Source organism: Flavobacterium hydatis (genome assembly GCF_000737695.1).
Classification (GTDB): Bacteria; Bacteroidota; Bacteroidia; order Flavobacteriales; family Flavobacteriaceae; genus Flavobacterium; species Flavobacterium hydatis.
The window spans coordinates 1-57671 of the sequence record NZ_JPRM01000022.1 but is presented as its reverse complement, the minus strand read 5'-3'; the positions used below and the strand labels follow the sequence as shown (position 1 = coordinate 57671).

The window sequence follows — 57671 nt, the reverse complement described above, 5'->3', positions numbered from 1 at the left end:
GGCTCTCGTAAAGTTTAAATTCTTCGATGTCATGATATCCAAAAACCTCAATTTCGGGATACTCATTTATTAAATTTCTTATTTTGTCTAAACTTTCTAATCTTAAATCATTATCGTCTGCCCTCATTTTGGCTAACTGGTTTACCGGGTGATGATTATCATTTAGTTCTATCCTCATATAATAAGCATCTGCAATGTAAAACATCCATTTATTGTCTGTTTTTATTGCAACGCCACAATGCCCTAAAGTATGCCCGAAAAGAGGAACAAGAAAGATTTCTGTTTCGGTATTTGTAATAACTTTTCTTGCTTCAAATCCGAACCAATTAAAATCGGATTTTCCATAAGTCCTGATAGTAGGATTGTGTGCTAATGGTGTTTTTAAGTATCTTGGATTTCCTGAATTGAAGTTTTCATATTCTTCGATTCCTATGTGAACTGTTGCATTAGGGAAATCAGCAAGACCGCCAATATGATCGTTATCCAGATGTGAAATAACACAATCGGTGACTTTTTTAGGGTTAAGTCCTAGTTTTTCAATTTGCTTCACAGCAGTTTGATTTTCATTAAAGTTATAGCCAACAATATCTATAAGTTGTTGGCCAATCCTTTCTAATGGTTTTTGGACGTCTAAAAGTCCAATACCTGTATCAATCAAAATGAGTTTATCGTTCTCATTAATTAATAGGCAATGTCCGCAAACATTATCGTTAACTGGTGAGACAATTTTAACACAGTTTAAATGATGTATTTCTGTCAAGATTTTAATTTGAAGCGTTAAGTGTTGTTAGAATTAAAACGCCTACTCCCTCAGTATCTCCATAATCAGAGATTGCTTTTTGTTTGTCAACTGGAACAATCTTTAGAATTTGATTTTTTGATAATGCAAGTTTCTTTTTTTCTAAATCTTGATAAGTATATGTTATTCCATCAACAATAAGCATTGGCTCATTTGTAATAACTTTATTCGCAGCCATTTGTATGATAGTGTCTGAAAGGTATAGTCTTTCTTTTCCTGTATCTTGTAGTTCATATCTGCTTTGTGAATACATTGAGAATGATAAAAGTGATACAACCGCAATAATAATTTTTTTCATAGGTGTAATATTGTTTAATAGATTTTGGGTGATTAATAATTTTAATTCTATGCTAAAATAGTGTTTTTTACTGCATAATAATCTAGTGAATTTATTTTTCTGATGAAAACGGATTTGCGTTAGGGATAGTAGCGAATAGCCCACAGCCTGACGGAGGAAGTGCGAGGACTTGTAGCGAATAGCCCGACCCAGAGGGAAACGCCCAGAAAAATATTAGCATTCAGTTTCTTATATTTGCAAACGCAAATTAAAGAAAAGTAAATCATGGCAAAAGGACCTGAAAAAAACACCAAAAACAAGGCTTTACATACCAAATTGCTAAATCGGAAAAAGACTAAACTTCAGGAAGAGAAAAAGGCAAAAGCGTTACGATTGAAAGCTTTAGTTACAAAAATGAATGAAAAGAAGAATACTGACGGATTAGAGGGGATATAAATCAGATTGTATTTCTTTTCTGGTTTAATTTAACTGAAATTTGCAAAACAAAATCTAAACATAAAACAAGATGGAATTCGGTAGAATAATAGTTTCTGAAACGGCAATGAATAGTGAGAATCTTCAGGATGTAATTCACTCTAATATTTCGGTAATTAACTTAATGCGTGAGGAAGGTATCGATGATGATTTGATTCATGAGGATGCTTTGATGAGTTATTATTTAGATTATTATGCTTCGCAATGTACTGAAGGGAACTTTGCTCAGTTTGTATACAACTCAAGTTGGAATGCTGAATTAAATGAATTAATCGAAGAAGGTTTGGCTTTGCTTGGTGCCGAAAAACATTTGGAATTATTCCAGCAGCAAAGCAAAAAAGTAAAATTAATGAGCAGCGTAAAACTTAATAAATTTCTGAAAGGAAAATTAGAAGGTGTAAACCCAATAAGAGATTTATTGAATAATGATACTTTTTATGAAATTGAGGAAAACCTGGTTACGCTAAATGCTAATTTTTTAAAATCACATCCAGATCTAGAGGTTCTTTCGGTAGATGATATGTTTGCTACTTTGGAGGAATTTGTTGGTCATGAGATTAAAAGAGCTTAAGGAAGGTTTTAGGTTCAGAGGTTGGGTTTGTGATTAGAAAGATTCAAGAAAAAAGAAGAAAGAGGGATTTAGATTAAACGGTGCGATTCTTTGATTCTGCTCAGGAGGGCGGACGATTGCGTAATAATTTGCTTTTATAAGTAAGAAATTACCTTTAGCCATAAACTTTGTCTCATTCTTAGCAAACATTTCCTTAAATTTGCTTCCTTAATATATAAATATACAATAGTTACAAAATTTAAGCTATGTTACAAATCGCATTTATTAGAGAAAATCAGGAAAAAGTAATCACAGCTTTGGCGAAACGAAATATCGATGCCAAAAGTGCTGTTGAAGAAGTGGTGCAACTAGATGAAAAACGTCGTGCAGCTCAGGTTGAGTTGGACAACATTTTGTCTGAATCTAATAAATTATCCAAAGATATTGGCGAATTGATGAAAGCGGGCGAAAAATCTAAAGCCGCAATCTTAAAAGAGAAAACAGTTGTATTAAAAGAAAAAAGTAAAGAGTTAGCAGAGAAAGCTGAAGTTTTGGCTCAGGATTTAACTCAAAAACTATATGCATTACCAAATCTTCCAGCTGATATTGTACCAGTAGGAAAAACTCCAGAAGACAATTTGAATGTTTTTGAAGAGGGTGAAATTCCAGTTTTGCACGAAGGTGCTCAACCACATTGGGATTTGGTGAAAAAATATGATATTATCGATTTTGAGCTTGGTGTAAAGATAACTGGTGCTGGATTTCCTGTTTATAAAGGAAAAGGGGCTAGATTACAACGTGCTTTAATCAATTATTTTTTAGATAAAAATGCAGCTGCAGGATATAATGAAGTACAGGTTCCGCATTTGGTAAACGAAGCTTCAGGATACGGAACAGGACAATTGCCAGATAAAGAAGGACAAATGTATCATTCGACTATTGACGATTTATACTTAATTCCAACTGCAGAAGTTCCTGTTACGAATTTATACCGTGATGTTATTTTGAGCGAAAATGAGTTACCTGTTTTACATACAGCATATACACCTTGTTTCCGTCGTGAAGCTGGTTCTTATGGAGCTCATGTACGTGGATTAAACCGTTTGCACCAATTTGACAAAGTAGAAATTGTACGTGTTGAACACCCGGATAATTCATATAAAGCGCTTGACGGAATGGTAGAACATGTAAAAAGCATTTTGCAAGAATTAAAATTACCATATAGAATTTTACGTTTGTGTGGTGGCGATATGGGTTTTACAGCGGCATTAACTTATGATTTTGAAGTTTTCTCTACAGCACAAGACCGTTGGTTAGAGATTAGTTCAGTTTCTAACTTCGAAACTTTTCAGGCAAATCGTTTGAAATTACGTTTTAAAGATAAAGACGGAAAGAACCAATTGGCACATACATTAAACGGAAGCTCATTGGCTTTGCCAAGAGTTCTTGCAGGAATCTTAGAAAACTATCAAACACCAGAAGGAATCGTAATTCCAGAAGTATTACGTCCGTACTGTGGGTTTGATATTATAGACTAATTTTTTTAGTAAACAGTAACAGTATTTAGTACCAGTTGCAGTTTTTAGTTACCAGATGGTGAGCGAAAACTGCGACTGAATACTGTGACTGCGACTGAAATCTACAATTAAAAAATCGAAGATGAAAAAGCTCTTTCTATTTATTACTTTATCATTCTCGCTATTTACATTTGCTCAAAATGAACAATTAGCGCAATATTATTATGATAAAGGTGATTTTGAAAAAGCAAAAATCAGCTATCAAGAATTGCTGGATAATAATCCTTCGAACACACAATATTTTTATCGAACTATTGATTGTTACCAACAACTACAACAGTTTGATGTAGCCGAAAAGGTTATCCAGAATAGATTTAATAAGTACAAACAAGGTACTATTTTAATTGAACTGGGATATAATTTTCAATTACAAAAAAATGAAGCTAAAGCCAAAACTTACTACGATCAGGCTTTAGATAAAATCTCGGTAAATCCTAACGAAGTATTTGGGATTGCCAATTCTTTTGAGAAAAAAGTATTATTGGACTATGCTTTAAAAGCATATCAAATAGCGTCTAAAATTCAGCCTAGTTTTAATTTTAATTTTCAGATTGGTTTGCTCTACGGACAAATGGGCAAGACGGATATGATGATTGAAACATTGCTGACAGAATCTAACGAAAATCAACAAAATACACTCTTAATTCAGAGTCAGTTATCACGATTTATGGCTGATGCTGCCGATACTACATTTAATGATACATTACGAAAAGCACTTATTTTAAGAACTCAAAAGAGCCAAGATGTTTTTTGGAATCATTATTTGAGTTGGTTTTATGTACAACAAAGAGAGTTTGCAAAAGCATTTATCCAGGAAAAAGCTATCTATAAACGTGATCCTGAATCGCTTTCGAGCATAATTAATCTAGCTCAGTTTGCGATTGATGATGATGATCCCGAAGCAGCTCAGGAAATTTTAGCGTTTGTGCTGGAGAATACAAAAGATTTGGGTTTGCTTGTACAGGCAAATACCTATTTGTATAAAATGAAAATAGATAAAGCTACCGAAAAAGATTATCCAGCTATAAATACTGAGCTTCAAGGATTGCTAACAACTTATGGTATAAGCCCTTTTACCTTATCTTTGCAATTAATTCAAGCACATTTTTTAGCTTTTGATTTAAAAAAATCAGAAGAAGCGAAAGCTATTGTAAAGAAAGCACTCGAATTACAACTGAATGATTACCAAGAAGCTCAAGCTAAAATGGAATTAGCGGATATTTTGCTTTTTGAGGAGAAATTTAATCAGGCGTTATTGTATTATTCGCAAATAGAATTAGATCTTAAAAATGATGTTATGGCGCATGAAGCGAGTTTAAAAGCAGCCAAAACAAGTTATTTTAAAACAGATTTTGTATGGGCTTTAAAGCAGTTTAAGGAGTTGAAATCTGCTAATACACAACTGATTGCAAATGATGCTTTAGAGTATTTTTTATTGATAAATGATAATACAGTTGCCGATTCTACACAAACGGCTTTGAAGCAATTTGCAAAGGGCGATTATCTTTTATATCAAAATAGAAATCAAGATGCGATAGTTCAATTTCAAAATATATTAAAAACTTTTAAAGGACAAGAAATAGAAGCCGTAACTTTGCTGCGATTAGGACAAATTTACGAAGACTTAGGCGATTATAATTTGGCTTTAAGCCAATATCAATTGATTATCGATCAGCATAGTGACGGGATTTATATTGACGAAGCATTGTTCTTTTCGGCAGAAATTTACAATAAGAAATTACAAGATTTTGAAAAGGCAAAAGCCTTATATGAGAAAGTAATTTTTAACCATCAGGATAGTATTTATTTTGTAGACGCCAGGAAAAGATACCGAGAATTGCGAGGCGATACAAATTTATAATTGGGTTTAATTGGTTGTTTATTTAACCGATTAACTTAAGAAACATTAAACAGATAAAAATGATTATTTACAACATCACCACAAACATACATGAGAGTGTGCATGACCAATGGTTAAATTGGATGCAACAAAAACATATTCCTGAAATTCTGGCTACAGGAAAATTTTCATCTGCAAGAATTGTAAAAGTTTTAGTAGATGAAGAAATGGGCGGAATTACTTATTCAGTTCAATATGTAACCGATAGTAAGGAAACTTTAGAGAAATATTATCTTGAAGATGAACCTGCTTTTAGTCAGGAAGCATTGCGATTATTTGCAGATAAGATGCTTTCTTTTAGAACTGAATTAGAATTTATTTCAGACCATTAATAGATTTATTCGTTTTTTGGATTGTTCGATTTTCGAAAACAAACAATTCAAACAATAAAAATAATTTTCTGATTATTATTAAACCAAAGTAAGATGTTAAAATTGAAGAATTAAAGCATCTTCGAATCCTTACTTTAGTTAATAAACGTCATGTAAGAATGCTTCTGGTTGGCGAAGGGACAGTTAACTTTCAGGGTTACCAAAGACATTCAACAACTTCGAGAAATTAATAAATAAAAAACTGATTATTTGATATCAGATGGTTCGATATTTCGAAAAGTCTAATAGTCTAACAATCTGATGATTTAAATAAAATGGAAAAAGTAAAAGCTAAAAAACATCTCGGACAACATTTCCTGAAAGATGAAAGCATTGCTAAGGCAATCGCAGATACATTAAGCTTACAAGGATATGACGAGGTTCTGGAAATTGGACCTGGAATGGGTGTGTTAACCAAATACTTGTTAGAGAAACCAATTAATACCTATGTTATCGAAATTGATACAGAATCGGTAACGTATCTTGATGAGAATTATCCAAAATTAAAAGATAAAATTATTTCAAAGGATTTTTTGAAGTATGATATAAATGAAGTTTTTGAGAAGAAACAATTTGCTATAATTGGGAATTTCCCATACAATATTTCTACTCAGATTGTTTTTAAAACATTAGAATATCGTGATCAGATTCCAGAATTTTCTGGAATGTTCCAAAAAGAAGTAGCACAACGTATTTGTGAAAAGAAAGGGTCAAAAGCTTATGGTATACTATCGGTTTTAGCTCAAGCTTTTTATGATACCGAGTACTTGTTTACGGTAGATGAGAATGTATTTATTCCGCCCCCCAAAGTAAAATCGGGTGTTATGAAAATGACCCGAAAAGAAGATTACAGTTTGCCTTGCGGCGAAAAGTTATTCTTTACAGTGGTGAAAACAGCTTTCCAGCAACGTAGAAAAACGTTACGTAACAGTTTGAAAACATTAAATTTATCAGACAAGTTAAGAGAAGACACTATCTTTGATTTGCGTCCGGAACAACTAAGCGTGGCAGAATTTATAGCATTAACTCAAAAAATAGAAGCCGATGGAGTTTAAAATCAGCAAAGGTCTAATACAAGAATTAGAAACACTCATTCAGAGCAAAAACGACAAGCAATTGGAAGTTTTATTGAATGATATTCACCATGCTGATATTGCTGAAATCCTAGATGAACTGGATTTTGATAAAGCAACATACATATTTAAAGTATTAGATAGCGAAAAAACCGCGGAGATTCTTCTGGAATTAGACGATGATTTGCGTGAGAATATATTAAGCAGGCTTTCGCCAAAAGAGATTGCCGAGGAGCTTGACGAATTAGAAACAAATGATGCTGCCGATATTATTGGTGAATTATCGAAAGATAGAAAAGCCGAAGTAATATCTGAGCTTCAGGACGTAGAACATGCTAAAGGCATTGTCGACTTATTGCGATACGCCGAGAATACCGCAGGGGGAATCATGCACAAAGAGTTGGTAAAAGTCAATGAAAATTGGAATGTACTTACTTGCGTGAAAGAAATGCGAATTCAGGCAGAAAATATTTCAAGAGTACATTCTATTTATGTAGTCGATGATGAAGATAGACTAAAAGGGCGTTTGTCACTTAAAGATTTATTAACCACTTCTACAAGAACTCCCGTTAGCGAGGTTTATATTAAGAAATTACATTATGTAGACGTAGAAACTCCAGATGTGGAGGTAGGACGTATCATGGAAAAATACGACTTGGAAGCAATTCCGGTTGTAGATGAACTTGGGCGTTTGGTAGGTCGTATTACTATTGATGACGTTATCGATGTCATAAGAGATGAAATAGAAAAAAGAGATACAGAGGACATTCAGAAATTTGGGGGTTTGGAAGCTCTTGAATTACCGTATGTAGAAACTACTCTTTTTGAAATGGTTAAAAAAAGAGCCACTTGGCTTGTAGTTCTATTTATCGGAGAAATGTTTACTGCATCTGCAATGGGTTTCTTTGAAGGAGAAATAGAAAAAGCTGTAGTCTTGGCTTTGTTCGTTCCGCTTATTATTTCTAGTGGGGGTAACTCCGGTTCCCAAGCCGCAACACTTATTATTCGCGCCATGGCACTTAAGGAATTAACGCTTAAAGACTGGTGGTATGTAATGAAAAAAGAAATTGCATCTGGGTTTTTATTAGGTTCTATATTAGGAATTGTGGGCTTTATAAGAATTATGATTTGGCAAAAAACTGGATTATATGAATATGGAATGCATTGGTTTTCTGTAGCATTAACGGTTTCTTTTTCTTTATTGTTTATTGTGTTATGGGGAACATTATCGGGCTCGATGATACCATTTTTGTTAAAGAAACTTAAGCTGGATCCAGCAACTTCATCGGCACCATTTGTAGCAACATTAGTCGATGTTACGGGATTAGTTATTTATTTCACGATTGCATCCATATTATTAAAAGGCAAGTTATTATAAAAAAAGCATGAATTTAAATATAATTAACCACTATATTTCATGCTTTTAGAGTCTTTTTAGGACTCAAATCTATTAAACCAAAACAACCAAAAAACTATAAATTACAACCAGAATGAAAGTACACATAATAGGAGGAGGAAACCTTGGAGTTTCTATAGCCTTAGGAATTGCAAAATTCTCGAAGAATAATCAAGTTACAATTACCAGAAGAAATACGGCTAGTATCTTGTATTTACAAGAATTAGGTATTACAGTTTCATCAGATAATAAACATAATATACAAGACGCTGACCTTGTCATTCTGACTATAAAACCATACCAGGTTGATACAGTTTTGACTGAAATCCTTCCTGTGATTTCTAATAAAACAATTGCTTCGGCAGTAAGTGGTTTAGCTATTGATGTGCTTCAAAACAAAACTAGTCAGGAACATCATGTCGTGCGAATCATGCCTAATATTGCAGCACAATTTGGAGAATCGGCTACGTGTATTTCATTTAGCGAAAAAGACAGAGCAAAAGCATTACCAGTGGTGACTTTATTTGAAGATTTAGGTACTGCGCCAATTATTGACGAAAAATTAATGGATGCGGCAACTGTTCTAGGTGCTTGCGGTACAGCTTATGCATTGCGATATATTCGTGCTTCGATGCAAGCAGGAATCGAAATAGGATTTGATTCTCAAACAGCATTAGCAATAGCTGCACAAACAGTAAAAGGAGCAGCCAAAATGTTACTTGAAGAAAAAGTGCATCCTGAACAATTAATCGACCGTGTTACAACTCCACAAGGATGTACAATTGTAGGGTTGAACGAGATGGAGCATAATGGTTTTAGTTCGTCATTAATAAAAGGAATTAAGACTTCTTTAAAACAAATTAAAGGATAGTTCTAGGCGAACAAAATATTTTATATAATTCAATAGAAATTATATAAAAAAAGGACTTTCAGTTTAAACTGAAAGTCCTTTTTGTTTTTAAGTATGTTTGATTTGCTTTTTTGAGAGAGAAAATTTCAGGTATATAAAACCTAATAATCCGGCGATAAAAGAAGCTAATAAAATGGCTATTTTAGAAAAAGTAATTACTTCTGGTTCTTTAAATGCAAGTAAGGTTATAAATATAGACATCGTAAATCCGATTCCGCCCAGCATTCCTGCACCAATAACGTAAGACCATTTAAGTTCTTTTGGTAATGTACAAATTCCTAATGTAACTCCTAAGAAAGCAAATAGAGCTATTCCTAATGGTTTCCCTACAACTAATCCTATGATAATTCCTAATGTATTAGGATGGCTTAAACCTTCATGCCAGTCTGAGTTTATGGCAATGCATGTATTGGCCAATGCAAATAATGGTAAGATAAAGAATGCGACAGGTTTGTGTAAAAAATGTTGTAGTTTATAAGAAGATGTTTTCTTGCCTCCATCTCCAAATGGGATTACAAATGCCAATAAAACTCCTGTAATAGTAGCATGAACTCCAGAATTAAGCATAAAATACCACATGATAACTCCACCTATTAAGTAAAGATAAAGATTGTGGACTTTCATTCTGTTGAAAATAAATAATATACCTAAAACAGCAAAAGCAAGAGCTAAATTTAAAAAGGATATAGTTGTTGTATAAAATAATGCAATAACTACAATAGCACCCAAATCATCGATTACGGCAAGAGCAGTAAGGAATACTTTAAGAGAAGAAGGAACTTTATTTCCTAAAAGAGATAAAATTCCAATTGCAAAAGCAATGTCGGTTGCCATCGGGATTCCCGCTCCGTTTTGTGTAGCAGTTCCAAAATTTAGCAATAAAAATATTCCAGCAGGAACTAGCATTCCGCCCAAAGCACCAAAAATGGGTAACGAAGCATTTTTTATACTCGTTAATTCGCCTTGATAAATTTCGCGTTCCAATTCTAGACCTATTAATAAAAAGAAAATAGTCATCAAACCATCATTAATCCAATGTGTAATAGAATGATGTCCGATATTGGTTTCCCAAAAAGCAATATAATCGTTTTGGAATGTTGAGTTGGCTAGAAAAAGAGAAAGAATAGTTACGAAAAGTAAGATGAGACCTCCTGATTTTTCACTTTTAAAAAAGGCCTTAAATGTTTTTGTTAATTTCATTTTTTAGAATAAGGTTAAAAATGCATTATTTTCAAAGTTAAAAAAATATAACCAATAAAACAGGAAAGAATGGTTTTTAGGAGTGTTTTAGTGTAGGCAATTTGATAGAGAAAGGGCATAACCCATATTTTTTTTGTTACTTTGTTTATCTAATTTAAGTCTTAATTTTATGCCAATTAAAGTTTTACATATCGATAGCAATCATCCAATTCTTTGGAAACAATTAGAAGAAGCTGGATTTGAAAATTATGCAGATTTTACTTCTACTAAAGAAGAAATTGAAGCCAAAATTCAGGATTATCAAGGAATCGTAATCAGAAGTCGTTTTAAAATTGATAAACAATTTATAGATAAAGCAACAAATTTAAAATTTATAGCTCGTGTTGGGGCTGGATTAGAAAGCATCGATTGTGATTATGCTATTTCTAAGAATATTGAATTAATTGCTGCTCCCGAAGGAAATCGTAATGCAGTTGCCGAGCATACTTTGGGAATGATTCTTTCTCTTTTTAATAAACTGAACCTTGCTGATAACGAGATACGTTCGGGACAATGGAATCGAGAAAGTAATCGTGGATATGAACTAGATGGTAAAACTGTTGGGATTATAGGCTATGGTAATATGGGTAAAGCATTTGCAAAAAAACTTAGAGGTTTTGATGTAGAAGTTCTGTGTTATGATATTCAGGATAATGTTGGGGATGATAATGCCAAACAGGTTTCGTTAAAAGAGCTTCAAGAAAAAACGGATGTATTGAGTTTACATATTCCATGGACACCAGAAACAGATAAAATGGTTGATGCCGCATTTATTAATGCATTCAAAAAACCAATATGGATAATTAATACTTCACGAGGAAAGAACATTGTTACTGCCGATTTAGTTGCAGCAATGCAATCAGAGAAAGTACTTGGTGCAGGTTTGGATGTTTTAGAGTATGAGAAATTATCTTTTGAGACACTTTTTCAGGATAAAGATACACCTGAGGCTTTTCAGTATTTATTAGATGGACGAAAAGTGATTTTAACACCGCACATTGCAGGTTGGACATTCGAGAGTCATGAGCGCTTAGCCCAAGTAATCGTTGATAAAATTAAAGCAGTTTGTTTATAGGTAAAAAAATTTAAGACGAATTTGTGAATTTTCTCAATAAAATTTCTATTTTTATTCATTATAAATTATTTAACAAATAAAAATGGAAAATTCAAAACAAGAAGAGTGGAACAACCCACAAATTGTAAAACAAGAAAATAAAAAAGTACTTGCCGGAGTTCTAGCAATTTTGCTAGGAGGACTAGGAATACATAAGTTTATTTTAGGATATACTCAAGAAGGCATTATTCAGTTGGTTATCGGAGTGGTAACATGTGGAGTTGGAGGAGTAATCGGACTTGTAGAAGGAATTATTTATTTAACTAAAACCGACGAAGAGTTTTATCAGACTTACCAAGTAGGAAAGAAAGGCTGGTTTTAAGATATAAAAATCTCGATATTTCGAGATTTTTTTTTGCCTGCTTTTTTTTGATTTTAAAATAATAGTGTTAAAATTAATTTAAAGAGGTTATTTCTTATATTTTTTTATATTTGCACAAAATGGAGTAGCCGAAAATCCATAAATAGAGTAGGAACCAATCAAAACCAGAATTTTATAATGGATACACAAAAAGTTGATATGTTCATGATGATGAACGCAAAGTATTTTGAAGGACATCATTTAAATGCAATCAGAGAAAAACTTTTAAGCTTAGACGAAAGTCAATGGCAAAGATTACAATTAACTCAATTTAAAGATCCAACAACAGCTTTGTTGATTTCTATTTTTGCAGGAGCATACGGAATCGACCGTTTTTATATTGGCGATACAGGAATGGGAGTAGGTAAATTGCTTACTTGTGGAGGTTTTATGATTTGGGCTATTGTAGATTGGTTTTTAATCCAGGGAGCTACCAAAGAAAAAAATGCAATGGCGTTTAATAATGCATTTTTGTAAAATATGACAAAAAACAAGCTTTATACGCTAATTTTAATTGCTTGTTTTTTAGGGTATAGTTGGTTGTTCTTTTTTGATTATGTATCACATTCAAATTCAGATCATGATTTTACAGTCTGTCTTTTTAAAAGAATAACCACTATTCCTTGTCCTTCTTGTGGAACTACACGAGCGGTCGACAGTTTTTTTAAAGGAAATATACTCACTTCTTTATACCTAAATCCATTCGGAATTATTGTAGCAGGAATAATGCTTATTGCTCCGGGCTGGATTGCGTTTGATTACTTCACAAAGAGACAATCTTTTTACGATTTCTATATTAAAACAGAAACAATAATTAGGACAAAAAAAGTTGCAATCCTGTTGATTATTTTAGTAATTCTCAATTGGATTTGGAATATAAACAAACAAATATGACCGCATTAAATAAGTTTAATTACAAACCTTATGATAGTGAGTTAGAGAGAGCATCAAATAGTTATTTGATGTCGCTTGTTGCTGTACTGGGAGGTTTGCCGTTGCCAATTATGAATTTATTGGCATCCGTTTTTTTTTATTTAGGAAACAGAAAAAGTACAGCTTTTGTTAAATGGCATTGTACTCAAGCATTATTGGCACAATTAGGAATGTTTTTCTTTAACACAGTAGGTTTTTGGTGGACTATTTCTATTATTTTCGAAGATGGACAGTTTACCAATACATATATCGCTTATATGTTAACGATAATAGGTTTTAATCTTGTTGAGTTTATTTTTACTTTGTATTTGGCAAGCCAGACCAGAAAAGGAAATCATATCGAAATATATTTTTTTGCCGATATTACTAATTTAATTTGCAAAACCAATGAAAACACTATTTAGAGGACTAACCATTGTAGGATCTTTTTTCGCGATATGGTTTTTATTGGCACAAATAGATTATATCACTTTCTTTAAAATCGACAAAGCCAAAAGCGCTACCGAAAAAGGAGTTGGCGACATGATTTGGGATCAGATTAAAAATACAGAAGATATAATCGTAAATGATTCTATTACTAAAACATTAGATAAATTGCTAGATCCATTATGTAAAGAAAATGGAATAGTACGTGATAGTCTTAAAGTTCATATTATTCAAAAAGACGAGGTAAATGCTTTTGCTTTGCCAGACGGACATTTGGTGGTATATTCAGGTTTAATAGAAGCTTCAAAAAACGAACAAGCTTTGATAGGTGTATTAGGACATGAAATTGCTCACATAGAGAACGATCATGTTATGAAAAAACTATCCAAAGAAATTGGATTCTCTGTTCTTATGTCTATTACAACGGGAAATAATAACGCGAGTATAATAAGGGAAGTAATGCATACATTATCATCTACAGCTTATGATCGTGCACTCGAGAAAGATGCAGATATTACAAGTGTAGAATATATGCTTAAAGCAAAAATTGATCCGGCACCATTTGCAGATTTCCTTTATGATATGTCATTTGATAAAAGTTTTGGAGGAGCTTTATCTTGGATAAGTACTCACCCAGAGTCTGAGGCTAGAGCCAAATATATTTTGGAATATATAAAAGGTAAAAAGCTGGAGAAGAAAATGATATTGTCTAAAGAAGAATGGGATGGTTTTAAAAAAGCCACAGATGAGTATGAAAATTAATAGCTGTTTTTGCTAATTATTTTAATCAAAGAATAGTTTCTATAAAAACAAAATCCCGTTTCATGAATTTGAAACGGGATTTTGTTTTTATATGATAAAAGAACTTAATCTTCTTTCTCTGCTAGTTTTCTTTCTAATTCTATCTGAAATTCTTCTATAACAGGTTTCATTGTGCTCTCAGGAATGTCAGCAATACGTATGTACATTAAACCATCGATAGCATTGTTGAATAATGGGTCAACATTAAAAGCAACAACACGTGCATTTTGTTTGATGTATTTTTTAATCAAAACAGGCAAACGTAAATTTCCAGGTTCTAATTCGTCAATAATTTTATCAAACTTATTCAAGTCCGATTCAGCTTCATCAAAAATAAAGTCTTTATCAGCATCTTTTAGTTTTACTTTGTATGCTTTTTTCGGATGAATGTATTGCGCAATATAAGGATCGTAATAATTAGATTTCATAAACTCAATCATCAATGATTTCGAGAAATCAGAGAATTGATTACTGATACTTACACCTCCAAGCAAATATTTGTGCTCAGGGTAACGCAATGTAGTATGAATAATCCCTTTCCATAATAAGAAAAGAGGCATCGGTTTTTGTTGGTATTCCTTAATAATAAATGCACGCCCCATCTCAATAGATTTATGCATCATATCATGAAGTTCAGGTTCGAATCTAAAAAGATCATTTAGGTAAAAACCATCCATTCCGTATTTAGGATAAATCTCAGAACCTAATCCCATGCGGTAAGCACCAGATATTTTTTTGGCATCATCATCCCATAAAAACATGTGGTGATAATACTGGTCGTATGCATCAATATCGATAGGCTCGTTTGTTCCCTCGCCAACCTCACGGAAGGTAATTTCGCGTAAGCGGCCAATTTCATGTAATATATTCGGAATATTTTTCGCTTCAGCAAAAAACACCTCATAGTTTTTACTTTGTAATAATCTGCAATCCGTATTTCTTAGCGTCTCAACTTCGGCATTTATTTTGTTTCCGTTTGCAGGAGTAACAATTTCCTTAGGACTTCTAGGAATTTTTAAGTTTGCAGGATCCAGCAATTTATGCTCCTTTTCAAAAGGATTTGCCAGCATGTATGTTTTCTTTCTTAAAAATTCTGAGTAATCGTCAAAAGATTCGATTTCATTTTGTTCGTTAACCGAAATAGGTTTTCCGATACGTACCTTAATAACACGATCTTTTTGAGTAAGCAATTCCGACGGTAATTTTGCCGTACGTAAAGTATCATCTATTTTAGAAAGCCAATAGAACAGTTTACTGTTTTTGGCATGAAAATAAATAGGAACAACAGGAACTTTAGCTTTTCTGATTAATTTAATCGCGCCTTCTTCCCAAGGTTTATCGACCACTAATTTTCCGTCTTTATAAGTCGAAACCTCACCTGCAGGAAAAATCCCCAAAGGTTTTCCATCACTTAAATGGCGAAGAGTTTCTTTTATTCCAACCACGCTTGATTTAGCATCCTTATGATTTTCAAAAGGATTTACAGGCATGATGTATTTTTTTAGAGGAACAATACGATGCAATAGGAAATTGGCAATAATCTTAAAATTAGGCTCTCTTTCAAGCATTAATTTTAGCAATAAAATGCCATCAATACCACCAAGCGGATGGTTTGATATAGTAATATAAGCACCGTCTTTAGGTAATCGTTTTAAATCTTCCTCAGGAATTTCAAATTTAATTTGTAAATCGTCCAAAATTCCGTTCAAGAAAGCAACATCTTCCAGATGTTTGTTTCTATCGTAAACTTTGTTCAAGGTCGATATCTTTAGTACCTTCATAAGGACCCAGCCAGAAAAAGTACCTAAAACCCCGTACTTGTCAACATTTATTGCCTTGGCAACTTCTTTCGCGGTAACTAAACCCATGTACAATTTGTTTTTTAGAGCAGGAAACAAAGATAACAAAAAACTCTACTTTTCCTTATTTCTTACCCAAACTTTCCGCTTTTTTATTACATTTGAAATACAAAAATTAAAACGTAATGAAAATTATTTCTTATAATGTAAACGGAATTCGTGCGGCAATTTCAAAAGGATTTATCGATTGGTTACAGCATGCGAGTCCGGATGTTATTTGTCTTCAGGAGATTAAAGCTACAGAAGATCAAATTCCAGTAGACGATATTACCAAAGCAGGTTACCCATATCAGTATTATTATCCAGCTACAAAAAAAGGATATAGCGGTGTAGCAATCCTTTCAAAAATAAAACCAAATAATGTTGTGTACGGAACAGGAATCCAACACATGGATTTTGAAGGAAGAAACCTTCGAGCAGATTTCGACACTTGTTCAGTAATGAGTTTATATCTTCCGTCAGGAACCAATATTCAGCGATTGGATCATAAATTTATGTTCATGGACGATTTTCAGACCTATATTAATGAGCTTAAAAAAACGGTTCCAAACCTTATTATTTGCGGTGATTACAATATATGTCACGAAGCGATAGATATTCATGATCCAGTTCGTAACAAAACAGTTTCAGGATTTTTACCAGCAGAACGCGCCTGGTTAGACGGATTTATGAAAACAGGATTTATAGATAGTTTCCGTCACTTTAACAAAGAACCACACAATTATTCTTGGTGGAGTTACCGCGCAGGAGCAAGAGGGAATAACAAAGGATGGAGAATTGATTATAATTTAGTTAGCGATTCCTTACAACACAAATTAAAACGTGCCGTTATATTACCAGACGCAGTACATTCTGATCATTGCCCGGTTTTAGTCGAAATCGAAGATTAATGGTATCATTATTGTTAGATACACACAAGATTTAAGCAAACTCCAGAGTAGTTTTTATTTAGGAGCTGTTTCCTGCTTTCCGCTACAATCTTTATGTTTTTAAAGAAAAAACATAAAGGATTTTCGCTATAATCAGGGCTAGAAATCGTGCTAATACCAATAATAAAAAGAATAAGAAATCTCAAATAATGAACACCACAAACAAAATGATTAAAAAAGCTTCAATCGGATTATTGATACTTGCGCTTACAACATCGTGTGTATCCAAAAAAATATACAACGATCTAGAAACGAAATTTGCCGATTTAAAAAAAGAAAATCGTTCAATCTCCGATGAAAATGCCGAATTGCTAAAAGCAAAAAATCAATTAGAGTTAGACCGTGACGGATTAAATAAAAGTCTTAGCGCAACAAAAGCTGAATTAGAAAAACAAAAAGCCGATTATGCTGCTGCACAAAACAAATTCAAAGTTTTGCAAGACTCTTATAATGCGCTAGAAAAAAATACGGATGAAGCTTTAAAAAGCAACATGAATAAAAACCGTGACTTGCTAGAACAACTAGAAGCAAAAGGAAAAGCATTGGCTGCAGAACAAGCACGTTTAGATAAAACATCAAAAAGATTAGACGAACTAGAATCGATGATAGCTGCTAAAGAAGCTGCTATGAAAAAACTAAAAGAAACGCTGTCTAAAGCCCTAAACGGATTTGAAGGAAAAGGATTGACAGTAGAACAAAAGAACGGAAAAGTATATGTTTCTATGGAGAACAAATTACTTTTTAATTCAGGAAGTTGGACAGTAGGAACTGAGGGTAAAAAAGCTGTAGTAGAACTAGGAAAAGTATTAGGAGATAATCCAGATCTTTCGGTATTAATAGAAGGACACACAGATGATGATCCATATATAGGTTCAGGAGTAATTACAAACAACTGGGATTTATCGACCAAAAGAGCAACAGCAATTGTAGCAATCTTGAGCGAAAACAGCAAAATCAACAAACAAAAATTAACTGCTGCAGGTCGTGGAGAATTCTCACCATTGGCAAGTAATGCAACTCCAGAAGGAAAAGCTAAAAACCGTAGAATCGAAATCATCTTAACACCAAGATTAGATGAAATCGCCGAAATGCTAAATAGTATTAACTAGTAGAGGTGCTAAGGTTCTAAGAGACAAAGGTTCAAAGTTTTTAACTTTGGACCTTTTTTGTTTTCTGGTTATCCTGTAAGTTCTTTTTTTATCTTTTAGAGCGTATTTACTCAATTTTATTTTCAATCAGTGGCGAGAAAATTAATCGCAAAGAGTTACGCAAGGTTCGCAAAGTTTTAGAATCCATTTAATCATTTAAATTCTATCTAACTATTTTTAAGTTACTGATAAACAAGTCCCAGAGGGACGTTGTGTTTATAGAAATTTTGAATACTCACATTTCAATAAACCCCATTGGGGTGACATCTTTAGCAATCAGATAATAAACATAGATACCGCTCAGCTGGAGCTTTAACTCAATCAACGTATATAATGGCTATAAATATTACGCTCCTCTGGAGCTTTTAAAAACAAAAACAAGGATTTTCCTTTCCTATTTAAGTTAGTAACTCTTTGTCAAAGTCCCAAAACCACTTTCTTGAAATCTGTGGCAAGAAATAAAACGACCACTTTTATATTTCATCAAATAGATTAGTTAATGACTTTTAGTTTTTTTGTAACTTTGTCATTATAAATACAATAATTATGGAACTTCCAGAATTAAAAGATAAAATAAGACTTCAATTAGATTTAGCCGATGAACGAGTGCTTCGTATTGTCTCTTCTGTTTTTGACAATTACTTAAATGAAATCGTTTCGTATGATTCAAAAGGGAATCCATTAGAGTTATCTGAATATCATAATAAAGTTGAAGAAGGATTGGACGATGTAAAATATGGTCGAATAATTTCACAAGAAAATCTGAATAAAGAAATGAAAAATTGGGATAATGAGTAATCCTGGTTTGGATGTTTTTTGGACTAATAAAGCAAAAGAAGATTTAAAGGATATATATTATTCCTTAAAAGGGAAAATTTCTTTAGAATCTGCTCAAAAAATAAGAGATGAGTTGTTTGATAGTCCAAATAAAATTGTTTTTTCAGAGCAATTCCAATTAGATGAGTACAGATTAGACTGTAGAAGAATCATTGTAAGAAACTATAAATTATTATATCAGATTAAAAATAATTCTGTTTTTATAATTAGAGTTTTTAATACATTTCAAAATCCATTAAAAAGTTTGAAATAGATAAATCCGATAAAATAAGATTAACATAAAAAGGTTTAGAGTTTTTTAACTTTGAACCTTTTTCTTTTGAAATATTGCTTTGTACCTTTGGACTTTATTCGTGAAAAGCTATAAAAAGCTTAGAATCTTAATAACTCAGCACTTTAGAACCTTAAAGAAAAATGAAATACACTACAATTCCCAATACCGATATTAAAGTAAGTAAAATAAATCTTGGTACGATGACTTTTGGTCAACAAAACACCGAAGCCGAAGGACATGCACAAATGGATTATGCGCTAGAACGAGGCGTTAATTTTTTTGATACTGCCGAGATGTATTCTATTCCTGCAAGTAAAGAAACTTACGGAAGCACAGAAAAGATTATAGGAACATGGTTTAAAAAATCAGGTAAAAGAGAAGATGTGGTTTTGGCAACTAAAATTGCTGGACCAAATGATAATTTTGGTTATATGCGTGAGAAAATTGATTTCTCGCCAGCAAGTTTAAAGTACGCATTAGACCAAAGTTTACAAAGACTACAAACTGATTACGTAGATATATACCAATTGCATTGGCCAGAACGAAAAACCAATTGTTTTGGACAACGCGGACTTAAACTTCAGGATGATGCTTGGGAAGATAATATTCACGAAGTTCTACAAACTCTGGATGGTTTTATAAAAGAAGGTAAGATTAAACATGTAGGACTTTCTAATGAAAACCCTTGGGGTATTATGCGTTTTCTAGAGGAGAATAAATACAATAATTTACCAAGAGTTAAAACAATCCAAAACCCATATTCATTATTAAACCGTCTTTTCGAGAATGCTTCTGTTGAGGTTTGTATGCGAGAAAATGTTGGATTATTAGCGTATTCACCAATGGCATTTGGAGTATTATCTGGTAAATTCTTATCTGGAGAAAAACATCCAAACTCAAGACTTAATTTGTTCCCACAATATACAAGATATAGTAGTGAACAAAGTACTAAAGCAGCGCGTATGTATCAGGAAATTGCTAATAAACATGGTTTGAATTTTGCACAAATGTCGTTGGCTTTTGTTAATCAGCAACCATTTGTAACGAGTACTATTATAGGAGCAACTACAATGGAACAATTAAAAGAAAATATAGATTCTATTAATATTACCTTATCAGACGAAGTTATTGCAGATATTAATGCAGTTCATGCTATAATCCCAGATCCTGCACCGTAGTTAGCTTCAGTTTTACAGTTTCAGTTTATAGTACTTGTAAACATTGCGAACTTTGCGTAAAACTTTGTGAACTTTGCGGTTAATTTTCTACCACAGATTATATAAAAACAAAAATCCCGATACATTTAAACACGTATCGGGATTTGTTTTTTAAAGGGATTTTATAAATTTAATACCTGATCTTTAGGATATCTTACTTTATAACTAATTCTGAATTTCTTCACTTCATTAGGTTTCATTTGTAATTGCCAAGTCAGGATTCCAGTTTCGGCATTTACTTTTGCACCATCATTTTGTAACAATTCGACTTCTATTTCTTTATTGGTAGTCAAAGGATATTGGTCTTTTAACAAAAGTTCAACAGCCTCTTTCTTGTTGTTTCTTACCGTGATGTCATAAGTAAAAGTTTGTTCTTTTTTTGAAGATAAAAACTTAGTTCCCGATTTATCGGCTACTTTTTCACGTTTTATAGATACTTTCTTATCACGACCCATACTTAGGTTTAGTGTATCACTAGTTTGGTTTGGCTCGATAAAAGTTTTCCCTACATACATACCTTCAAAAATAATATTAGCCTCACCTCTCAATAAATTGTATTTGCTATAATCTGCAATTTCTGCAAGAAGGAAAGCTTCACTTTCTACTCTTGGCGCAGCATAATATTTATATGATGATGGTAATTTTATTTCTTTTAGAGAAACACTATGTACTTTTCCGTTAGATAAAATGTCATAAGGAATATCAATATCAAAAGAAACATTAAGTTGGTTTTCTTCGACAGTCGTATAATCTGAAACAGATGATTTCTTCATTGCAACTGGTGCTACAACTACAGTTTCCATTAATGCATTGTCTTCTGCAACTCTACCTTGCAGCTGATTCATTACACTTCTTTGTTGGTAAGCGTATGGTGCTTGACTAATATTATTATTTCTCAAAAACCAAGAACTCAATATCGGCGCTTGATTATTCTGGTTAGGATAACCACTAGATAAAGTAAGTTTTACTTTTTTCCAATCAATGCCCGTATTTTGGATTACCTGAGCTTTGTACATCATATTAATAGGCGAGGTAACACTTTCGGCACGTAGGTCGTAAAATGGAGTCCATGTAGCATTATTCGTTAAGTACGAAATATCCAATGGCACAGCCCCAGCAACTTCATTCATAACCTGAACAATTAATTTTCCCGATGAGGTTTTCTCTTCTTTGCTAGTATCAACTTCAAGTTTGTTATTTAGTTTTTGAAGCGTTTCATTAAGCTTTTGTTGTTTCTCAGAAAGAGCATTAATGGTATTGGCAATTTCTAGTTGTTTGTTCTTATAATAATCGACCATTTTCATTAATTCGGTTACATTTAAACCTGAATTCACACCAGAAATTTGTTGATTTTTATCTAAAAGTTGAATCGTTTTTGTTTCAGAATTTATCGTGTTATTAACTTTCTGAAGCTCTTTCTGAACCAAAACAATACTATCTCTTACTCTTTTTAGCGCAGGGGATTTAGTGTCAACTTCATATTCTGAAATATAATTATTGGTAAACTGAACCGAAAGTACCGTTACTGTCGATGGAGTTCCTATTTGTATAGAATTCTCGTTTAAGTCTACGGCAACATTTTTTATTACAATTTCGCTAGTTCCTAATGGGAGAGTAGCGCTTGCAGTTTGCGAAATTTCGGCAGCATTAAAGTATACCGTTGCAGCTTTTACTTTTGCCGTTGTAAAGATTGGTTTTTGCGCAAATGCAATTGTACCAATCAATAATAAAGCGGATGTCACTATTTTTTTTATCATGAGTTTAATATTTAAATTGTTTGTTTTAGGGTAATATGTATTACAAATAACGAAAATTTGACTGGGTTTTAATAGTAGATAACAAGAATGATTTTCTTTTTAGAGTTATCAATTATGTCTTCAACTACACCAAAGAACTTTTCATTCACCATCGGACATCCATAACTATTACAGATAGGGTTTATTTGTTCTTCAAAAGGGACATCCTTATATTTATGTAAAACCACATTTCTATCAAAAGCATTATCGTTGGTCTTGTCCAATCCGTATAATTTGTATGCTTTCCCAAAAGTGCCTTCATACGAATACCCAATCGAATATTTTCCTAACGAGGTAGAAAGCGAATTTTTTACATTGCTAAATTTTAATTTCCCAGGAATTCCCGTTTCTGAGCCAGAACCATGACCAACCAAGCCTTTGTTAAGTAGTTTGTCATTTTTTAAATCATATATAAAAAAGCGTTTCTTACCAGATGCAATTCCCATATCGATAAAAAAGCCAACTTCGGTATTGTATTTAGAAGATGCATTTACAAACTTTTTAACCTCGTTTATCTGGTTTGTCAATTTTTCTTTCGACGATGATTTTGAATCAGGTAACTTGAGTTTTTCTTCTTTATGTATGCATTTAAAACTAACACAAAAAACTCCCATAAAAATCAAAAAGAAGATACTCTTTTTCATGTTTTTAAATAATTGATTTTTTACCACTGTATTTATTTTTCAACAGTATATCCTTTAACTTTTGCAAAAGCAACAATCGATGTGTTTATGGCATTACCCAAATCATCTTGTTTCTTTGTTTTTTTTGCTTCGGTATCTATATATTCCTGACGTTTTTTGGCAAGTTCGCCAATTTCCTTTTGAATATTTTCTCTTTCTCTGGTTTTTTGTGCAACAATTACCTTTAATTCGGCAGTAGATTTATTCTGAAGTTCAGCAGGCAATTCTTCTTTTTTTATTTTCGAAATAGCTGTAGCATCATCTTTTACTTTATCGACCAAATCCCAACTATCATTTTTATAAACTGCTTTGGATTTACTCACAGCGCGTTCGGCATAATTTGATGCAGAAACTTTCTGAGCATTTTTATCCTGCATTTCCTGATTCATTTTTTTCTCAGAACCTTTTGAGCCATAACCAATGTAGGTTTTGTTGATTTTTTCGTTACATTTTGTAATTTCAACATCATACGGAGTTACGATATAACGTACCGATTGGTTAGAATCGATATTAAAATATTTCCCTTTTCCATAATCTGCACCGTCTTTCCATAGTTCATTTATGCCTTGTGTTTTATCGCCACAATAAATAGTATTTACATAAATATCATTCTTTAAGGCATTGCTAATAGCTTCTTTATAATTAATTCCACCTTGATTAAATTCTTCGTTTCCTGCTATATAAATAAGCTTCATATTGTTGTTGTCCTTTGCCCATTTTAATTGTTTGGTTGCATCCTGAATCACAGCTCCGCAGTATTCGTTACCACCATTAGTACTTAGAGAAAACAGTTTTTCCGAAATCAAATCTAAATCTGTCGAAAGTGGTGCTATTTGTCTGATATAGTTAGATTGTTTAGACAAACCATCATTACCATATTCATACAAAGCAATCTCGATATCGGGATTCTGTCCGTTGTATTTTAAAGTTGTTAAAGTGTTTACAATATTCCAAAGCCTAGATTTTGCCTGATCAATTAAACCATCCATACTACTAGAAGTATCTAATAATAATGCAACTTGTATTTTGGTCTTTTCCGCTGTTATCGGTTTTTCAATTCCAGTATTCTTTTTAAGATTAGCATTAGTATAATTGCTATTTGCAAAAGTGAATGTAGTTGCTAAAAGCGCTGAGATAAGGATTGATGTTTTCATGATTTCCTATGTTTTAGATTGTGATTATAGACCAAACTTATAAACTTTAAGAATTCGTTTTTTGGACAAATGGTGAAACGGTATTTTCACTTGGTGAAACGAGTTGTAAACGGAATATAAAATACTTTACTTTACAGTATTGTTTTTAAAGGTTCTGAGTCACCTATAAATTAAGGTGCTAAGATTTAAAAAAAGATATAATATATGAGACGTTTATTAGCTGTTTTTTCTTTATTTCTAATGTTGTTACTTCCTTTTGGAGTAATGGCACAGGATTCTCTTGCTAAGAAAAAAGCAGTGCCAATTTCTAAAATGAGCAAAGTATCTAAAGAGTTACAAAAATCATTGGATATAAATGACGAGACACAAATAGGTCAGAATTATGAACGCCTTGCCAACGAATTCCTTAATAAAGGAGATAATGCAAAAGCCGAAGAATATTATAAAAAAGCCTTAGCAAGTTATACCAAACAAAATCTTGCCGAAGACAAAATACGAGTAACAAGAAGTATTGCTAAAGTACAAGAGAATCAAAAAAAGTTTGATTCAGCAATAAAGAACTACGAGATTGCTGGGGCTATTGCTGAGGATAAAAATGAAGAAAAAATAAACCAAAATGATGCTAACCGATTGCGTACACAAGCAAGTCCGGTTACACAAGCAGGATATGTAAATTCGAATATAGAGTTACTTAAAAGAGATAATAAAATTGATGAGGTTGCAGCAGCTTATGTTCAAAAAGCAGAAAATTCTTTGCAGCAAAAAAACAAAATAGTTGCAATTGAGAGTTATAATAAAGCACTCGCTTACGCAAAAGATAAACCAGAAGAGGTTATTAAAATTAAAAATGAAATTGCCAAAGTATATGCTTCAGATAGTCAGTTTGAGAAAGCAATTGGTATAAGCGAAAGACTTTTGGCGGAAGCCAAAACCAAACAAGATTTTACTACCCAAATAAAGCAATTACAATCTTTGGCAAAGCTTTATTTTAAAAAAGAAGAACCTAAAAAAGCAGTTGTGTCGCTTAAAGAAGCGTATGATTTAGCATCTAAAAACGGAAATTCTACCGAAGCCAAAAAAAGTTTGTCGGCTTTAATTGAGTATTACAAAACTAAAGGTGACGATAAAGAAAGTATCGCATTGTACGAACAATTCTTTAAGAACTTTGATGAATTAATTCAATCAGATACTACGCTTATCGATGCCAAAACATTTCAGGTAACCGAAGATAAAATCCGTCAGTTAGAAAAAGAAAAAACGTTGAAAGACGAATTGATTACAAAGAAAAACACCTTTAATTATTTTCTATTAGGTTCAATTTTATTGCTCTTGCTTTTATTTCTATTTATTGTAAAAGCCTTGTATTCGATAAAAACTAAAAATAAAGAAATTGCATTACAATCGTTGAGACGAGAAATGAATCCGCATTTTATCTTTAATAGTTTGAATAGTGTGAATCAGTTTATTTCTGAAAATAAAGAATTAGAAGCCAATAAATATCTGACCTCTTATTCTAACCTGATGCGAAATATGATGGAAAACTCTAATAAGGATTTCATCACTTTAGATAAAGAAATTGAACAATTGAAAAAATACCTGGACTTAGAACATTTGCGTTTTCAGGATAAATTTGATTTTAAGATTAATGTCGATGAAGCTTTGGATGCCGAAACGGTTTTGGTTCCTAATATGATTATTCAGCCACATCTGGAAAATGCAATTTGGCACGGATTACGCTACCTTGATAAAAAGGGATTTCTTAATCTTAATTTTGAGTTCAAAGATGAGAAAGTTATGGTTGTTATAGAAGATAACGGTATTGGTTTAACCAAAAGTCGAGAACTAAAAACAAGTAATCAAAAAGCACATGAATCTCGTGGATTAAGTAATACTAAGGAACGTATTGGTTTGCTGAACGAATTGTATAAAAAGAATATTTCTTTTGAAATTATCGAAAAAGAAATACCAGAAACAGGAACGATTGTTCGAATTATTTTTCCGTTAATAGATAAAATATGATGACTTTTCAAAAGATAAGAAGTGTAATTGTCGAAGACGAACTTGCAGCACGAGAAGTACTCAAGAATTATTTGAGTAAATATTGTCCGCAGGTTGAGGTTATTGGCGAAGCACAAAATATAAAAGAAGCAGTTCCGTTGTTACACGAATTACAACCACAATTGGTTTTTCTGGATGTCGAGATGCCTTTTGGGAATGCTTTTGATGTCTTGGAAGCATGTAAAGATTTACATTTTGAAACAATTTTTGTTACCGCTTTTTCCGAATATTCATTAAAGGCTTTAAACCAAAGTGCTGCTTATTATCTTTTAAAACCTATTAGTATCGAAGAGTTGATTGTTGCAGTAAACAAAGTGCATCATCAGGTTATGAACCATGAAATCTTTAATAGAAACAAAATTATCGTTGAGAATTTTCATGAAACCAAACCTGAAAAACAACAAGTAATTTTACCAACTTTAGAAGGTTTTGAAGTGGTTAAAATGGAAGAAATTGTCCGATTAAAAGGTAATGGAAACTTCACCGATTTATACCTAAACAGCGGAAATAAGAAAATGGTTTGTCGATTCTTAAAACACTTTTCAGAGATTTTACCCTTACCATTTATACGGGTTCATAAATCGCATATTATTAATATGAATTGTGTAAAATCATATAATAAAGGCGGAATCATAACGCTAAATGATGGTGCTGAAATTGAAGTTTCTCCAACGTATAAAGAAGATTTTCTGAAGAATTTTAAGTAAGCAGTTGGTGTTATAATTATACCTACAAGGTTTCGGAAACCTTGCAGGATGAATACTAAAGAGATTTAAAGATCAAACTCATCATCTATAGACATAGAATCTACAGGAACTGCTGTAGAATCTGGTGCTTTTATTCGCAATAGCGAGCGAGCATTTCCAGAAATATAAACAGGCGACCTACTAATAGTATCTTCAGGAGTTAATACACCGCGACGCAACATAATATTGCTAAGGAATTTTTGATTTCTGATAGCGTAATCTTTCAGGTTTCCTTGGTCATTAAATTGATAGGTAAATTTTCTTGGACTCGGAATAATTGTAGCCAGAAACAAACATTCGTTAAGACTTAAATCGGATGGACTTTTTTGGAAATAAAAACGACTTGCTTCGCCAATTCCGTATACATTTGGCCCCCATTCGATAATATTAAAATATACTTCGAGCATACGTTGCTTACTTACCACACGATTGTTTTCGAGAATGTAAACTAGTAAAATCTCTTCGAGTTTGCGTGATAAAGTTTTTTCTCTGGTTAAGAAAACATTCTTTATTAATTGCATACTAATTGTGCTTGCACCACGAGAAAATTTCTTGGTTCGTATATTCTTTAAAATTGATTGTTTAAAAGCTTCATTAATAAAACCACGATGAGAGAAAAATGATGGATCTTCGGTAGTTAAAACACATTTTTGAAGATATGGAGAAATTTGCTCAATAGGAGTATAATTTGGATTTCCGGCACCTACTAAAATAGGTCTTTGCAACACATTTTTTATAATGGCACGATATACAAACTCACCATTTAATTTGGTAAGGTTTGCTTCGCCATATTTGGTGATAACAAGGTTTTCTTTGTTTAATTTACTATCAAAAACTAAACTGTTTGGTTTGTTTTTGTTGAATTTAAAATCAAGTTTATAGTCAAAATCGCCCGTAGCTTCCATACCTTGAAAATGGGTAAACAAACCATCGGGCAATGAAACAATAAAATCTTGGGCTTTCATTTTAGGGATAGCCACTTTTAGAGTATAGATTGTATCTGATTTGGTATTATAAGATACATAAGGATGGAACTTTATTTTGTTTAACTGAACTGTTGAGGTACTATCTATCGAAATAAAATCAGAACCTAACAAGAAGCGATAATCAAAACGAGCATTTTTTATAACAACATCTTTGCTGGCAATTCTTGAATGGTTAATTTTTAAATTTGTAATAGACGAATAACCATCAATATGAAGTTCGCTTCCATCTTTTTTGATATTTTCAATATTCAGTCGGATAGAGTCAAAACTAGCCAACATATTAAAACGATCATCAATGTAGGGAACTCGTATTGCTCCTGTGTCAAGATTAAAAAATCGGATATCGGCTTTCTTATTTCTTGGGTCAGCAAATCCTTTTATATTCCAACGTTGGTCGAATGTATTGGTTTGAACATGTAAGTTGGTTTCAAGTTCTTTATCGACTAAAACTAATTTACTTATTGCAATTTGTGCTTTCTTACCATTATCATCAATCTTAAAAATTAAATTTTCAAGTTTCATATCGGTAGGAACAAGATTTAATAATTTAGATATTATTCTATAGGCATACGTTGCATATTCTCTTTTTTCGTTTTTAGAAGTATTGGTACTGTCTTTTTTTAAGAAAGCATCAAAGTTCTTAATGTTTCCTTTTTTTACTAATTGTATGTAGCCTTTGTCAATTTTTAAAGTTCCAATTTGTATATCCCCCACCAATAAATGTGATAGGCTAATACTGGTTTCTATATTATGAATGTTACAAAGCGTATCTGCATTTTTTGGTACTAAGATTACGTTGGTTAGTTTTATTCCCGAAAGACCATCAAAAGAAGCTGTTTTAACCGAAAAAGTACTATTGTATTCTTTATTCATTTTATCAGAAACTTTTGCAATAGCTTTATGCAAAAGGGCATCTCTAAAAAAATATAATCCTAAAAAAAGTACCACCAATACTAATGCAAGTATTAGGAATGCTTTGAATATTTTTTGTTTTGGAAACTTCATAAATGTAATTTGCTTTTTGAAATAATTCGGCTTCTATTATCTAAATTAGAATTATCAGTCTATAAAGAAAATAAAAATCCATTAAAGAATTGAAAAAGATAATATAAAAGTTTCCTTATTCGGTATGTATATTTTGATTCAAATTCATAGTTTTTCAAAGAAGGAGTTTTTTATAGTATAAATCTTATATATTTGCAAGATTATTAATAATTAAAATAATTTTAAATGAAAACTTTAAAGAAAATTATGTTTTTGGCTGTTGCCATCTTTTCATTAGTATTATCATCTTCTTGTAGTAGTGACAGTTCATCAGAAGATAATATAGATGAAAGTACAAGTACAGAAGGCTATATCAAATTTAAATATAATGGAGTTGTTTATAATTTTGAGCCTAGCATAGGTACCTCAGGAAGTATAAATATAATGGGGTATGAGGGAATAGATGATACTTTAAAAAGTATTTCTATATGGTTGCCTTTAGATTTTACTACAGGAACTCATCCAATTGTATATGATTTATCAAAACTAGGGACAATTTATACCGCAAATTTCACTTTTAAGCCTGAAATAAATAATATTAGTGCAACATCAGGAACTGTGAATATTACGGAGAAAAGTGATAAGAAAATTGCAGGAACATTTAGTTTTTCTGGAACAAGAGATGGAAAAACATTTGTAATTACTGAGGGAAGTTTTAGTGCACCAAAATTTTAGAAGGTATTCTATAAAAAAAATCTCGCTCATGTCTGTATCATTAACTTGAGATTCGTGAGCGAGATATTTAAAATATAAGTTGCGGTTTAACCAAAAAGAATACTAGCTACGTCTTCAATTTTAGCAACAAGTTCAATCTTGATTCCTGTATTTTTTAATGCAATTTTATTGTATTTGGATACAAAAATAGTCGAGAATCCTAATTTTTCTGCTTCTTGTATGCGTTGATCAACACGATTTACTGGACGAATTTCGCCAGATAAACCAACTTCTCCAGCAAAGCAGAAACCTTTGGTTACAGGTATATCTTCATTTGAAGATAAGATAGCTGCAACTACAGCAAGATCTATCGCAGGATCATCTACAGAAATTCCTCCGGTTACATTCAGGAATACATCTTTTGCTCCCAAGCGAAATCCTGCTCTTTTTTCTAAAACGGCCAAAATCATGTTTAATCTTTTGGCATTATATCCTGTCGTACTTCGTTGAGGTGTTCCGTAAACTGCTGTACTTACCAATGATTGTATCTCTATCATTAACGGACGCATTCCTTCGAGTGTAGATGCGATTGCTGTTCCTGATAATTCTTCGTCTTTGTGCGAAATTAATATTTCAGATGGATTACTTACTTCTCTTAAACCACTACCTAACATTTCGTAAATTCCTAATTCGGCAGTAGATCCAAAACGGTTTTTAAGCGATCGTAAAATACGATATACATGATTTCTATCTCCTTCAAATTGCAAAACAGTATCGACCATGTGTTCAAGAATCTTGGGACCCGCGATGTTTCCGTCTTTGGTAATATGACCAATCAGGATTACAGGAATATTCGTTTCTTTGGCAAACTTGATTAACTCGGCAGTAGTTTCTCTAATCTGAGAAATACTTCCTGCAGTCGATTCAATATAATCGGTATGAAGCGTTTGGATAGAATCGATAATTACGATCTCAGGCTGAATAGCTTCAATTTGTTTAAAGATATTCTGAGTTTTGGTTTCGGTAAGAATATAGCAATTATCACCATTTGGCGTTATTCTTTCGGCACGCATTTTTATTTGTTTCTGGCTTTCTTCGCCCGAAACATAAAGTGTTTTATAAGGTAGTTGTAATGAAACTTGAAGCAAAAGTGTACTTTTTCCAATTCCAGGTTCTCCTCCTAAAAGAGTTAATGAACCAGGAACAATACCACCACCAAGAACACGGTTTAATTCGCCATCGGTCGTGTCCATACGAACCTCTTGAGTCGAATCGATTTCGTTTATTCGTAAAGGGCGAGGAGCTTTTCCAGTAGGAGTAGGTTCGCTCGTCCAAGCAACTTTTTCTTGTTTTTGGATAATTTCCTCGGCTATGGTATTCCATTCTTTGCATGAATTACATTGCCCTTGCCATTTAGAATATTGGGCGCCACAATTTTGGCAAAAAAATGTTGTTTTAACTTTTGACATTATTTCTTTTTAATAAGATCGTTCATTTCATCTATTTTGTCATACATCAAGTCTTTGTTCAATTTACCAATCGGTTCCATTTGAGAAGCATTTTGGTATTTTTTTGAAGCTCTTTTTGCATCACCCATTTTTTCATACATCAATCCTAATTCATATTCGCCTAGCATTGCTTTAGGATAGCTCGTATTAGCGATTTCGGCTAATATGCCTAATTCGTCGTAAGCATTATTTTTTAATATAGCGGTTTCTACTGCTATATAATCATTCATTCTAACAGGCATTTCTACACCTAAAGTTTTTGTGATGATATCGTATTTGTTTCTTAAATAATCAACATAACCAGATTTAAGAACGGCAATTTTATCATTGTATTCTGCTAAATTTATAGGTTTGTAGGCATCAAAAATTTGATTCAAAGCATTTGGTATCGAGTATAAAACAGCTGAATAATAAGTTGTATTTTTAAATAAATCGTATTTGTAATTTATTAAAGGATTGTTGGCTATTTTAATGTTTTGATCTAGTTTTTGGATTGGTTCTTTGGTCTTTTTAACATCTCCATCTGCAGCAGATAAATAATAAAATAACGGTGTTTTTAATTTAGCAAATTTTTCAGGAACACGCACTTCCATTTGAGTTGCCAATTCTGGACTCATAGAGATATAGGCATTAAACAAAGGGACTTCTTTGTACAAGAAAAAATTTAAATACCCAGCAGTTACACCGTGGCCAGCAATAATTCGGAATGGGGCAGTACGGTATTTTCTTTCTACTAATGGGATTACTTCTCCGGCAACGAATTCGAAAAATTTAGCTCCTTTTTCAAAAGGTAAACCATTTATTCCATCAAAAGTAGAATCGTCCTCACGTTCATCGTTTTTATTCTGATGAATAGCTACAATAATAGTTTCTGGTAAATCATCCCAATAAGTACCATATTTTAAAGCACCGCTAAATGGGTCAAGAAGATATTCTCCGTCAAATAAATAAAGTACAGGGTATTTTCGGCTTTTGTTGTTTTCGTAAGAAGTAGGTAATTCTACAGTTATTGTTCTTGCTTCTCCTAACGATGTTGAATTAATTGTTTCTGTTTTTCTTTGAGAAAAAGCTGTAATAGAAATAAAAAGAAATAGTAGGTAAACTTTTTTCATGATTTGGGATTTCTGAAATTTTAAGATTGTCAAAATAGAGTAGCAATATAGTACTTTATTTTCCTTTATTTAATACTTGTTAATTGTAATTTGGGAAAGCAATATTGATTAGTTGAGTTATAGATACGACAAAAATCCTTTTACAAAATTTAACTTTGTAAAAGGATGATTTTATTTGTTAAGAAATGGATTTATGTCAACGAATTGTCATTTTCATTTGGGAAAACAATCCATGGCTTGAAGGTTTTGGCTTCTTCAAATTCCAATGTTGCGTAAGAAATGATTATGATGATATCATCTTTTTGTACTTTTCTTGCTGCTGGACCATTTAGGGTTATTTCACCCGAATTTCGTTCTCCTTTAATGGCATACGTTTCAAAACGCTCGCCATTATTGATGTTTACAATTGCTACTTTTTCGCCTTCAATAATATTTGAGGCGTCTAGTAAGGCTTCGTCAATAGTAATGCTGCCGATATAATTAAGATCAGCTCCAGTTACTTTTACACGGTGTATTTTTGATTTTACTACTTGAATTTGCATGCTACAAAAGTAAATTAATTTAATGAAATAGTGTCAATCAACCTAATAGAATTAACAAATACCGCTATAAATGCGCGGTAATTTTTGTCTTTATCTTTATGTTCTATAGGTAATAATGTAGATTCATCGGCAATTACGAAATATTCTAATTCAAACTTGTCATTGTCTTTGAAAGAATTTTCAACAAATTCAATTGTTTCTTCAGGACTTTTTGTCTGAAATATTTCTTTTGCTTCCGTTAAGGTTTTATAAATTATAGCTGCTTCCTGGCGTTCATCAGTTGTTAAACGCTCGTTTCTGGAGCTCATAGCTAATTGGTTTGATTCTCTAAAAATAGGACAGCCAACTACATTTACAGGTAAATGGTTCTTTTCGACCATTTTTTTTACAATTTGTAATTGCTGGAAATCTTTTTCTCCAAAATAGGCATTTGTAGGAGTAATTATCTCGAATAAACGTTTTACAATTGTACCCACGCCATTAAAATGTCCTGGTCTGAATTTTCCTTCCATTTGATTTTCTAATCCGTCGAAATCAAAGGATTGAGAAACAGTATGCCCTTCGTAGATATCTTCGACAGTTGGAGCGTATAAAATTATTTTATCGCTTAATGTGCGCATTTTTTTCACATCTTCGTCTAGAGTTCTAGGGTATTTTGCTAAATCTTCTTGGTTGTTAAATTGTGTAGGATTAACAAAAATGCTTACAACAGTGTCGTCATTTTCGTTCAATGATCGTTGCATTAATGCCAGGTGACCTTGGTGTAAAGCGCCCATGGTTGGTACGAAACCAACACTCGAATTTTCGGTTTTAATAGTTTTTAAATAAGCTATTAAAGCAACTTTACCGTAGAAAATATGCATGGTGGTATTATTAAAATTTAGTGCAAACATAATATATTAGTTAATAACTGCATAAAATTTTGTAATTTTGCATCGTTTTTATTACCAAAAATTAAGCAAATTACTATTATGAAAGATAAGAGGATATTGTATGTATCATCTGAAGTCGTGCCTTATTTGGCTGAAAATGAGGTTTCTTTAATGTCTTATGATGTGCCGAAAATGATTAACGATCAAGGCGGACAAATAAGAATTTTCATGCCAAGATATGGGAATATCAATGAAAGAAGACACCAGTTGCACGAAGTAATCAGGCTTTCAGGCATGAATTTGGTAGTGAACGACTTAGATATGCCATTGATTATTAAGGTGGCATCTATTCCAAAGGAGAGAATTCAGGTTTACTTTATAGATAACGATGAGTATTTTAAAAGGAAAGCAACTTTTACCGATGAAGAAGGCGTGATGTATCCAGATAACGACGAACGAGCAATTTTCTTTGCAAAAGGAGTTGTTGAAACAGTTAAGAAATTAAACTGGGTTCCAGATATTATACATGTACATGGATGGATGGCAGCAATGTTACCTATCTATATGAAACATTATTATAAACATGAAGCGTTATTTTCTGAAACCAAGATCGTAACGTCTGTTTATACGCAATCGTTTGATGAAACGTTAGACCCTGAAATGATTAAGAAAGTAAAGTTTGATGGCATTCCGCATGAAGCTGTTTCTGACTTAGAGATTCCTAATTATGAAAATATTTTAAAGGCGAGTATCCTTCATTCAGATGGAGTAATTATGGCCTCAAATAACCTATCTTCAAGTTTAACAAAATTTATAGAGTCTTCAGGAAAACCTTTTCTACCTTTCGCCCCGAAAGATGCATTCGCAGAAGCGTATACAAATTTTTATAAAAACGAGATTCTTTAAAATTTAACTTTTTTATTACACATGTATAATACTTCTTTTTTTAAGAAAATACTTTTAGTTGCAAGCGTTGTTCTTTTATATTCTTGTGATAAGGATTTTAATGTTATTGGTGATGATTTAATTGGTGATAATCACTTTGATTTAGCAATATATAACTCTAATGTTGTTGCTTACAATCAGCAAATTACTCCAATCCAGTCAAATAATTTAAATATAAATCAATTAGGGATTTATGATAATTCTGCGTTTGGCATTACAACGGCTAGTTTTGCTACACAGTTGACGTTAGCCAATATGGCTCCAGTAATTGGTGCAAGTCCAGTTGCTGATAGTATTGTGTTAAGTGTTCCTTACTTTAGTCATATAACGTCGCAAAATGCTGATGGAAGTACAACTTATAAATTGGACTCGATATATGGTCCTGATTTTTCTAAAATAAAACTGAGTATTTATGAGTCAGGTTATTATATGGCAGATTTAGATCCGAGTAATAATTTTCAGAATAAGCAGCTTTTTTATACTAATCAAAACTCTGATTTTTATAATGCTAAAGGTCCTAGTCGTTTGAATAATGCTTCAAATCCATTAAATAATGAGGCATTTGTTTTTAGTCCAAATGAAATTAGAGAAAGTACAAGTGATGCTACTGGAAAAATAACTGTTACAAGGAGTGCTCCAGCAATGAGATTAAAATTAGATAAAACTTATTTTGAGGATAGAATTTTAAAAACTTCAGCATCTAATTTAGCTACAAATGATGTTTTTAAAAATTATTTCAGAGGATTGTATTTTAATGTTGACAAGTCTGGTAGTGATGCTGGAAATATGGCAATGATGGATTTTAAGAAAGGTAAAATAACAATTTACTATAAAGCAAAGACCGCTATAACAACAGATGCAGAAGAGACAATGGAGTCGAAAACGCTTGTTCTTAATTTAACAGGTAATACTGTAAATCTTTTAAATCAAAGTAATACAAATACTAATTATAATACTGCAATAACTACTCCAAAAGCTACAGGTGATGATAAACTGTATTTAAAAGGAGGAGAAGGTTCTATGGCGATATTGGAGCTCTTTGCGCCAGGTGAATTAGAAGAAATTAGAAGTAAAGGTTGGTTGATTAATGAGGCCAATTTAGTTTTTAATATTGATTCGGATGCTATGAAAAATAGCTCAGAACCAAATAGGATTTATTTGTATGATTTTAAAAATAACCGCCCTATTGTTGATTATTACAATGATGGAACGCCAAGTGCTAACGGAGATGTAAAAAAAACAAAGCAGATTTTTAGTGGTATTATAAATGTTGATCCAACCTCTAAGAGAGGTACTACTTATAAAATAAGGATTACAAACCATATTAGGAATTTGATCAAATATAAGGATTCAACTAATGTAAAGATGGGGATTGTGGTTACGGAAGATATTAATACTATTACATCTAATAAATTAAGAACTCCAGGTAAGACAACAGCAAGAGGGGAAATCCCTTTTACTGCAGCTCCAAGAGCATCAGTAATGAGTCCGTTAGGGACAATCCTTTTTGGAAGTACTCCTGCGGTGACTGATGATAAGAGATTAAAATTGCAGATTTACTACACGAAACCAAATTAATTAATATAGATATGTGTGGAATTGTTGGATATATCGGACATAGAGAGGCTTATCCTATTGTCATAAAAGGATTAAAACGTCTCGAATACAGAGGGTATGATAGTGCAGGCGTTATGTTATATGACGGGGAAGCAATCAAACTTTGTAAAACAAAAGGTAAAGTTTCGGATCTTGAAGCTAAGGCTAAAGTTAATTTTACGACAAACGGAACTATAGGAATAGGACATACGCGTTGGGCAACACATGGTGTGCCAAATGATGTGAACTCGCATCCTCATTTGTCAAATTCTGGAGACTTAGCGATAATACATAATGGTATTATTGAGAACTACGCTCCGCTTAAAGAGGAGTTGAAAAAAAGAGGATACATTTTTCATTCAGATACTGATACTGAGGTATTAGTAAATTTGATTGAAGAAGTTCAAAAAAAAGAAAATCTTAAACTAGGTAAAGCTGTTCAGGTTGCATTAAACCAAGTCGTAGGAGCTTATGCTATTGCAGTATTTGATAGAAAAAATCCAAATGAAATTGTTGCTGCCAGATTAGGTAGTCCATTAGCGATTGGTGTAGGTGAGGGCGAGTATTTTATCGCGTCTGATGCTTCTCCTTTTATTGAGTATACTTCAAATGCGGTTTATCTTGAGGATGGCGAAATGGCCAATATCAGATTGCATAAACCTATTAAGATTAGAAAAATTAAAGATGACTCTTTGGTTGATCCTTATATTCAAGAACTTCAAATGAATTTGGAGCAGATTGAAAAAGGAGGATATGACCATTTCATGCTTAAAGAGATTTACGAACAGCCAAGCGTTATAAAAGACACGTATAGAGGAAGACTTCATGCAAATGAAGGAATTGTTCAGCTAGCAGGTGTTGAAGATAATTTGGAAAAATTTCTTAATGCTGATAGAATCATTATTGTTGCTTGTGGTACTTCGTGGCATGCAGGTTTAGTTGCAGAATATATCTTTGAGGAATTTGCCCGAATTCCTGTAGAGGTTGAATATGCTTCGGAATTTAGATACCGTAATCCTATCATCAATAAAACAGATGTAGTTATTGCTATTTCTCAATCAGGTGAAACTGCAGATACTATGGCAGCTATTAAATTAGCAAAAGAGCACGGAGCATTTGTGTTTGGTGTTTGTAATGTTGTTGGTTCGTCTATTTCTAGAGAAACTCATGCAGGAGCTTATACTCACGCAGGTCCAGAGATTGGGGTGGCATCTACAAAAGCATTTACAACTCAGATTACTGTATTAACAATGATTGCTTTGCGTTTAGCAAAAGCAAAAGGAACATTGTCTAATTCAGATTTCCATAGATATTTACAAGAGTTAGAACTTATACCAGATAAGGTTAAAGAAGTTCTAGAAACTAATGATGTTGCTAAAGAAATTGCAGCAGTTTTTAAAGATTCTCCAAATTGTTTATACTTAGGAAGAGGATATAACTTCCCGGTAGCATTAGAAGGAGCTTTAAAGCTAAAAGAAATCTCTTATATTCATGCAGAGGGTTATCCTGCGGCAGAAATGAAGCACGGACCAATTGCTTTGATTGATGAGCATATGCCAGTTATTGTAATTGCTCCTAAACAAGGACATTATGATAAAATTGTAAGTAATATTCAGGAAATAAAATCCAGAAGTGGAAGAATTGTTGCTGTGGTTACAAAGGGAGATACACAAGTACGTGAATTAGCGGATTATGTGATCGAAATTCCTGAAACATCAGATGCTTTATCACCATTAATTACGACAATTCCGTTACAGCTTTTATCTTACCATATAGCGGTTATGAGAGGTTGCAATGTTGACCAACCAAGAAATTTGGCAAAGTCAGTTACTGTAGAGTAAAATGAAAAAACATAAGTATTTGAAAAAGCGAGATTTATATCTCGCTTTTTTTATGCTCTGTTTTTTTTATTTTGAGAAGATATAATGTGGTATATTTTTGTAGTAATTATTTAAGAAAAATAAAATTAAGAATAGAATATAAAAGAAATATGAAAATTAATAAAACCTTAATTACACTTGTGTTTGGATTATTGGTTACAGTAAATGTAAAATCTCAAACTTTAAATCCAACTAATGTTATTATTGAATCAGGTTCGGCAGATATTTTTAAAGGAGGATATACTTTTTCGTATTCTGCTACTGGGACTCCATGGAACGGGGCATTAATAAGTTTTGGAGGGTTCGAAAACAGGTATGATTGTCAAATTAATGCTGATTATGGTCCTAATGGAGGCAATAGAATTTCTTTTAGAACTAAAAATGGAGATACTAATAATGGGGTTGGTACTTGGAATTCATGGAATGAATTAGCAACTCGAGGAGGAAATTATTTTACAGGAAATCAGATAATTCATGGTGATGTAGGTATCGGAACATCAAGTCCAGATGCTAAGCTTACTGTTGCAGGAAATATTCATGCAAGAGAGGTAAAAGTAACTGTTAATGCAGGAGTAGTTCCTGATTATGTTTTTGCTAATGATTACAAATTAAAATCATTAGAGGAGGTTGAAGAATATATCAAACAAAACAGTCATTTGCCTGAAATTCCTTCTGCACAAGAAATTGAAAAGAATGGGTTAATGCTTGCTGAAATGAATTTAAGTTTGCTTAAAAAAATGGAAGAAATGACCCTTTATATGATTGAAATGAAAAAAGAGAATGAAAAGCAAGACAAAAAAATAAGAATTCTCGAAAGTAAATTATTATCTAAAAATTAATTATAATGAAAAAAACAATTCTAAAGTTTATTGTATTTGTATTGAGTTTGAATGCTAACTCGCAAGTTTCTAGTTCTCTATCAGTAATTGATAGTAGAGATGTTGATGATTTGCCGAATTTTTCTTCAAGAAACCTTAGGGTTGATTTCAAATCTAAAAATGCTATTGACGCGCCTGGGGTTGGTTTCTTTTCTACTAATTTAACTTTATCTCCTTGGGTAAACAATGAAAATACTGGAGATAAGAATCATCAATTAAATTTTAATAATGGAGGGATTCTTTATAGAAATGCATATCCAATGGATAGTAAATGGAGTGCCTGGAGTCATATAATGATGGCAGATGAAAGAGGGAATTTTGGGGTAGAGGGTAGTTTTACTATTATGAGGTCTGTTGCTCAATCTAGAGCGCATATTTATTTTGGAGATGCCTTGACAGTGTCTGGGCAACCTTCGGCCTCGCTTTGTTTTGGTGGATATGGAATTCAAAATTCAGGTTTTACATGGGTACCCAATAGTACTTTAGGTGAAGGGAAGCTATTCCTTTCATTCGGGGATTATGATACTGGGATATCGAATCCGATAAAAATGACTTTCCAATCTAATGGTAATGTAGGTATTGGCACAACAAGTCCAGATGCTAAACTTACTGTTGCAGGAAATATTCATACTAGAGAGGTAAAAGTAACTGTTAATGCTGGTGTTGTTCCTGATTATGTTTTCGCTAATGATTATAAATTAAAATCATTAGAGGAGCTTGAAGAGTATATTAAGCAAAATAGTCATTTGCCTGAAATTCCTTCTGCACAAGAAATTGAAAAGAATGGGTTGATGCTTGCTGAAATGAATTTGAGTTTGCTTAAAAAAATGGAAGAAATGACTCTTTATATGATCGAACAAGATAAAGAAATGAAAAATTTAAAAAAGGAAAATGAAATTCTTAAAACATTCTCAGAAAGGCTTACTAAAATAGAAAAGGAATTATTGGTTAGATAGTATTAGAATCTATTTAATAAAACATAAGTATTTGAAAAAGCGAGATTTATATCTCGCTTTTTTATGAGAAAAAATTAAGAATTCATTTTTGTAGAATGTTTAATTTTTTGTTAAAAATAATATGTACGCATAATATATTTCAATGAGTTAGGGCTTTATAGTTGTCAAAAGTTTAAAAAAACACGAATATGAATTATGTATTTTTGTTGCTAAAAAAATAAAGAATATTAATTTTTTTTAACAAATTTTTAGTAATATTAAAAATATTTGTACTTTGGTAATATAAACCATTTAAAACTAACCAAATGAGAATGTATTTACTTATTCTATCATTGTTTTTCTGCGGCGTATCTTTTGCGCAGAGTACAATTTCAGGTTCTGTTATCGATAATAAGAATCAATCGATTCCGGGAGCGAATATTAATGTTGTTGGGGAGTCCAGTAGTACTTCTACTGATTTTGACGGATCTTTTACTTTAAAGTCTTTAAAAAACTTCCCTTTTACAATTAAAGTTACGGCAGTAGGCTATGAAACGAAAACAGTTAATGTTACTTCGGCTACTCAAAAAGTTATTGTTTCGTTAGCAGAAGAAAGAACAATGTTAAACGAGATTGTGGTTTCGGCTTCGAGAACTCCAGAAAGGGTTATTGAATCGCCTGTTACAATTGAGAGAATGGGACTTCAGGAAATAAGAAATACAACTGCTCCGTCTTTTTATGAAGGATTGGAGAATATGAAAGAGGTTATTTTTAATACTAGTAGTATCTCATTTAAATCGGTAAATACTAGAGGTTTTGCAACTGTTGCCAATACACGTTTTATGCAATTGGTAGACGGTATGGATAATTCATCTCCAGCGTTGAACTTTGTATTAGGAAACTTAATTGGTTTAAATGACTTAGATGTTGCTAGTGTAGAGCTTTTGCCTGGAGCATCATCAGCACTTTATGGAGCTAATGCATTTAATGGTATTTTGTTTATGAATAGTAAAAGTCCTTTTACAAATCAGGGTATTAGTGCTTATTTTAAATATGGCCAAACATCTCAAGACGTTGCGGGAACAAATGATTATGTAGATTTTGGAATGAGAGCGGCAACCGCATTTACGAAGCATTTTGCGTTAAAAGCAAATTTTAACTATATAAGAGCTACTGAGTGGATTGCAGACGACCAAAGAAGTATGACTGGAGGATCTATTGGTCATGCAAATAATCAGAATTATGACGGATTAAATATTTATGGTGACGAGGTAACTACGTTTCTTCCTAATGTGGGACAGGTAAGTAGAACAGGATATCATGAAAAAGATCTAAATAATAATAAGTCTGAAAGTATAAAGGCAGATTTTGCAATGCATCTTAAGCCATGGGAAAGTGAGACGGAGATTATACTTCAATATAAGGTAGGAGTAGGAAGTACTATTTATCAAGGAGCAAATAGATATTCTTTGAAAAATTTCTTTATGGATCAGACCAAATTAGAAATTAAAGGAAAGAACTTCTTTGCAAGAGTTTATATGACGACAGAAGATGCTGGAGATTCGTATGATATGCGTTTTGCTGGTTGGAACGTAAATAGAGCAGCTAAATCTGATACGAACTGGTTTACGGATTATGCTAGATCATTTCAATTATCATCTGCTGTATTAGGACTTAATGCAAATGATGCGGCAAAGTACGCTAGAAATTTTGCTGATTATAATGTTTCACCAGGTTTAGGATTAACGCCAAATATTGATCCTAATAATCCAACTGCTCCAAGATCTGCAAGATTTGAACCAGGTTCTCCTCAGTTTAAAAGTGCATTTGCAAATGTGGTAAGTAATCCAGATTTAACACAAGGAGCTAAATTTATTGATCATTCTAAATTATATCATTCTGATGTGAATTATAACTTCAAAGATCTTATCAAATTTGCGGAAATTCAAGTAGGAGGTTCTTGGAGAGAGTATTTGATGAATTCTGAAGGAACAATCTTTACAGATTATGACGGTCCTTTAAATTATAAAGAATACGGTGCTTATACGCAATTGGCAAAAAAATGGTTAGATGATAGATTGAAATTTACAGGATCTATCCGTTATGACAAAAGTCAAAATTTTAAAGGAAATATATCTCCAAGGGTTGCATTTGTGTATTCTGCAGGAGCAACAAGAGTTCATAATTTTAGAGTTTCTTACCAAACAGGTTTCAGAAATCCAACAACACAAGATCAATATATTGGTTTGGATTTAGGGCCGTTTGCATTAATTGGTTCTGCTGCAGAAAATCTTGATCGCTTTACAGAAATTAGAGACGTGAGTCCTGCTGGTCAAGCAGCTGGTAATCCAGCGCAGATAGAAATGACGGGACAAAATGCTTATCATAACGCATATACAGTAGCTTCTGTGCAAGCATTTGCAGCTTCTGGAAATCCAAGAGATTTACAAGTGGCTAATATTGGCTTGGTAAAACCAGAAGAAGTACAAGCTTTTGAGGTTGGGTATCGCTCAGTAGTAAGAGATTTTTCAATCGATCTTAATGCATACTATAATATTTATGATAATTTCATGAATACCGCTAGAGTAATTAGTCCGTATTATGGAACTGTAGGTACAGACATGACTAATCCGGCAGTATTACAAAGTTATCAAGCGTTAGCATTTGGAGATAGAAGGGTTTATCAGGTTTATACAAATACAAGTGCGCAAATTACTTCTTTTGGTGTTGGTGTTGGTTTGTCTAAAAAAGTATATAAAGACTTTGAAGTGGGGGTTAACTATAATTACTCGCAATTTGATTTTGATCAGTCAAAAGATCCTGGATTTGTTGCAGGATTTAATACTCCAAAACATAGAATCAAAGGCTCATTAGGTAATTCGAAATTATTTAAAAACTTCGGATTTAATATGAATATAAGATGGAATACAGAATATTTATGGGAGTCGTCTTTTGCAGACGGAATGGTTCCAGAGAATACGGTGTTTGATGCTCAGGTGAATTATGGAATTCCTAAGTTGAAATCTGTTATCAAAGTTGGAGCTACAAATATTTTCGGAAAAGATTATATTCAGGTAATAGGAGCAGGTTTAATAGGGCAACAATGGTTTGCTTCATGGACAATTAACCCATAATTATAGTTATAATTAAGCGCTTCTTATTGAATTAAGGAGTTGGGGAAAATGAATATTAATGTATAAAATAACAAATCATGATAAAAAATTTTAAATGGCTATTATTGGTTTCATTGGCCTTTGTAGCATGTAATAACGATGATGAAGATACAACACCAGCAGAAGTTCCAGTAACACCAGGTTCGGCAGTTTTTACAAAGTATGTAGCTTTGGGAGATTCATTTGCAGCAGGATATAGTGATGGTGCGCTTTTTATAAAAGGACAGGGAGGCTCTTATGCTAATATATTATCTCAGCAGTTTACTGCTGCTGGAGGTGGAGAGTTTAAAACGCCGTTGACTTCGGATAATGTTGGAGGGTTGTTATTTGGCGGTACTCCAAATCCAAAATTCCCGCCAAGACTTGCAATATTAGGATTTAATCCAGATGGTACCCCAAAGATTGCGCCTGTGCCATTTGCTTCTACAACCGAAGTTATGGCGCACATAACGGGGCCTTTTAATAACCTGGGTGTTCCTGGGGCAAAAAGTTATCACTTAGTGGCGCCAGGATATGGTAATCCGGCAGGGTTATCTTTGGGGACTGCAAATCCGTATTTTGTTCGATTTGCTACTGCGCCAGGAACTACTGTTTTAAAGGATGCTACAGATCAAAGTCCAACGTTCTTTTCTTTGTGGATAGGAGGTAATGATGTTTTGGGTTATGCAACAACTGGTGGAGACGGAACGGATCCTATAACTCCAACAGCGACATTTAATTTTGCTTACGATAAACTGGTTACTGATTTAACTGCAAAAGGAGCAAAAGGGGTTGTAGCTAATCTTCCTTATGTGAGTGCACTCCCGTTTTTTACAACAGTAGGATTTAATCCATTAACTCTTGTTGCGGCACAAGTTACTGCTTTAAATAGTGCTTATGCAAGTTATAATGGTGGTTTAGTGGCTGCGAAAAACGCAGGGTTAATTACTGAGGCTGAAAGAGTACAAAGAACTATTAATTTTGTGGTTGGGAAAAATGGAGCTGTAATGATTGATGAATATCTTACAGATATTACGGGAGTAAATCCTGGACTAATAAAATTAAGACAAACGACTAATAAGGACTATATTGTTTTGAGTTCACAAGGAACGTCTGCTAAAGATCATTTATCAGCAGGGAACGGAACGGCTGTGCCTTTACAAGATAGATGGGTATTGTCGGAAAGTGAAGTGAAAGAGCTAAAAACAGCTACAGATGCTTATAATGTTACGATAGAAGCTACTGCTACCGCTAAAGGATTGGCTTTTGTAGATACAAGAGCTACCATGGCGCAAGTGTCTACGACAGGTATTAATTTCGGAAATTTTAATATGACATCTGCTTATGTAACTGGAGGAGCATTTTCGCTTGACGGAATTCATCCAAGTGCAAGAGGGTATGCATTAATTGCCAATATCTTTGTAGATGCCATTAATACAAAATACGGTTCTACATTGCGACATGTTGATTTGTCTACTTACCCAATTCAATATCCAGCAATATTAAAATAAAGCCAATTTTTTTTAGTAGGAAAGCCACCCATTTCAATGATGCGGTGGTTTTTTTATCTCCTTGCAAAGACGGGCTTTTATGCAATCGATGTACTTATTTTTATAAACTGATAAAAATATAGTATTTTTATAAAAAAAAGTTATTGATTTTATATTTTAAAAATTATCTTTGCGCTCTGAAAAAAGAGGTATTTTCGTTAAACCTAAATAGCTATTTAATAAACACATACAGTAATGTCAAAAGTAATAGGAAAAGTTGCCCAAATCATTGGACCAGTAGTTGATGTTGTTTTCAACGGTAAAGATGTTGAACTTCCAAAAATTTATGATTCATTAGAAATCACTAAAAAAGACGGAACATTGTTAGTTCTTGAAGTACAATCTCACATCGGAGAAAATACAGTTCGTACAATATCAATGGACTCAACAGATGGTTTGAGTCGTGGATTTGAAGTAGTTGGAACAGGAAACCCAATCCAAATGCCAATCGGTCCAGACGTATATGGTCGATTATTTAATGTAATCGGAGATGCAATTGATGGTTTAGGGAACTTGCCAAAAACAGGAGAAAATGGTTTGTCTATTCACAGACCAGCACCAAGATTCGAAGATTTATCAACTTCATCTGAAGTTTTATTCACAGGTATTAAAGTAATCGATTTGATTGAGCCTTATGCAAAAGGAGGTAAAATTGGATTGTTTGGTGGTGCAGGTGTTGGTAAAACAGTATTGATTCAGGAGTTGATCAACAATATCGCAAAAGGTCACGGTGGACTTTCAGTATTCGCAGGAGTAGGAGAAAGAACACGTGAAGGAAATGACTTACTTCGTGAGATGTTAGAGTCAGGTATTATTAAATACGGTGATGATTTCATGCACTCTATGGAAAATGGAGGATGGGATTTATCTAAAGTAGATATGCCAGGAATGAGAGAGTCTAAAGCTACTTTCGTTTTCGGACAAATGAATGAGCCTCCTGGAGCTCGTGCACGTGTAGCACTTTCAGGATTATCTATCGCTGAGTATTTCCGTGATGGAGCAGGAACTGATCAAGGTAAAGACGTATTGTTTTTCGTTGATAACATCTTCCGTTTTACACAAGCAGGTTCAGAGGTATCGGCACTTTTAGGTCGTATGCCATCTGCGGTAGGATACCAACCAACATTAGCAACAGAAATGGGTGCGATGCAGGAACGTATTACATCTACAAACAAAGGATCTATTACATCTGTACAAGCGGTTTACGTACCTGCGGATGATTTAACTGACCCGGCTCCTGCAACAACTTTTGCTCACTTAGATGCAACAACAGTATTATCTCGTAAAATTGCTGAGTTAGGTATTTATCCAGCGGTAGATCCATTAGATTCTACTTCTAGAATCTTGACTCCTCAAATTTTAGGTGATGAGCACTATGACTGTGCACAAAGAGTAAAAGAAATTCTTCAAAAATACAAACAATTACAAGATATCATCGCGATTCTAGGTATGGAAGAGTTATCTGAAGAAGATAAATTATCTGTATCAAGAGCTCGTCGTGTACAACGTTTCTTATCTCAACCTTTCCACGTAGCGGAGCAATTTACAGGTATTCCTGGAGTTTTGGTTGACATTAAAGATACTATCAAAGGATTTAACATGATTATTGATGGTGAGTTAGATCACCTTCCAGAAGCAGCTTTTAACCTTAAAGGTTCTATCCAAGATGCTATCGAAGCTGGAGAAAAAATGTTGGCAGAAGCTTAATCTAGTTTTCAGTATTCAGTCACAGTATTCAGTACTGAGACTATTAACTGAAACTGTAAACTAAAAAAAGATGATTTTAGAAATAGTATCACCAGAAGCAAAATTATTTTCAGGAGAAGTTACTTCAATTACGCTACCAGGAGTAGACGGAAGTTTTCAAATCTTAAATAATCACGCGCCAATTGTTTCTTTATTACAAAAAGGGATTGTAAAAATTGTAGGAACAACTTTTAATTTCTCTAAAGAAGCAATAGATAAGTTCACGAAAGTAAATGATAAGACTTATACATTAGAAATCGAATCAGGAACAATCGAGATGAAAGACAATAAAATAATTGTTTTAGCAGACTAAGACGATTCAGAATAAAGTTAAAAAGCCAGACATAATTTGTCTGGCTTTTTTATTTTAGATCGATATTTTTATACCATTCCCCAAAAACCAGTAGAGATATAGGCATTAACGGTAAATCCCGAAATAATTCCCCAAGAGATAATTCCGAAAACACTTACTGTGAAAGCTTTAGCAAATTGAAGTTTTGTGTTTTTATTTAAAAATTTATAATAGAAAATAGTAAAATAAAGGAGTTGAAAAAGAAGAAAAAGTATTGTTGAGTAATTAGATGAAAGGTGGAATAATAATGATATTGGTAGAATTAATAATGTGTTGATTAAAATACAAAATCCTAACATATACATTCCTGCCACTAGATGTTCTGTATAGTTGTAATTCTCTTTCCTGTAAAAGAGCCAGAAAAAAAATGCAGTAAGAGGTAATGCCATCATTGCCATTAGATTTGAATATTTTCTCATAAAGTGAAATGCTTTTTCTTTTCGTTCATAAAGACGAGTCATTTTTTCTTTTTGAACAGGATTGGTAATAGCATTCAGTTCAAGGTTTTCTTTCTGCATATCGATAGGAGAATGTGTTTCTTTTGGGATATTAGAAATAAAAACAAATATTGCTGCAACCAAGAGAAAAAAATTAAGTGGAGGGAAATATTTTTTTCTTTTACCATTTATATATTCTTTGGCTACAGTTCCGCTCTTTAATACTAAATCTCTAATTAGTTGAAAAATTCCTTTATCGGCATGTGTGAAATAATGAACAGCTTCATGAAAAACCTCATGTGGACTTATACGATGCAAATGGACTTTTTGGCTGCATTGTGGACAATAATTAAAACTAGAGAGATAAGGTGTTTCACAGTTTTTGCAAATGGCTTTCATTTTTCTATATTTTTTAATGCAATATACAAATTACTGTGAATCAGTTGGTAATTTGGAAATAAGAAAATAATTACTTTGTTTGATTAAAAATGTCTGTTCAGCATGGAGATGATTTTTCTTTAATTTTTTTTATCTTTGAGGTATTAACATCTCTTTGTAAAATATCGAATTTATTACAAAAGTACAGTGATACTTTTGTTTCATTCGCTTTATCAGCCTGATAAAAGCGAACATTAGTTATGTCGAATTTTATAAAGAAAACAAATGAAAAATATAATAAAAGTTGCTGTTTTGGGCGGTGGCGGACGAACTGGTAAATATGTTATTGACCAGTTATTAAATAAAGGATTCGGTGTAAAACTACTTCTTAGAAATCCTGAAAATCTCCAAAATATAAATCCATTAGTAGAACTTATTAAGGGCGATGCAATCGATGCTCAGTCTATTCGATTATTACTAGAAGGTTGTCAAGCAGTCATAAGTACAATTGGGCAACGACAAGGAGAACCTCTTGTGGCAAGTGAAGCAACAATAAATATTCTTAATGCAATGAATGAGTTCGGTATTCAACGATATATTTTACTGGCTGGACTTAATATTGATACACCATTTGATAAAAAAGGTGAAAAAACGATTCTGGGTACAGAATGGATGAAAACCAATTTTCCTGTGATTCAGGAAGACCGACAAAAAACATATAATCTCTTAGTTGAAAGTAATGTTAATTGGACTCTTGTTAGAGTTCCGTTTATTGAATTTACAGATGTCAGTGCCGAAGTTGCTGTAAGTCTTGAAGATTGTTTAGGCGATAAAATAAATGCTACTGATGTCGCGAGTTTTATGGTTAGCCAGATTTTTGATGATAAATTCATTAAAAAATCTCCTTTTATAGCAAATCTTTAAAATCTTAATTATAAACAGCGAGTTTGATATGACTCGCTGTTTATTTAATAATGACAATCAATTTCATAACTTTGCTCTATGAAATTACCAGAAAATCTTATTCAAAAATTAGTTTCGAGAAAGGAAAATAATGCGCTTAGGCAGCTGCCAGACACTAGTGCGTCAATTGATTTTACTTCTAACGACTATATAGGATTTTCAAATTCAGCATCAATCTTTAATGAAACACATCAATATTTAATTGATAACAATTGCATTCAAAATGGAGCAACAGGTTCGCGGTTAATTTCTGGAAATCATATTCTCTATAAAACTACAGAAACTTTTATAACGCAATTTCATGAATCAGAATCGGCTTTAATTTTTAATTCAGGTTACGATGCCAATGTTGGTTTTTTTAGTGCTGTACCACAACGTAATGATGTTATTTTATATGATGAATTAAGTCATGCTTCTATTCGGGATGGGATTTTAATGTCGAATGCTAAATCCTATAAATTCAATCATAACGATTTTGAAGACTTAGAGCAGCATATACTAAAACATCAAAACGCAATAATTTATATTGTTACCGAGAGTGTTTTTTCTATGGATGGTGATTGTCCAAATCTAGAAGAATTAGTAGTATTATCCGAAAAATATAATTGTTACCTCGTTATTGATGAAGCTCATGCTTTAGGAGTTTTTGGAGAAAAAGGTGAGGGTTTAGTACAGTTTTTAGGATTGCATAATCGGGTTTTTGCCAGAGTAATGACTTTTGGTAAAGGCTTAGGTTGTCATGGAGCTGTAGTTCTTGGCTCAGAAGAACTAAAAGAATACCTCGTTAACTTTGCAAGAAGTTTTATTTATACTACAGGATTATCTCCACATTCCGTGGGAACTATTTTTATTGCCTATCAGCAATTGGAAATAGAAAAAGAAACCATCGAAAAATTACGTCAAAATATTGTTTACTTCAACCAGCAAAAAAAACTTCTAGGGTTACAACCCTTGTTTGTTCGTAGTAAATCGGCAATTCAATCGGCTATTATTCCTGGTAACGAAAATGCAAAAGCTGTTGCCAAAAAAATGCTGGATAAAGGATTTGATGTAAAAGCAATCTTATCGCCAACAGTCCCGGAAGGACAAGAAAGGTTGCGCTTTTGTATTCATAGTTATAATTCTGAAGAAGATATAAATAAGATTTTAGAGTTACTTAGAAATTATGTCTTTTAGAATTTAATATTTTTAGTCTTATCTATTCCTAAGTTTTAGGAAAAGCCGTTCTGATTAGTAAGCCCTAGGTCTATATTAGGGTGATAATCCTGTTTGCAAAATCCCATTTTTCCTCACTTTTTAAAAAAAGATAATTTTTTTTGTAACGTTTTGATGATTCGATTACTTACGAGTCGTAATCAAAAAAACTATACTTATGAAAACCAATTCAACTTTAGTAAAAAAAGGTATTTGTAACCTGCTAATCTTTTTAGTATCTGTACAAGTAACCTACTCTTTAGTAAGCCATTTTGTTTATGGTAAAACACAACCCGATTATTTAGAGCTTATAATTTGTTTGCTTATAGCAACTTTTGCGTCTTCAAAATTAGAAGGATATAACAAATGATAAACGGAATTTAAATTATCAAATTAATCAATAACTTTAATCAATCAAGAAAATGGAAAATTTAATAAAATCAACAGTAGTAGCAATCGCAATTTTTTTTACAGGAACAATACAAGCACAGGATAAATCTCCAAAATTAGAAAATTCACTTTTATGGGAAGTTTCAGGAAATGGGTTAAGCAAGTCTTCTTATTTATATGGAACAATTCATTCGATATGTTCAGATAACTATTTTCTTTCGGAAAAAACTAAAAAAGCATTTCAAAATTCTGACAAATTGATGCTTGAGATTAATTTTTCGGATCCTGAAGAAATGGAAGATGCACAAAAATTAGCGATGAGTCCAGAGCCTTTAAGTAAGAAGTTAACTCCAGAACAATTATCTGAGTTAGATTTAATTTTACAAAAAAGTACAGGATATAAAATCAAGCAAGTTGATAATTTTAGTTTAGCAACAGTAATGAGTTTAATTTCGATTAAGACTTTTGATTGTGAAAATTTAAAATCGTATGAAAATGATTTTATAGCTTTAGCTCAAAAAGACAACAAAAAGATTGATGGTTTAGAAACTGTAAAAGGACAATTAGCAATGTTAAGTAGTGCTTATTCTGATTCAGAATTGATTGCTATGTTACAGGGATTGAGCAAGGAAAAAACTAAAGAGATGGTGAATGATTATGTTGCGGAAAATATAGTTACTCTTTATAATGACATGATTGATGAAAAAGAAATGAGTAAAAAAGCTAAGAATGCTATGCTTGATGAAAGAAATTTAAGCTGGGCGAAAGAATTGCCTGAGACAATGAAAAAAGAGAGCGTTTTTGTAGCGGTAGGTTCTGCTCATCTGGCTGGAGAATTAGGAGTAATTAATTTATTGAGAAAGGCAGGATATAAAGTAAAACCAGTAATGAACTAATCGTATTTTGAAAGAAAAAGAGCAAGAATTTTTAACCCGGATAGAAAACCATAAGGGAATCTTGTATAAGGTTTCTAAAATGTACATGGACAATCCTGATGATCAGCAAGATTTGTTTCAGGAGATAATTTGTCAGCTTTGGAAATCTTACGATAGTTTTAAGAATGCGAGTCAATTTTCTACATGGATGTATCGTGTAGCAGTAAACACTGCAATTGTTTTCTTAAAAAAAGAAAAAAAGAAAGTTGATAAATATGAAATAGCTTCAGAGAATATTAAAGAAGACGAAAGCGATTCTGATATCAAAGAAAGTCAGATTGAACATTTTTATAAAGCAGTTCAGAAATTAGAAAAAATTGATAAAGCTGTTATTTTTTATCAACTGGAAGGGTTTTCACATAAGGAAATAGGAGAAAATTTAGGTATTTCTGAAGGGAATGCCAGAGTGAAACTAAATAGAGCAAAAGAAAAATTAAAAGATATAATAAAAAATCAAGGATATGGATTTTAACGATATACAAAACGCATGGAATGATAACAAACCTAAAAATATTGTGCTTCCTAGTACTATACAAAAATTAGAAACGGTACACATGCCGTTAGATAAAATTAGAAAAAATTTACGATTGGAGTTTCTTATACAACTTTCGGCTTTGTTGTTTGTTGGTTTTATACCAACTTTTGAGGAGTTTCCGGCAAAAATGCTAGTACCTTATTATTTACTATATGGGATAATGCTTGCTATTAGTATTTATTATTTGGCCAAACTATTTTTATTTTATAAAAGATTAGATGGAGTTAGTTTGAATACAAAAGATAGTTTATATGAAACTTATTATGACATTAAGCTTAATATGCAGCTTTATAAAACATTTACTTTTTCTTTGATTCCTTTTGTAATGTTATACTTTGTAGGTTATGTTGTGTTTAAGATGCCAAATGCAGCTGAGTTTTTTAATGGTGAAATAGAACAGGGTAAATTAATTATTATGGTGAGTATGTTTATGTTTACAATTTTAATCATGGGATTACTAACAGAAATTTGGGTGTATTCATGTTATGGAAAATACGCCAGACAGATTAAAAAGATTTTGGATGAACTTAAAGAAGAATAATAAAAATGCGAAACCCATCATATGATGGGTTTCGCATTTTTATTGATATTTTTGTATTCAATAAAAACTAGAGAATGAAACTATTTATTACAGGAATCTCTACCGATGTAGGTAAAACTATTGTTTCGGCAATAATTGTAGAAGCACTGGAAGCTGATTATTGGAAGCCGATTCAAGCAGGAGATCTAGATAATTCGGATACGGCTAAAGTTCAATCGAGAATTTCAAATAGTAAATCTCAATTTTACAAAAATGCATATGCTCTAAATACGCCAGCGAGTCCGCACTTGGCAGCGGAAATTGATGGCGTCACTATTGATTTAAAAGAAATAGTTGAGCCAAAATGCGATAACCATTTAGTTGTAGAAGGTGCTGGAGGACTTTTTGTTCCATTAAATAATAAAGAATTTGTTCTCGATTTAATTCAGCCAGATTATAAAGTAATTGTGGTTTCCAGACATTACTTAGGAAGTATCAATCATACCTTGCTAACTATTGAGGCACTGAAGAATCGAAAATTAAATATTGCAGGAATTATTTTTAGCGGAAGCGAAAACAAATCTTCTGAAACAATTATTCTTAGTAGTACTGGGATAAAGTGTATTGGTCGAATTGATGAAGAACCTTATTTTGACCAAAACGTTATTAAAGAATATGCCGATTTATTTCGAAACGACTTATTAGCTTTAGAAGAATCTAAACTTTAAAATCAGAAATCTACAATATTATATCAAATGACATTATCTGAAAAAGACAGCCAATATCTTTGGCATCCATATACACAACATAAAACCGCAACTGCTCCTATCGCCATCTCTAGAGGAGAAGGCGCATTACTTTGGGATGAAAATAATAAAGAATATATAGATGCAATCGCCTCTTGGTGGGTTAATCCTTTTGGACATAGTAATCGTTTTATTGCCGATGCTATTTACAAACAATTAACTACTCTTGAGCATGTTTTATTTGGTGGATTTACTCATGAGCCAGCAATTGTTCTCGCAGAAAGACTTATTGAGATTTTACCAAAGAACCAACAGAAAATATTTTTTTCAGACAATGGTTCTACAGCAGTAGAAGTTGCGATAAAAGTAGCTTTGCAATATTTTTTTAATAAAGGAGAACAGCGTACTACGATTATTGCTTTTGAAAATGCTTTTCACGGAGATACATTTGCGGCAATGGCGGCAAGTGGAATTTCATTTTATACACAAGCTTTTCAGGGGATGTTTATAGATGTTGTTCGAATCCCTGTTCCTATAAAAGGACAAGAGCAAGTAAGTTTTGATGCTCTAAAAGAAGTAATAAAAGATAAGAATTGTGCAGGGTTTATTTTTGAGCCTTTGGTGCAAGGAGCAGCAGGAATGGTGATGTATGAGCCAGATGCATTGGCAACTTTAATCCAGATTTGTGCAGCAAATAATGTTCTGACTATTGCCGACGAAGTTATGACTGGGTTTGGTAAAACAGGAAAAACATTTGCAATGGATTATCTGGATGAAAAACCAGATATGATGTGTCTTTCAAAAGCATTGACAGGGGGAACTATCCCGATGGCAATTACTACTTTTACTCAAGAGGTTTTTGATGCTTTTTATGATGATGATATTAATAAAGCATTGTTTCATGGGCATACTTTTACTGCTAATCCTACAGGATGTGCAGCAGCTCTGGCAAGTATTGATTTATTGCAAACAGAGGAAATGCAAGCTAATATTGGGCGTATAAATAAAAGTCATTTACATTTTCAGAATAAAATAAAAAATCATTCAAAAGTTGTTACAACCAGAGTATTAGGTGTTATTTTTGCATTGGAAATAAAATCTGAATCAGAAGAAAGTTATTACGGCTCGATGAGAACTAAACTTTATAATTTCTTTATTGATAAAGGAGTTGTTCTAAGACCTGTTGGAAATATCGTTTACATTTTGCCACCATATATTATAAGCGATGAGCAGCTTGAAAAAGTATATTCGATTATTGAAGAAGCTATAGAAATGGTTTAATTAGATATCTTATATTTTGGGATTTAGTTTGGTAATAAAACCTTGCAGATTTTCGATTAAATAAATCAATTACATTGAATAAAAAAATTGCGATAACAGCCTTTTCTTCTATTTCACCTTTAGGGAATAATCCGAAAGATATTTGGGAGAATTATTTAAGTAACAAGCATTGTTTCGTTCTTCAGGAAATGGATAAACAAGAAACTCCTGTTGCTGTACTTACGTCAGGTTCTAAACAAATTGTAGAAGAAGTACGTAATTCGGATATTAAATATAAATTTCTAGACAATAGTGTTTTATTTGCTTTGGCGGCATCCCGACAGGCTATAAAAAAATCAGGATGGAATTCGGAGGCTGTTTTTGGGATTAATATTGGATCTTCTCGCGGAGCTACGGATTTATTTGAAAAGCATTTTCAGGAATATTTAGAAACCGGAAAGGCACAAACACTAGCTTCCCCAACAACTACATTAGGAAATATTTCTTCTTGGATAGCACATGATTTGCAAAGTTCAGGCCCAGAAATTTCACATTCGATTACTTGTTCGACAGCTTTGCACGCTTTACTAAATGGGGTGGCTTGGTTAAGAGCTGGGATGGTCGATAAATTTTTGGTTGGAGGAAGTGAAGCTCCATTAACTGATTTTACGATTGCACAAATGCGAGCGTTAAAAATTTATTCTCGCGCAGATTTAAATATTGATAAATGGCCAAACCTAGCTTTCGATTTAAATAAAACTCAAAATACTATGGTTTTGGGAGAAGGGGCAGCAGTATGTTGTCTTGAAGCTGGAGAAAAAGAAAATGCTATTGCTTATGTTATAGGTGTGGGATATGCTACAGAAGTTTTGGAACATAATATATCTATCTCTGCAGAAGCTACTTGTTTTCAGAAATCAATGAAAATGGCTCTTGGAGAATTTAATTCAGAAGATGTAGATGTAATTGTTATGCATGCTCCTGGAACTATAAAAGGAGATTTAACAGAATATAAAGCAATTCGAAAAATATTCGAGGGTAAACTTCCTTTACTTACTACCAATAAATGGAAGATTGGACACACTTTCGGAGCTTCTGGAATATTGAGTGTAGAAATGGCAATCTTAATGATGCAACACAATATGTTTGTAGGAGTTCCTTTTGCAGAAGCGCAACAACAAACAAAACCCATTAAAAAAGTACTAGTAAATGCAGTAGGTTTTGGAGGAAATGCAGTGAGTATTTTATTAGAAAAAGCTTAATGAATTTATATGAAATTGTTATTTAAACAGAATTGATTATTATTTAGCATTGGTTTCAAGTTCCTTCACTTTTTCATAAACCATGTTGCTCTCAAAACCTCGTCGCAGTATATAATCACAAAATTTTTTGCGTTTTTTAAGCTGATTAGTTTCATGCAAATTATCCCAACATTTTTGAGCTAACTTTTCGAATGTATCTTGATATTCATCACTACTTATTCCTGCAAGAGCAAGATTAATATTGGTTGATGTAATATGACGGGCTTTAAGTTCGTTTACAATTCTTATTTTCCCCCATTGCTTTATGCGATGCTTTCCTTGTGCAAAACTACAAGCAAAACGAGTTTCATTAAGGAAGTTGTCCGTAATGAGTTGTACCACAATAGAATCTATTTCGTCAGAGGTCATTTTTAAGCTATATAGTTTAGATACCACCTCGTCATGACAACGTTCCTGATAAGCGCAAAAATGTTCTAGTTTTTGTAATGCTTCTTTGGGAGTACAATCCGATTTCATATAGTTTTAGTATTGAATAAAAAACAAATGTAAAGCTTTAATTTTTTTTCAAAAACTTGTTTTGCTTTGAAAGCTTGTTTTTTGAATAATCATACTTGAAAACATTTATGAAAATTATCTTGTTAAGATAGGTGCTTTTATAGTGGATTGTGATAATTGGATGGTATTGCTGCATATTTTGTTAAATATCCGATAAAAGTGCAGCTTTTAACGTTGAAGTGCATGATAATATGAATAATATATGAACTTCTTTTTAGATTTTTTAGTTAAATTTAATACAGTGCTGCGTAAGTTGCTTTATTTTAGTTGTTTACGCTGCGCAATTCTTTTTTGAGAAAAGGACATGATATTGATTAAATCTTCAATTAGTATCGACATCTTTTCAATACCACTCATAAATATTACAAAGAGTTAACCGATTTTTTTATCATTAAAACCTACTGTTATGAGACTAAAATTATCTTTGTTACTTGTTTTTATTATTACTTATTCGTGGTCTCAGACTACAAACACATTTACAACTTCTGGTGGTGGTACTTTTGTAGTACCCGCTGGTGTTACTTTATTAACTGCAGAATGTTGGGGAGCTGGAGGTGCAGGGGGAGGTAATGATCTTAGTAATTCTGCAGCCGGAGGAGGAGGAGGAGGTTATAGTAAGACTACTAATTTAAGTGTCACTCCTGGAAGTTCAATTAACTATACTGTTGGTACAGGGGGTGTAGGGTCTAAAGCAAATGGGACTAATGGATCATCATCTAGCTTTTTAACAGTAATTGCTAATGGAGGAGCAGGAGGAACAAGTGGAAATGGAGGAGGAGCAGCAGGTGTTGGAGGAGCAGGAGGAGTAGGTACAAATTTTTCTGGAGGTAAAGGAGCAGGTGGAAGTTTGGTCCTTGGATTATTATTATCAGGAGGAGGAGGAAGTAGTGCTGGTACGGCCTCAAATGGTAATGATGGATCTGGAGCTGTAGCAGGAGCTGCAGTGACTGGTGGTGGTGCAGGAGGTAATGGAGCAACACTAGCAGGAAATGGTGTAGCAGGATTTCCGCCAGGTGGAGGAGGTGGAGGAGGTTTAGTTTTATTAGGTCTTGGTAATAATTTAGGAGGAAATGGTGGAACTGGACAGATAAAGGTTACTTATACTTGTCCTACTTATAATATTACTAGTGCTAGCGCAACAAATGTGTGTATATCTGTGGGTACAACATCTACAGTAACAGTAACGGGAAGTGCTGCGTCATTACCTGTTGGTGATTATGTCGTTACTTATAATAGGAGTAATCCAAGTGTTGGAGGTACAGGATTAACAGCAAATATGATAGTTACTACGGCAGGAACAGGATTCTTTACAGCGGCGGGACTAACTACAGCAGGACCTAGTACTATAACAGTTACAGCGCTTACATCAGGTTCTTGCTCGGCAGGAGTTAGCATTGGGGCTACATTAAGCGTCAGCGCTTTGCCAACGATAACATTAGCAGCTACTGCAGCAAGTGTTTGTTCTAGTGTAAATGGACAAAATACGACATTAAGTTATAGTGCAACAACAAGTACTCCTACAACGTATAGCATCACTTGGAATGCTTCGCCTGCAAATACTTTTGCAGCAGTTAGTAATGCTGCATTGCCAGCGAGTCCAATTACTATTGCTGTTCCTGCAGGTACAGCTGCAGGTACTTATACAGGAACATTAACAGTAACTAATGCTGCAGGTTGTGTTAGTAGTTCAGGCTCTACTTTTACAGTAACGGTAAATGCAACACCAACTATAACATTAGCCGCCACTGCGGCAAGTGTCTGTCCTAGTGCCAGTGCACAAAATACTACATTAAGTTATAGTGCCACAACAGGTACTCCCAC

At 32.9% G+C, this 57671-nt stretch carries 55 protein-coding genes (1 of these 55 running past the window's edge); 41 read left to right on the top strand and 14 right to left on the bottom strand.

Annotated features, from left to right (window positions below; genetic code table 11):
• Positions 1-760: the 5' portion of an MBL fold metallo-hydrolase gene (locus IW20_RS14225; RefSeq protein ID WP_035623532.1), read on the bottom strand. It extends 11 nt beyond the left edge of the window; the window shows 760 of its 771 coding nt (coding positions 1-760); the start codon lies at positions 758-760; its stop codon lies beyond the left edge, outside the window.
• A 4-nt stretch (positions 761-764) separates the two neighbouring features.
• Entirely contained in the window at positions 765-1097 is a 333-nt protein-coding gene (locus IW20_RS14220) for a hypothetical protein (RefSeq protein ID WP_035623530.1), read from the bottom strand.
• A 264-nt stretch (positions 1098-1361) separates the two neighbouring features.
• On the opposite strand from IW20_RS14220, the gene IW20_RS26340 reads away from it, so the two are divergent.
• The 8 genes from IW20_RS26340 (at position 1362) to proC (ending at position 9309) form a co-directional block, all read left to right on the top strand.
• Positions 1362-1532: a hypothetical protein gene (locus IW20_RS26340; RefSeq protein WP_165571447.1), complete on the top strand. Its 171-nt coding sequence runs from the start codon at positions 1362-1364 to the stop codon at positions 1530-1532.
• A gap of 70 nt (positions 1533-1602) precedes the next feature.
• Complete coding sequence (locus IW20_RS14215) at positions 1603-2142, top strand: DMP19 family protein (RefSeq protein ID WP_035623527.1); 540 nt, start codon at positions 1603-1605, stop codon at positions 2140-2142.
• 245 nt (positions 2143-2387) lie between these two features.
• The gene (gene serS / locus IW20_RS14210) at positions 2388-3659 is read left to right on the top strand and encodes a serine--tRNA ligase (protein ID WP_035623524.1); all 1272 of its coding nucleotides are present in this window, start codon (positions 2388-2390) and stop codon (positions 3657-3659) included.
• A 121-nt stretch (positions 3660-3780) separates the two neighbouring features.
• A complete protein-coding gene (locus tag IW20_RS14205) occupies positions 3781-5559 on the top strand; it encodes a tetratricopeptide repeat protein (protein WP_035623521.1) in 1779 nt (592 codons plus the stop codon).
• Positions 5560-5618: 59 nt separating this feature from the next.
• Positions 5619-5930, top strand: a complete 312-nt coding sequence (locus IW20_RS14200; protein WP_035623518.1) for a DUF4286 family protein — start codon at positions 5619-5621, stop codon at positions 5928-5930.
• 314 nt (positions 5931-6244) lie between these two features.
• The gene (rsmA, locus tag IW20_RS14195) at positions 6245-7024 is read left to right on the top strand and encodes a 16S rRNA (adenine(1518)-N(6)/adenine(1519)-N(6))-dimethyltransferase RsmA (RefSeq protein ID WP_035623516.1); all 780 of its coding nucleotides are present in this window, start codon (positions 6245-6247) and stop codon (positions 7022-7024) included.
• Entirely contained in the window at positions 7014-8420 is a 1407-nt protein-coding gene (gene mgtE, locus IW20_RS14190) for a magnesium transporter (RefSeq protein ID WP_035623514.1), read from the top strand. Before rsmA ends, mgtE begins: the two co-directional genes overlap by 11 nt.
• 112 nt (positions 8421-8532) lie before the next feature.
• Positions 8533-9309 (top strand): pyrroline-5-carboxylate reductase, encoded by a 777-nt coding sequence (gene proC, locus IW20_RS14185; RefSeq protein WP_035623512.1) that lies wholly within the window; start codon positions 8533-8535, stop codon positions 9307-9309.
• A gap of 87 nt (positions 9310-9396) precedes the next feature.
• Here the strand turns inward: proC and nhaA are convergent, their stop codons facing one another.
• Entirely contained in the window at positions 9397-10548 is a 1152-nt protein-coding gene (gene nhaA, locus IW20_RS14180) for a Na+/H+ antiporter NhaA (RefSeq protein ID WP_035623510.1), read from the bottom strand.
• 169 nt (positions 10549-10717) lie between these two features.
• On the opposite strand from nhaA, the gene IW20_RS14175 reads away from it, so the two are divergent.
• The 6 genes from IW20_RS14175 (at position 10718) to IW20_RS14150 (ending at position 14183) form a co-directional block, all read left to right on the top strand.
• Complete coding sequence (locus IW20_RS14175) at positions 10718-11662, top strand: 2-hydroxyacid dehydrogenase (RefSeq protein WP_035623508.1); 945 nt, start codon at positions 10718-10720, stop codon at positions 11660-11662.
• A gap of 82 nt (positions 11663-11744) precedes the next feature.
• The gene (locus tag IW20_RS14170; protein ID WP_035623507.1) at positions 11745-12023 is read left to right on the top strand and encodes a TM2 domain-containing protein; all 279 of its coding nucleotides are present in this window, start codon (positions 11745-11747) and stop codon (positions 12021-12023) included.
• 177 nt (positions 12024-12200) lie between these two features.
• The gene (locus tag IW20_RS14165; protein WP_035623505.1) at positions 12201-12539 is read left to right on the top strand and encodes a TM2 domain-containing protein; all 339 of its coding nucleotides are present in this window, start codon (positions 12201-12203) and stop codon (positions 12537-12539) included.
• 3 nt (positions 12540-12542) lie between these two features.
• The gene (locus IW20_RS14160; RefSeq protein WP_035623503.1) at positions 12543-12956 is read left to right on the top strand and encodes a DUF2752 domain-containing protein; all 414 of its coding nucleotides are present in this window, start codon (positions 12543-12545) and stop codon (positions 12954-12956) included.
• A complete protein-coding gene (locus tag IW20_RS14155) occupies positions 12953-13399 on the top strand; it encodes a DUF4870 domain-containing protein (protein ID WP_035623501.1) in 447 nt (148 codons plus the stop codon). The genes IW20_RS14160 and IW20_RS14155 overlap by 4 nt, the downstream gene beginning before the upstream one ends.
• Complete coding sequence (locus IW20_RS14150; RefSeq protein ID WP_035623499.1) at positions 13383-14183, top strand: M48 family metallopeptidase; 801 nt, start codon at positions 13383-13385, stop codon at positions 14181-14183. Before IW20_RS14155 ends, IW20_RS14150 begins: the two co-directional genes overlap by 17 nt.
• Positions 14184-14287: 104 nt before the next feature.
• On the opposite strand, the gene IW20_RS14145 is transcribed toward IW20_RS14150, so the two are convergent.
• A complete protein-coding gene (locus IW20_RS14145) occupies positions 14288-16090 on the bottom strand; it encodes a GNAT family N-acyltransferase (RefSeq protein WP_035623498.1) in 1803 nt (600 codons plus the stop codon).
• 116 nt (positions 16091-16206) lie between these two features.
• Here IW20_RS14145 and IW20_RS14140 point away from each other — a divergent pair, with 116 nt between their 5' ends.
• The 5 genes from IW20_RS14140 (at position 16207) to IW20_RS14120 (ending at position 20447) form a co-directional block, all read left to right on the top strand.
• Positions 16207-16971 (top strand): exodeoxyribonuclease III, encoded by a 765-nt coding sequence (locus tag IW20_RS14140; RefSeq protein ID WP_035623496.1) that lies wholly within the window; start codon positions 16207-16209, stop codon positions 16969-16971.
• 206 nt (positions 16972-17177) lie between these two features.
• Positions 17178-18119, top strand: coding sequence for an OmpA/MotB family protein (locus tag IW20_RS14135; RefSeq protein WP_035623550.1), 942 nt, complete (start codon positions 17178-17180; stop codon positions 18117-18119).
• A 585-nt stretch (positions 18120-18704) separates the two neighbouring features.
• Positions 18705-18956: a hypothetical protein gene (locus tag IW20_RS14130; protein WP_035623494.1), complete on the top strand. Its 252-nt coding sequence runs from the start codon at positions 18705-18707 to the stop codon at positions 18954-18956.
• Positions 18949-19248: a type II toxin-antitoxin system RelE/ParE family toxin gene (locus IW20_RS14125; protein ID WP_035623492.1), complete on the top strand. Its 300-nt coding sequence runs from the start codon at positions 18949-18951 to the stop codon at positions 19246-19248. Before IW20_RS14130 ends, IW20_RS14125 begins: the two co-directional genes overlap by 8 nt.
• Before the next feature lie 161 nt (positions 19249-19409).
• Positions 19410-20447, top strand: coding sequence for an NADP(H)-dependent aldo-keto reductase (locus tag IW20_RS14120; RefSeq protein ID WP_035623490.1), 1038 nt, complete (start codon positions 19410-19412; stop codon positions 20445-20447).
• Positions 20448-20608: 161 nt separating this feature from the next.
• Here the strand turns inward: IW20_RS14120 and IW20_RS14115 are convergent, their stop codons facing one another.
• From IW20_RS14115 to IW20_RS14105, 3 genes are all read right to left on the bottom strand, one after another.
• Positions 20609-22243 (bottom strand): DUF4139 domain-containing protein, encoded by a 1635-nt coding sequence (locus IW20_RS14115; RefSeq protein ID WP_089052114.1) that lies wholly within the window; start codon positions 22241-22243, stop codon positions 20609-20611.
• Between the two features lie 68 nt (positions 22244-22311).
• Positions 22312-22926: a murein L,D-transpeptidase catalytic domain-containing protein gene (locus IW20_RS14110; RefSeq protein ID WP_035623488.1), complete on the bottom strand. Its 615-nt coding sequence runs from the start codon at positions 22924-22926 to the stop codon at positions 22312-22314.
• Between the two features lie 32 nt (positions 22927-22958).
• Complete coding sequence (locus IW20_RS14105) at positions 22959-24119, bottom strand: vWA domain-containing protein (protein ID WP_035623485.1); 1161 nt, start codon at positions 24117-24119, stop codon at positions 22959-22961.
• A 204-nt stretch (positions 24120-24323) separates the two neighbouring features.
• Here IW20_RS14105 and IW20_RS14100 point away from each other — a divergent pair, with 204 nt between their 5' ends.
• Positions 24324-26138, top strand: coding sequence for a tetratricopeptide repeat-containing sensor histidine kinase (locus tag IW20_RS14100; RefSeq protein WP_035623482.1), 1815 nt, complete (start codon positions 24324-24326; stop codon positions 26136-26138).
• Positions 26135-26884, top strand: a complete 750-nt coding sequence (locus IW20_RS14095) for a LytR/AlgR family response regulator transcription factor (RefSeq protein WP_035623479.1) — start codon at positions 26135-26137, stop codon at positions 26882-26884. Before IW20_RS14100 ends, IW20_RS14095 begins: the two co-directional genes overlap by 4 nt.
• A gap of 65 nt (positions 26885-26949) precedes the next feature.
• On the opposite strand, the gene IW20_RS14090 is transcribed toward IW20_RS14095, so the two are convergent.
• Positions 26950-28914 carry a biosynthetic peptidoglycan transglycosylase gene (locus IW20_RS14090; RefSeq protein WP_035623476.1) on the bottom strand — a complete coding sequence of 655 codons (1965 nt, stop codon included), beginning with the start codon at positions 28912-28914 and terminating at the stop codon, positions 26950-26952.
• 225 nt (positions 28915-29139) lie between these two features.
• Between IW20_RS14090 and IW20_RS14085 the strand changes: the two genes are divergently transcribed.
• On the top strand, positions 29140-29628 hold the full coding sequence (locus IW20_RS14085; protein ID WP_035623473.1) for a hypothetical protein: 489 nt from the start codon (positions 29140-29142) through the stop codon (positions 29626-29628).
• A gap of 86 nt (positions 29629-29714) precedes the next feature.
• On the opposite strand, the gene radA is transcribed toward IW20_RS14085, so the two are convergent.
• The 4 genes from radA to panC all read right to left on the bottom strand — a co-directional run bounded on the left by radA (position 29715) and on the right by panC (position 33662).
• A complete protein-coding gene (gene radA, locus IW20_RS14080; protein WP_035623471.1) occupies positions 29715-31076 on the bottom strand; it encodes a DNA repair protein RadA in 1362 nt (453 codons plus the stop codon).
• Entirely contained in the window at positions 31076-32227 is a 1152-nt protein-coding gene (locus tag IW20_RS14075) for an alpha/beta hydrolase (protein ID WP_035623469.1), read from the bottom strand. The genes radA and IW20_RS14075 overlap by 1 nt, the downstream gene beginning before the upstream one ends.
• Positions 32228-32418: 191 nt before the next feature.
• Complete coding sequence (panD, locus tag IW20_RS14070) at positions 32419-32769, bottom strand: aspartate 1-decarboxylase (RefSeq protein WP_035623468.1); 351 nt, start codon at positions 32767-32769, stop codon at positions 32419-32421.
• A gap of 14 nt (positions 32770-32783) precedes the next feature.
• Complete coding sequence (gene panC / locus IW20_RS14065) at positions 32784-33662, bottom strand: pantoate--beta-alanine ligase (RefSeq protein WP_035623466.1); 879 nt, start codon at positions 33660-33662, stop codon at positions 32784-32786.
• A gap of 78 nt (positions 33663-33740) precedes the next feature.
• Between panC and IW20_RS14060 the strand changes: the two genes are divergently transcribed.
• The 9 genes from IW20_RS14060 (at position 33741) to IW20_RS14020 (ending at position 46636) form a co-directional block, all read left to right on the top strand.
• Positions 33741-34547, top strand: coding sequence for a glycogen/starch synthase (locus tag IW20_RS14060; protein ID WP_035623464.1), 807 nt, complete (start codon positions 33741-33743; stop codon positions 34545-34547).
• Positions 34548-34568: 21 nt separating this feature from the next.
• Positions 34569-36164, top strand: coding sequence for a DUF4270 domain-containing protein (locus IW20_RS14055; protein ID WP_035623461.1), 1596 nt, complete (start codon positions 34569-34571; stop codon positions 36162-36164).
• An 11-nt stretch (positions 36165-36175) separates the two neighbouring features.
• On the top strand, positions 36176-38023 hold the full coding sequence (glmS, locus tag IW20_RS14050) for a glutamine--fructose-6-phosphate transaminase (isomerizing) (RefSeq protein WP_035623458.1): 1848 nt from the start codon (positions 36176-36178) through the stop codon (positions 38021-38023).
• 149 nt (positions 38024-38172) lie between these two features.
• Positions 38173-38901, top strand: coding sequence for a tail fiber protein (locus IW20_RS25380; protein WP_051885771.1), 729 nt, complete (start codon positions 38173-38175; stop codon positions 38899-38901).
• A gap of 5 nt (positions 38902-38906) precedes the next feature.
• Positions 38907-39896, top strand: coding sequence for a GAS domain-containing protein (locus IW20_RS25375; protein ID WP_051885770.1), 990 nt, complete (start codon positions 38907-38909; stop codon positions 39894-39896).
• Between the two features lie 305 nt (positions 39897-40201).
• Entirely contained in the window at positions 40202-43009 is a 2808-nt protein-coding gene (locus IW20_RS14035; protein ID WP_035623456.1) for a TonB-dependent receptor, read from the top strand.
• A 77-nt stretch (positions 43010-43086) separates the two neighbouring features.
• Positions 43087-44538 carry an SGNH/GDSL hydrolase family protein gene (locus IW20_RS14030; RefSeq protein ID WP_035623454.1) on the top strand — a complete coding sequence of 484 codons (1452 nt, stop codon included), beginning with the start codon at positions 43087-43089 and terminating at the stop codon, positions 44536-44538.
• 234 nt (positions 44539-44772) lie between these two features.
• A complete protein-coding gene (gene atpD, locus IW20_RS14025; protein WP_035623452.1) occupies positions 44773-46284 on the top strand; it encodes a F0F1 ATP synthase subunit beta in 1512 nt (503 codons plus the stop codon).
• Between the two features lie 70 nt (positions 46285-46354).
• Positions 46355-46636 (top strand): F0F1 ATP synthase subunit epsilon, encoded by a 282-nt coding sequence (locus tag IW20_RS14020; RefSeq protein WP_035623450.1) that lies wholly within the window; start codon positions 46355-46357, stop codon positions 46634-46636.
• Positions 46637-46704: 68 nt separating this feature from the next.
• Here the strand turns inward: IW20_RS14020 and IW20_RS14015 are convergent, their stop codons facing one another.
• Positions 46705-47511 (bottom strand): DUF3667 domain-containing protein, encoded by an 807-nt coding sequence (locus tag IW20_RS14015; protein WP_035623448.1) that lies wholly within the window; start codon positions 47509-47511, stop codon positions 46705-46707.
• Positions 47512-47775: 264 nt separating this feature from the next.
• Between IW20_RS14015 and IW20_RS14010 the strand changes: the two genes are divergently transcribed.
• The 9 genes from IW20_RS14010 to IW20_RS13970 all read left to right on the top strand — a co-directional run bounded on the left by IW20_RS14010 (position 47776) and on the right by IW20_RS13970 (position 55295).
• The gene (locus tag IW20_RS14010; RefSeq protein WP_035623446.1) at positions 47776-48414 is read left to right on the top strand and encodes an NAD(P)-dependent oxidoreductase; all 639 of its coding nucleotides are present in this window, start codon (positions 47776-47778) and stop codon (positions 48412-48414) included.
• Between the two features lie 78 nt (positions 48415-48492).
• Positions 48493-49629 carry an aminotransferase class I/II-fold pyridoxal phosphate-dependent enzyme gene (locus IW20_RS14005; RefSeq protein WP_035623444.1) on the top strand — a complete coding sequence of 379 codons (1137 nt, stop codon included), beginning with the start codon at positions 48493-48495 and terminating at the stop codon, positions 49627-49629.
• Between the two features lie 196 nt (positions 49630-49825).
• Positions 49826-50017, top strand: coding sequence for a hypothetical protein (locus IW20_RS14000; RefSeq protein ID WP_035623442.1), 192 nt, complete (start codon positions 49826-49828; stop codon positions 50015-50017).
• A gap of 52 nt (positions 50018-50069) precedes the next feature.
• Entirely contained in the window at positions 50070-50933 is an 864-nt protein-coding gene (locus IW20_RS13995; protein ID WP_035623440.1) for a TraB/GumN family protein, read from the top strand.
• 7 nt (positions 50934-50940) lie between these two features.
• Positions 50941-51444 (top strand): RNA polymerase sigma factor, encoded by a 504-nt coding sequence (locus IW20_RS13990; RefSeq protein ID WP_035623437.1) that lies wholly within the window; start codon positions 50941-50943, stop codon positions 51442-51444.
• Entirely contained in the window at positions 51434-52048 is a 615-nt protein-coding gene (locus tag IW20_RS13985) for a hypothetical protein (protein ID WP_035623432.1), read from the top strand. The genes IW20_RS13990 and IW20_RS13985 overlap by 11 nt, the downstream gene beginning before the upstream one ends.
• A gap of 74 nt (positions 52049-52122) precedes the next feature.
• The gene (gene bioD / locus IW20_RS13980) at positions 52123-52755 is read left to right on the top strand and encodes a dethiobiotin synthase (RefSeq protein ID WP_035623430.1); all 633 of its coding nucleotides are present in this window, start codon (positions 52123-52125) and stop codon (positions 52753-52755) included.
• 27 nt (positions 52756-52782) lie between these two features.
• Positions 52783-54054, top strand: a complete 1272-nt coding sequence (bioA, locus tag IW20_RS13975) for an adenosylmethionine--8-amino-7-oxononanoate transaminase (RefSeq protein WP_035623427.1) — start codon at positions 52783-52785, stop codon at positions 54052-54054.
• 74 nt (positions 54055-54128) lie between these two features.
• Positions 54129-55295: a beta-ketoacyl synthase N-terminal-like domain-containing protein gene (locus tag IW20_RS13970; protein ID WP_035623418.1), complete on the top strand. Its 1167-nt coding sequence runs from the start codon at positions 54129-54131 to the stop codon at positions 55293-55295.
• 39 nt (positions 55296-55334) lie between these two features.
• Here IW20_RS13970 and IW20_RS13965 read toward each other — a convergent pair whose 3' ends face one another.
• The gene (locus IW20_RS13965) at positions 55335-55811 is read right to left on the bottom strand and encodes a regulatory protein RecX (protein ID WP_035623417.1); all 477 of its coding nucleotides are present in this window, start codon (positions 55809-55811) and stop codon (positions 55335-55337) included.
• 445 nt (positions 55812-56256) lie between these two features.
• On the opposite strand from IW20_RS13965, the gene IW20_RS25370 reads away from it, so the two are divergent.
• A partial coding sequence (locus IW20_RS25370; RefSeq protein WP_051885769.1) for a glycine-rich domain-containing protein occupies positions 56257-57671 on the top strand: 1415 nt, incomplete at its 3' end.

What these genes read in the sequence shown, in the direction of transcription:
- IW20_RS14085 (WP_035623473.1), top strand. Translation starts at nt 29,140, where the DNA reads ATGAAAACTTTAAAGAAAATTATGTTTTTGGCTGTTGCCATCTTTTCA.
- IW20_RS14035 (WP_035623456.1), top strand. Translation starts at nt 40,202, where the DNA reads ATGAGAATGTATTTACTTATTCTATCATTGTTTTTCTGCGGCGTATCT.
- IW20_RS14160 (WP_035623503.1), top strand. Translation starts at nt 12,543, where the DNA reads ATGACAAAAAACAAGCTTTATACGCTAATTTTAATTGCTTGTTTTTTA.
- bioD (WP_035623430.1), top strand. Translation starts at nt 52,123, where the DNA reads ATGAAACTATTTATTACAGGAATCTCTACCGATGTAGGTAAAACTATT.
- IW20_RS14130 (WP_035623494.1), top strand. Translation starts at nt 18,705, where the DNA reads ATGGAACTTCCAGAATTAAAAGATAAAATAAGACTTCAATTAGATTTA.
- IW20_RS14170 (WP_035623507.1), top strand. Translation starts at nt 11,745, where the DNA reads ATGGAAAATTCAAAACAAGAAGAGTGGAACAACCCACAAATTGTAAAA.
- IW20_RS14115 (WP_089052114.1), bottom strand. Translation starts at nt 22,243, where the DNA reads ATGATAAAAAAAATAGTGACATCCGCTTTATTATTGATTGGTACAATT.
- IW20_RS14105 (WP_035623485.1), bottom strand. Translation starts at nt 24,119, where the DNA reads ATGAAAACATCAATCCTTATCTCAGCGCTTTTAGCAACTACATTCACT.
- IW20_RS13965 (WP_035623417.1), bottom strand. Translation starts at nt 55,811, where the DNA reads ATGAAATCGGATTGTACTCCCAAAGAAGCATTACAAAAACTAGAACAT.
- IW20_RS14110 (WP_035623488.1), bottom strand. Translation starts at nt 22,926, where the DNA reads ATGAAAAAGAGTATCTTCTTTTTGATTTTTATGGGAGTTTTTTGTGTT.
- IW20_RS14120 (WP_035623490.1), top strand. Translation starts at nt 19,410, where the DNA reads ATGAAATACACTACAATTCCCAATACCGATATTAAAGTAAGTAAAATA.
- IW20_RS14175 (WP_035623508.1), top strand. Translation starts at nt 10,718, where the DNA reads ATGCCAATTAAAGTTTTACATATCGATAGCAATCATCCAATTCTTTGG.
- panC (WP_035623466.1), bottom strand. Translation starts at nt 33,662, where the DNA reads ATGTTTGCACTAAATTTTAATAATACCACCATGCATATTTTCTACGGT.
- IW20_RS14090 (WP_035623476.1), bottom strand. Translation starts at nt 28,914, where the DNA reads ATGAAGTTTCCAAAACAAAAAATATTCAAAGCATTCCTAATACTTGCA.
- IW20_RS14125 (WP_035623492.1), top strand. Translation starts at nt 18,949, where the DNA reads ATGAGTAATCCTGGTTTGGATGTTTTTTGGACTAATAAAGCAAAAGAA.
- IW20_RS14200 (WP_035623518.1), top strand. Translation starts at nt 5,619, where the DNA reads ATGATTATTTACAACATCACCACAAACATACATGAGAGTGTGCATGAC.
- IW20_RS14060 (WP_035623464.1), top strand. Translation starts at nt 33,741, where the DNA reads ATGAAAGATAAGAGGATATTGTATGTATCATCTGAAGTCGTGCCTTAT.
- IW20_RS14135 (WP_035623550.1), top strand. Translation starts at nt 17,178, where the DNA reads ATGATTAAAAAAGCTTCAATCGGATTATTGATACTTGCGCTTACAACA.
- radA (WP_035623471.1), bottom strand. Translation starts at nt 31,076, where the DNA reads ATGTCAAAAGTTAAAACAACATTTTTTTGCCAAAATTGTGGCGCCCAA.
- IW20_RS14030 (WP_035623454.1), top strand. Translation starts at nt 43,087, where the DNA reads ATGATAAAAAATTTTAAATGGCTATTATTGGTTTCATTGGCCTTTGTA.
- IW20_RS14215 (WP_035623527.1), top strand. Translation starts at nt 1,603, where the DNA reads ATGGAATTCGGTAGAATAATAGTTTCTGAAACGGCAATGAATAGTGAG.
- IW20_RS25380 (WP_051885771.1), top strand. Translation starts at nt 38,173, where the DNA reads ATGAAAATTAATAAAACCTTAATTACACTTGTGTTTGGATTATTGGTT.
- IW20_RS13985 (WP_035623432.1), top strand. Translation starts at nt 51,434, where the DNA reads ATGGATTTTAACGATATACAAAACGCATGGAATGATAACAAACCTAAA.
- IW20_RS14000 (WP_035623442.1), top strand. Translation starts at nt 49,826, where the DNA reads ATGAAAACCAATTCAACTTTAGTAAAAAAAGGTATTTGTAACCTGCTA.
- IW20_RS14220 (WP_035623530.1), bottom strand. Translation starts at nt 1,097, where the DNA reads ATGAAAAAAATTATTATTGCGGTTGTATCACTTTTATCATTCTCAATG.
- IW20_RS14145 (WP_035623498.1), bottom strand. Translation starts at nt 16,090, where the DNA reads ATGGGTTTAGTTACCGCGAAAGAAGTTGCCAAGGCAATAAATGTTGAC.
- IW20_RS26340 (WP_165571447.1), top strand. Translation starts at nt 1,362, where the DNA reads ATGGCAAAAGGACCTGAAAAAAACACCAAAAACAAGGCTTTACATACC.
- nhaA (WP_035623510.1), bottom strand. Translation starts at nt 10,548, where the DNA reads ATGAAATTAACAAAAACATTTAAGGCCTTTTTTAAAAGTGAAAAATCA.
- IW20_RS14205 (WP_035623521.1), top strand. Translation starts at nt 3,781, where the DNA reads ATGAAAAAGCTCTTTCTATTTATTACTTTATCATTCTCGCTATTTACA.
- serS (WP_035623524.1), top strand. Translation starts at nt 2,388, where the DNA reads ATGTTACAAATCGCATTTATTAGAGAAAATCAGGAAAAAGTAATCACA.
- IW20_RS14005 (WP_035623444.1), top strand. Translation starts at nt 48,493, where the DNA reads ATGAAATTACCAGAAAATCTTATTCAAAAATTAGTTTCGAGAAAGGAA.
- IW20_RS13995 (WP_035623440.1), top strand. Translation starts at nt 50,070, where the DNA reads ATGGAAAATTTAATAAAATCAACAGTAGTAGCAATCGCAATTTTTTTT.
- IW20_RS14100 (WP_035623482.1), top strand. Translation starts at nt 24,324, where the DNA reads ATGAGACGTTTATTAGCTGTTTTTTCTTTATTTCTAATGTTGTTACTT.
- IW20_RS25375 (WP_051885770.1), top strand. Translation starts at nt 38,907, where the DNA reads ATGAAAAAAACAATTCTAAAGTTTATTGTATTTGTATTGAGTTTGAAT.
- IW20_RS14155 (WP_035623501.1), top strand. Translation starts at nt 12,953, where the DNA reads ATGACCGCATTAAATAAGTTTAATTACAAACCTTATGATAGTGAGTTA.
- IW20_RS14015 (WP_035623448.1), bottom strand. Translation starts at nt 47,511, where the DNA reads ATGAAAGCCATTTGCAAAAACTGTGAAACACCTTATCTCTCTAGTTTT.
- atpD (WP_035623452.1), top strand. Translation starts at nt 44,773, where the DNA reads ATGTCAAAAGTAATAGGAAAAGTTGCCCAAATCATTGGACCAGTAGTT.
- IW20_RS14010 (WP_035623446.1), top strand. Translation starts at nt 47,776, where the DNA reads ATGAAAAATATAATAAAAGTTGCTGTTTTGGGCGGTGGCGGACGAACT.
- IW20_RS14055 (WP_035623461.1), top strand. Translation starts at nt 34,569, where the DNA reads ATGTATAATACTTCTTTTTTTAAGAAAATACTTTTAGTTGCAAGCGTT.
- IW20_RS14140 (WP_035623496.1), top strand. Translation starts at nt 16,207, where the DNA reads ATGAAAATTATTTCTTATAATGTAAACGGAATTCGTGCGGCAATTTCA.
- IW20_RS14165 (WP_035623505.1), top strand. Translation starts at nt 12,201, where the DNA reads ATGGATACACAAAAAGTTGATATGTTCATGATGATGAACGCAAAGTAT.
- IW20_RS14075 (WP_035623469.1), bottom strand. Translation starts at nt 32,227, where the DNA reads ATGAAAAAAGTTTACCTACTATTTCTTTTTATTTCTATTACAGCTTTT.
- IW20_RS14020 (WP_035623450.1), top strand. Translation starts at nt 46,355, where the DNA reads ATGATTTTAGAAATAGTATCACCAGAAGCAAAATTATTTTCAGGAGAA.
- glmS (WP_035623458.1), top strand. Translation starts at nt 36,176, where the DNA reads ATGTGTGGAATTGTTGGATATATCGGACATAGAGAGGCTTATCCTATT.
- panD (WP_035623468.1), bottom strand. Translation starts at nt 32,769, where the DNA reads ATGCAAATTCAAGTAGTAAAATCAAAAATACACCGTGTAAAAGTAACT.
- proC (WP_035623512.1), top strand. Translation starts at nt 8,533, where the DNA reads ATGAAAGTACACATAATAGGAGGAGGAAACCTTGGAGTTTCTATAGCC.
- IW20_RS14095 (WP_035623479.1), top strand. Translation starts at nt 26,135, where the DNA reads ATGATGACTTTTCAAAAGATAAGAAGTGTAATTGTCGAAGACGAACTT.
- bioA (WP_035623427.1), top strand. Translation starts at nt 52,783, where the DNA reads ATGACATTATCTGAAAAAGACAGCCAATATCTTTGGCATCCATATACA.
- rsmA (WP_035623516.1), top strand. Translation starts at nt 6,245, where the DNA reads ATGGAAAAAGTAAAAGCTAAAAAACATCTCGGACAACATTTCCTGAAA.
- IW20_RS14150 (WP_035623499.1), top strand. Translation starts at nt 13,383, where the DNA reads ATGAAAACACTATTTAGAGGACTAACCATTGTAGGATCTTTTTTCGCG.
- mgtE (WP_035623514.1), top strand. Translation starts at nt 7,014, where the DNA reads ATGGAGTTTAAAATCAGCAAAGGTCTAATACAAGAATTAGAAACACTC.